This is a genomic window from Pseudoalteromonas sp. SA25, from assembly GCF_011378705.1.
In the GTDB taxonomy this organism is placed as follows: Bacteria; Pseudomonadota; Gammaproteobacteria; order Enterobacterales; family Alteromonadaceae; genus Pseudoalteromonas; species Pseudoalteromonas arctica.
In genome coordinates, this window is the sequence record NZ_WTKV01000012.1 from 1 (window position 1) to 57,671 (window position 57,671).

A 57,671-nucleotide genomic window follows, 5' to 3' on the forward strand; every position below is an offset into this window, starting at 1 on the left:
ATGTCCCGTCCTAAAATACGTTGACGGTTTTAATTGAAGGCCAGTAGCTTTTGCTCCTGGCTTTTTTTGTGCACTTGGTTTGGTGTTTTCATTCCCAAACTCAAATGCGGCCTCATTTCATTGTATATTAATATTGATTCTTCGACGAGTTCACGTAGCTCTTTTAGATTTTGGCATTTATAGAGTAAGAACTCCTGCTTCAATATGCCGTTAATACGCTCCGCCAGTGCATTTTGATAGCAGTCATAGCCATCGGTCATTGATGGAATAATGCCATTTTCATTAAGCTTTATTTGATATACCTGCGAGCAATACTGCAACCCTCTATCTGAATGATGAATCGTACTACATTGATACTGACGATTATTGATTGTCATATCTAATGCCTTAACAACATCTGTCGCCTTCATTTCATCACTGAGTTCATAACCCATAATTTTGCGACTATACGCATCAGTTACTAGCGATAGATAGTGAACACCTTGCTCTGATTGAACATAGGTTATATCGCTTACAAAAACCTCTTCTGGCCGCGATGGTTGCACATCTTTTAGCAAGTTAGGATGCTTTTTCATCCAATGTTTACTAAAAGTAGTTTTAATGTAACTACGCTTAGGTTTAACCAATAAACGTTCATTTTTCAAATAACTAAAAAAAGCGTCTCGACCTAAACTTATGCCTCGCTCTATGAATTTTGGTTTAAGTAAAAAATACAACTTTCTTCCACCTAAGCGCGGCATAAAACGTCGTATTTCCAATACCATCGCTTTAACTGGTGCTAGTTCAATAGCACGCAGTTTAGCTCTGCTCTCTCGTTGATATATCGCTTGTCTCGTTATACCAAGCAGCATGCAAGCACGTTCTAAGCTAACTATTTTTTGCTTTTGAAGGCTTCTTGCTCCTTGGCAATATACTTTTTTCGAAGGCTTGTTCCATGCTCAGCGTCAAGGATATTAACCACTTCATTGAGTAACAGGTTACGTAAGTGCTCATCTTCAAGCTCTCGCTCGAGGCGTTTTATTTTTTGAGCGGGACTTTCTTTGGCTTTAGGTGATGTAGGCATAGTTATCTTAGGTGATTGAGTCCAATCCATCTTACCGTGTTTTCTTAACCAAGTAAGCACGGTAGAACGACCTTGTATGCCATAAATTTTTTGGGCTTGTTTATAAGTCATATCGCCTTTTTCTACAGCGTCGACAACTTGTAATTTAAAGCCTAATGAATAATCTCGTTGTGTTCGTTTGATCGGTGTATTATTTGACTTGGTCATAATAAATCCTAAATGTGTAAACACATTTCAGGACGAGACAGCACACATAAAAAAGCCCAGCTTATTATTAAGCTGGGCTTTTAAATGTATTAACTACTGTCTTTGTTAGTCGAGCATATTACGCAGTACATATTGTAAAATACCGCCGTGTTTGTAGTAATCCCACTCTTTAGGGGTATCAATACGTACATCAGCACTCAAGGTTACTTTTTTACCTTCGGCATTTGTAGCAATAACGGTTACTTCATCGGTTTTATCGTACAGGCCATCAATATCAAATTGTTCTTGCCCTGTTAACCCATGTGACTCGTAGCTTTCACCTTCTTTAAATTGCAGAGGTAATACACCCATACCAATTAAGTTAGAGCGATGAATACGTTCATAGCTTTGTGCTACAACGGCTTTAACGCCTAATAAAAGTGAGCCTTTAGCAGCCCAGTCACGAGATGAGCCCGTACCGTATTCCTTACCCGCTAAAATAATGAGTGGAGTATTATTTTTTTGATACTCCATTGCTGCATCATAAATACTCTCTAGCGTATCGCCAGGCTGAGTACGTGTTACGCCACCTTCAGTACCTGGTGCTAGTAAGTTTTTAAGACGAACATTAGCAAACGTACCACGCATCATTACTTCGTGATTACCACGGCGTGAACCGTACGAGTTAAACTGCGCTTTATCTACGCCATTTTCTTGCAAGTATAAACCTGCTGGTGCATCTGCTTTAATAGCACCTGCTGGAGAAATATGGTCAGTGGTTACTGAATCCCCAAGTTTAGCTAAACAACGTGCGCCTTCGATAGTGGGGATACCTGGTGGTTCTACTTTCATACCATCAAAAAATGGTGCTTTTTTAATGTAGGTAGATGCGTCATCCCAATCGTAAAGTTTGCCATCTGGTATTTTAATTTGCTGCCAACGGCTATCGCCTTCGTAAACGTTAGCGTAGCTTTTTTCGAACATTTCTTTAGTTACTGTTTCTTTAACTAGGTCACTTACTTCTTTAACGCTTGGCCAAATGTTTTTAAGGTAAATATCGTTACCGTTAGCATCTTGAGCCAGGGGTTCGTTGTATACGTCAATATCGGTTCTGCCCGCAATGGCGTAAGCAACAACAAGCGGAGGGGATGCTAAAAAGTTCATTTTAACATCTTGGTGAATACGCCCTTCAAAGTTACGGTTACCCGATAAAATAGAGCTCACTACTAATTTATGTTTTTGAATTGCGTCTGATATTTCAGTTGCAAGCGGCCCTGAGTTACCAATACACGTAGTACAGCCGTAGCCAACTAAGTTAAAGCCTAGGCTTTCTAGGTCATCCATCAGGCCTGCTTTTTCTAGGTAGTCGGTAACTACTTTAGAGCCTGGTGCAAGTGATGTTTTAACCCAAGGTTTTACATTAATGCCTAACTGTTTTGCTTTTTTGGCAACCAAACCAGCAGCTAAAATAACACTTGGGTTAGAAGTATTAGTACAGCTGGTAATTGCGGCAATAACACAAGCGCCATCGTTTAACTCAAACTCTTGCCCTTTAAATTTAACCTTGGCGGCGCCCATAAACTGCGCTTCGTTAACTGGTTCATCTGGATTTGTTGTTGGCCCTTCACTTTCAATACGAGCTTGTTCTTCGTCGCTATTATCACGACGAGCCATACGTTCATCTTGAAAGTTTTTTAAATGCTGGCTAATCACTTCACCAGCCTTGTCTAGGGAAATTCTATCCTGTGGTCGTTTAGGGCCTGCAAGGCTTGGTACAACATCACCTAGTTTAAGCTCGAGTGTATCGGTATAGCTAGCTTCGTCACCATCGTTACGCCATAAACCTTGGTGTTTTGCGTAATCCTCAATTACCTTTAGGTGACTTTCGTCGCGGTTTGTTAAGCGAAGGTAGTTAATGGTTTCATCATCAATTGGGAAAATACCACACGTAGCGCCGTATTCTGGTGCCATATTCGCTATGGTTGCTCTATCAGCAAGTGGTAAGTCGGCAAGGCCATCACCATAAAACTCTACAAATTTACCCACTACACCATGGTTACGCAGTATTTCGGTTACCGTTAACACTAAATCTGTAGCGGTAGTACCTTCAGGTAAGCGGCCGCTTAGCTTCATACCGACTACTTGTGGAATGAGTAAGCTAATTGGCTGACCAAGCATGGCTGCTTCAGCTTCAATACCGCCTACACCCCAACCAAGCACACCTAAGCCATTAATCATGGTGGTGTGAGAGTCAGTCCCTACAAGCGTATCTGGGTAAGCGAATTTTTTGCCGTCGCGCTCTTCATTAAAAACAACGCGCGCTAAGTATTCTAGGTTTACTTGGTGAACAATACCGGTTGCTGGTGGCACTACTTTTAAATTATCAAAAGCGGTTTGTCCCCAACGTAAAAATTCATAACGTTCTTTATTTCGGTCGTATTCAAGTTTTGCATTTAAATCAAATGCACCATCATTTCCGTAGCCATCTACTTGTACCGAATGGTCAATAACAAGTTCAGCAGGTGATAACGGGTTTATTTTTGCAGGATCACCACCTAGTTTTTCCATTGCGTCACGCATCGCGGCTAAATCTACAATAGCGGGTACACCGGTAAAATCTTGCATAACAACACGGGCGGGAGTAAAGGCAACTTCAGATGCAGGCTTTGCTTGAGGATCCCAATTAAGAAGGGCTTGAATGTCTTGTTCTTTTATATTTGCGCCATCTTCGTTACGAAGCAGGTTTTCAAGTAATACTTTTAAGGAAAAGGGCAGTCGTTTCGCTTTGTCGCCAAGTCCTTTTAGAGAATGAATATGATATTGCTCACCATTTATTGTGAGCTGATGTTGGGTATCGAAACTATTATTCATTATTTGCCCCTTTATGAATTAGAAAAATATTTTGAAGAGTGACCTCTGTAGTGTTCGAGTTGCAAAGTACATACCAGTGTAAAAAATCGTGTTTAGAGAACGAATTTTATACAGTTAATATAGTAGAGATGATGCTGAAAAGTTTAATTTCAAGAGATGATTTGAAAGAGGTAGGGTCAATAGTTATTTCGACCCTTATTAATTACTGTAACCAACCTTGTTGCTTACCTTTAATACTCAAACAAAGTAAAGCGATGGCAATAATGATTACAAAAATAGGCATAAATACAGCACTTGCACCAAGTAGCTTAATACTGTTTATGACCACAAAATTATAATATTGTTGAATTAAAATAGCGCCGAGCGATAGCGCAAAAGTAGGTGTTGCCAGCGCGTTTTTAGCAATTAAAAACAGACAACCAAAAGTGCTTCCAAATACAGCTATAGCAAATGTAATGGTTGACCAAATAGGAATGTTAGAGTAGGCAGCTTGTTGATCTAGTGGAAGTTTACCTATCATTTCGGGTGTCATCATCATGTGCATAGCAAATGCAATAACGCCAAGTAAGTTCCATACGAGTGCTGCCCATACAACGGGCTTAAACCAATTTTTAGGTGTTTTGACAGACATTTTATAACCTTGTTTTTATTATTATTAACTAGGTTATTAAAGAGTAAAAAGGCCAACTATACAAGTTGACCTTTTTATATAAAAAGAGGGCTTTTAAATGCTTAACCAAACGAAATAGGTCGACGACCTGTTTTATCATCTACTTTTGGTTTTTTAGTTCGCTTACGCTTACTTTTAGCTGGCTGATTTGTTGGTTGTGGTGCAGCTTGCTTTGACTCTGCTTGAGTTTGTACCGCAGGTTTTTCTGCAGGGGTTGCGTCTTCACTTAGCGCAAGTTTAAAAAATTCGCCATCAAATTCTAATACATCGCCACTGTATAATTTTTTCCGCTTTATTGTACAAATTTCATGGTTAACACCCACATAGCCTTCGGTAATTAGGTTTTTAGCTTGGCCGCCACCTTCAACTAAGTTTAGTACTTTTAATAATTTACAGAGCTCAATCGGCTCTTCTTCTAATTCTATTTCTATGTATTCTTCGTTCATATTTGCTCTCGGTGGGGTAACGCACAAGCTGTAGTATAAAGGCTTGCAGCTACTTTTGCACCAAAGCAAGTGACTTTCGCTAATTGTAATACGTAAATAGCTATGAAATTTTTTATGTATTTTATCTGTCTTTAAAAAAACTGAAGCAATTGAAGAGTAACCTTTGCAGCAGTTAATTTTACGTATGGCCTGCTAATTGCTAAAACTTTGGCGGATTAAATAGTTTTCATTAAATGGAGTAGGAAATGGGCGTAAGATTGGCAATGAAAAAAGAGCTAATGGGATTAGACAATTCAGGTATGTTAACTGCTGACGATGTTAGAGAGCACCTTGCTAATTCTGTAAAAAAGCAAGCTGATCAAGATGAGCGCGGTTTTTCTGTAATTTCAAAGTTCAATGATACCCATAGCCGTTTAGTTAGTGGTGATGCCACGAGAAAAACAAAACTCGAGTTTGAACGTCATCGTTTATTTAAAGAAGTTTTATATACTCGCAAAAGTGTTGATGCTTGGTTAGATAGCCAAACAAATTAAATTGCTATAAATAGTTACCTTTAATAGACTACAAGCGTAATCAAAAGGGGTAACTATGAAAAATGGAATTTTAATGTGTGTGTTGGCATTACCATTAGCTGCGTGCCAACAACCTACCGTGTATGTATTTAGTGAAAACTTGCAAGATGAACAGAGCAATCAGCTCGATGCTGCGCTAAAAGCACAATCGCTCCCTTATGAATATGTACCGCTGGCAATCCCATCAGAGTTTGGTGAGGCTACATTACTCTTATCAAGTGACAAAATTTACCCAAAAGAGACTGAGCAGTTAGCTACTATTATGCAGGGGCTAGGTTACGAGCCACAAGTTAACTATACAACGCGTTCAAATCATTTTTATGGTGATGGCAATATAGGCTTTTATCTAAAAAATGCAGTGGCGGGTACAACCTTTGTTATGCCTAAAAAGTTACGAACAACTCAATGCAGCGAAGACAAGTACAATGATTTACTCGTCACATTTACAAATAAATATGCTGACTTTACCTTACACAGTGGCGCTGTTGTAAGGTTAGGTTGGGAGTTTTTGTACGGTTACGTTGTCATTTATTATAAAACCTATTCGCAAACATATCGCCACTCGCAACCACTTATAAATACGCCCTTTGGCGCCAAACCATCCGATACTTACAGGTTTACAGCTCACGTTAATAACCCCAGCTGGCTTGATTGCTCACTACAAATTATTTATATGGACTGAACTAACCGTGAGTTTCTATATGCTCGCTTAGTTTGGCAATGCGCAGACTCATACCTTCTATAATTCGGTCTTTAATTTTTTCGCGGATAACATTCGGCAAACGGGTGAGTGCTTCTGGGGTAATAGCGAGGACTATACTGTCGGTTTTAGCGCGAGCACTGGTGCTTCGTTCTCGGTTATTTATAAAGGCACCTTCACCTATAAATTCACCGGGCTCTATAGTGCCAAGTTCTAGCAAATGATTATGTTTAAATACTAATAACGCGCCGCTAAGTACAATGTACAAACGTTTGTCGTTATCGTATTGCTTAAATAAAAATTGATGCTGGCTTACTAAATATAACAGGCCGAACGACTCTAATAAGACTTGGCGCTCGCTGAGCGTAAATTCTTTAAAAAAGTGCAGCCTGTTTATAATTTCCATTTGTTTGAATAATGGAATATGTTCGATTAGCTTCATCAATAACCAAATGTGTTAAAAGCGTTTAATCAGCTAATATTGCGCTCTTTTAATTTTCGGGTCAACGTGTTGCGTCCCCAACCAATTTTTATAGCAGCATCTTGCTTATGACCAGAACAATTAGCCAGTGCGGTTTTAATTAAGCGAGTTTCTAGCTGGGCTTGAATGTCAGGCCAAATATTTTCTTTGCCTTGTTTAAGCTCTTGATTAAGCCATTGCTGAAACGCATCTAGCCAATCACCTTCTTCCTGGGTTGGCGAAGCATCCAGAATCTCTGGCGGTAAGTCTTGCTCGCTTACAAGCTCACCCGGTGCCATTACAGTAAGCCAGCGACAGGTGTTTTCTAATTGGCGTACATTGCCTGGCCAATTAAATAAGCGTAATTGCTCAGTTGCCTTAGGGCTCAGCACTTTGCTTTCTACTTGTAGCTCTTTAGCGCTTTTATGTAAAAAATGTTGCGATAAGCTTTCTATATCTTCAGTACGCTCTCGAAGAGCAGGTAAACGTAGGCGCACAACATTAAGACGATGAAATAAATCATCCCTAAACTTGCCTTGTTTAACTAAATCTTCAAGGTTTTGGTGCGTAGCTGCAATAATGCGTACGTCCACTTTTATACTTTGATGGCCACCAACGCGATAAAACTCACCATCGGCAAGAACGCGTAATAAACGTGTTTGTACATCAAGTGGCATATCACCAATTTCATCTAAAAATAGTGTGCCGCCATTGGCTTGCTCAAAACGGCCTTTACGCACGCTGTCGGCGCCCGTAAATGCGCCTTTTTCGTGGCCAAATAACTCTGACTCAACAAGCTCTTTTGGAATGGCTGCCATGTTAAGTGCAATAAATTGGTTTTCTTTACGTGGGCTATGATTGTGCAAAGCACTGGCAACCAGTTCTTTACCTGTTCCAGATTCGCCATTTATTAATACGCTCATGCTAGAAGCCGATAGTTTACCTATCGCTCTAAACACTTCTTGCATTGCGGGCGCTTCACCAATTATGTGGGCACTTTTTGGTGGAGCTTGCTTGCGTTTAGTTTTTTTAGTGGAGTTTGCTCTGCATGCGCTTTCGACCAGCGCCACTGCTTCGTTTAAATCAAACGGCTTAGCTAGGTATTCAAAAGCACCTTTTTGGAATGCATTTACAGCTGAGTCTAAATCTGAGTGCGCAGTCATTATAATAACCGGCAGCCCAGGGTTTTGCTCTGCAATAAGTTCAAGCAACGCCATACCATCCATACCAGGCATTCGTACGTCAGAAACTAAAACAGTAGGTTGGCTAAACTTTAGGGCGCTTAGTACATCTTGCGCATTAGCAAAGCTCTCTGTGTTAAACCCTGCACGGGTTAGTGCTTTTTCAAGTACAAATCGAATAGAAGCATCATCATCTACAAGCCAAACTGTTTTCATGCAAACTCCAAACATTAATCTGCAAAGGGCAGATAGATATTAAATTCAGTATGTCCAGGCCAGCTATCACATTCTATATAGCCATCATGTTGATCTATCAGTGTTTGCGCTATTGAGAGTCCTAACCCAGAGCCACCTTCTTTATTGGTGATCATAGGGTAGAACAGTGTTTCGCGTACACTGGGATCAATACCTGGTCCGTTATCAGATATTTGGATCAACAAGGCTTTTTTAGGTGCTTTACCTGGGCGACGATGTTGATGATTAATGCGGGTTTTTATTGTTATTTCACCGCCATCTACAAGCGCCTGTTGGGCATTTCGAACAATGTTTAATACCACTTGCTGAATTTTGCCTTGATCAATGTATACATCAGGAATACTTGGGTCGTAATCTTTAACTAAGCTAATGTTAGAACAATTATCTAACGTACTTAGCCTTGCAACTGATTCAAGTGATTGATGTATGTTGCCATACGATTTTTGCGGAAGTTGATTGGGCCCCAAAAGCCTATCTACTAGTTCGCGTAATCGGTCGGCTTGCTCAATGATGAGCTCAGCACATTGATCTCTTTCTTGTTGATCAACCTCATACTGCAATAACTGCGCCGCTCCGCGAATTCCACCTAAAGGATTTTTAATTTCGTGAGCTAACCCTCTAATTAGGTTTCGGGCAGCTTGATATTGATGCATTTGATTAGACGCTTGGTCGTGCTTAATTTCGTCATCGGTTTGGCGCCACTCAAATAAAATATAAAGCGAGCCATTAAACTTAATTTGTCGTGTACTTACGGCTACTTTTGCATGGCGAGAATCGCTAAAAACCACGTCAGCTCTATGCTGCTGGCAATCTACGCCTTCAACTAATGAGTATTGTTCTATACGCTGTAAATCGATTGAATGGTAGTTAAAAAGGCTATCAAACGGTTGTTCTAACAAGCGCTTATTACCAAGGCCAAGCAGCTCGCTGGTACTGGTATTGGCATATACAACGGTGAAGTTTTTATCAAGTAGCATGATAGCGGTTGTTTGATTTTGCCAAATGGCATCGAGTAGCTCAGGGCTAAAGTTTTTATTATTAATCATAGCTGCACCATTTTAGTGCGTGGATGTTTGCAAGCAAGTTATATGGTTAAATACACTGCTGCACGTTTAGTAATGCCCCAATTTAGTTACCTAGGCTTAGCCCTTTTCGGTGCATAAAAAATATGCAGGGTTCGCTTGTAGCAATAACTTGGTTTTTACTATTAAAAAGCTTTAATTGTAGTGTGTGCTGACCACGTTCTACATCTCTAATTGCAAAGGTTGAGCTGCCACTGGCTGGGCCGTGTGCTTTACCATCAATAAAAAGTTGTATAGTAAAACCAGTTTCAAAGCGTGGTTTTATTCGGCTAGTTACATAAACAGTGCCGGTATTTTCACGAATAGTCTGGTTATGATCAGGTGAGGAAATAGCAATACTAAAGGCCGCTTGTTGAGGCTGAGGTTGCTCGTCAAAAATGTCAGTATTTGTTGCAGGCATATTAAGATCTTGGCTGGTGAGCTTTACCTCTTGAGCCCCTTTATGAGGGGTGTCTGAGAACACTAATACGCCATTTTTATCTTTCCAAGCGTATATTTTTGTTTCACCGGCATAACCATAATTACTTAATCCTAAAGTAATTAATAGTAATAAAATCTTGTTATTCACTCTGCAGCCCTGCATTTTTATCGGTAACTTAACTTTAGTGGAGATTGACTAATTTTACCATTAAAAAAGCCCGCAAAGCGGGCTTGAGAACACACATATTTTTTACAGCTTAATTAACAGCTGTAGTACATTTCAAACTCAACTGGGTGAGTTGTCATGTTAAGCTTTTCAACTTCTTTAGACTTAAGTGAGATGTAAGCATCGATTAAGTCATCAGTGAATACGCCACCTTGAGTTAAGAATTCACGGTCTGCGCTAAGTGCAGATAGTGCTTCGTCAAGTGATGCTGCAACAGTTGGAATTTCTGCTGCTTCTTCAGCTGGTAAGTCGTATAAATCTTTATCCATAGCATCGCCAGGATGGATCTTGTTTTTGATACCATCAAGGCCAGCCATAAGCATTGCTGAGAAAGCAAGGTATGGGTTAGCAGTTGGATCCGGGAAGCGTACTTCAATACGACGACCTTTTTCAGATGGAACCACTGGGATACGGATTGATGCAGAACGGTTACGTGCAGAGTATGCAAGCATAACTGGTGCTTCAAAACCTGGTACTAAACGTTTGTACGAGTTAGTAGACGCATTTGCGAAAGCGTTAATTGCTTTAGCATGCTTGATGATGCCGCCAATGTAGTAAAGTGCATCTTCAGAAAGACCGCCGTACTTATCACCAGCAAAAAGGTTTACACCATCTTTAGCAAGTGACTGGTGACAATGCATACCAGAACCGTTATCACCAACAACTGGCTTAGGCATAAACGTTGCTGTTTTACCGTATAAGTGAGCCATGTTATGGATAACATATTTCATTTCTTGAATTTCATCCGCTTTTAATACCATTGTATTAAAGCGAGTAGCGATTTCGTTTTGACCTGCTGTTGCTACTTCGTGGTGATGTGCTTCTACTACTTGGCCCATTTCTTCTAGAACTAGACACGTAGCTGAACGCCAATCTTGGAAGTCATCAACTGGAGCAACTGGGAAGTAACCGCCTTTAACACCTGGACGATGACCAGTGTTGCCATCTGCATATTCTTTATCTGAGTTCCAAGCAGCTTGCTTAGAATCAATTTTGTACATAGAACCAGACATATCTGATTTGTATTTAACATCGTCAAATACGAAAAATTCTGGCTCAGGGCCAAATAAAACAGTGTCTGCAATGCCTGTAGAACGCATGTAATCTTCAGCACGCTTAGCAACAGAACGCGGGTCGCGCTCATAGCCTTGTAGTGTAGAAGGCTCTACTACGTCACAACGTAAAATTAATGTCGCTTCTTCAGTGAAAGGGTCTAGTTTGATTGACTCAGGAACTGGCATTAATACCATGTCTGATTCGTTTATGCCTTTCCAGCCTGCAATTGAAGAACCGTCGAACATTTTACCGTCTTCGAAAAAATCTTCATCAACTTGGTGATGAGGAATCGATACATGTTGCTCTTTACCCTTAGTGTCAGTAAAGCGTAAATCAATGAACTTGACGTCATTTTCTTTAATAAAATCTAAAACCGATTGTGACATGTGTCCTCCAACTATTGGGTTTTGTTATTGCTGCATAATTGCTTTGGTATTTACTAAGCTGATTTTGTGCCATTATTGTAACTGGCTGTTTATAAATTAAAAAAATATCATTGCATCAAAATGGAATATATTTACGCACCATATTGGTGCGTAAATATTCCATTTTAGTGCAAAATTTACAGAGCGTAATTTGTTGTTAATTTAATCAGCTGAAATTAGCATAACCTAAATGTAAAAGAGTAACAAAAAGATCGGAAAAATAGCCAAAAAGACTGTTTTTCAAAAAAATATTGAAATTTAATTCATATAATTGTCATATATAAAACAGATACTTAGTAAAAGTATTGAGAAAGTTTTAAAATATGTATTGGATAAACTTTCATCCATGTCATTAATGAGGGATAATATGCGCCCTTTTAAATCCTATGCTGGGACATCTCGCGAAAGCGTGGATGAGTGCGTAGATCTTGCAGGATCATTGAGAATTTAATTTCTCTGAGTAAATATATGAGCATCGAAAAGTTAAGAAATATAGCGATTATCGCGCACGTTGACCACGGTAAAACAACTCTGGTTGACAAACTACTTGAGCAATCAGGTACATTAGAAACACGCGGCGGTAACGAAGAGCGCGTGATGGACTCAAACGACATTGAGAAAGAACGTGGTATTACCATTTTGGCTAAAAACACAGCCATCTCTTGGAACGACTACCATATCAATATCGTAGATACTCCGGGACACGCCGATTTCGGTGGTGAAGTTGAACGCGTACTTTCGATGGCTGACTCAGTATTATTACTTGTTGATGCTCAAGAAGGTCCAATGCCACAAACGCGTTTCGTTACGCAAAAGGCATTCGCGCAAGGCTTAAAGCCAATCGTAGTTATCAATAAAATTGATAAGCCAGGTTCACGTCCTGATTGGGTTATGGATCAAATCTTTGATTTATTCGACAACCTTGGCGCAACTGACGAACAGTTAGATTTTAAAGTAATCTACGCTTCAGCTATCAACGGCTGGGCAACACTAGATTTAGACGAGCCATCAGACAACATGGAACCTATGTTCAAGATGATCGTTGACGAAGTATCACCACCGGATGCAGATCCTGAAGGTGACTTCCAAATGCAAATTTCTCAACTAGATTACAACTCTTATGTTGGTGTAGTTGGTATTGGTCGTATTAAACGTGGTTCTGTTGCTCCTAACCAACAAGTTACTATTATCAGTGCTGATGGCACTACACGTAATGGTAAAATTGGCGCAGTACAAAGCTACCTAGGTCTTGAACGTATCGAAACTGATAGAGCTTACGCTGGTAACATCGTAACTGTAACAGGTATTGGTGAGCTTAAGATTTCTGATACAGTTTGTTTCCCAGGAAACGTTGAAGCATTACCACCACTAAGTGTTGATGAGCCAACTGTAACAATGACATTCTCTGTAAATAACTCACCTTTCTGTGGTAAAGAAGGTAAGTTTGTAACGTCACGTAATATCCGTGAACGTTTAGACAAAGAATTAGTACACAACGTAGCACTTCGCGTTGAAGATACTGGTAGCCCAGATAGCTTCCGTGTTTCTGGTCGTGGTGAATTACACCTAGGTATCTTAATCGAGAACATGCGTCGTGAAGGTTACGAGCTTTCAGTTTCTCGTCCAGAAGTTATCTTACGTACTGTAGATGGCGTTCTAGAAGAACCGTTTGAAACAGTTACTATTGACTGTCAAGACGAGCATCAGGGTTCTGTTATGGAACAAGTTGGCCTACGTAAAGGTGAACTTACTAACATGACTCCAGATGGCAAAGGCCGTATGCGTTTAGATTTCATGATCCCTAGCCGTGGTTTAATTGGTTTCCAAACTGATTTCATGACGCTTACTTCGGGTTCTGGTCTTATGTACCATACGTTCGATCATTACGGTCCTCACAAAGGTGGCGACATCGGTGTTCGTAAGAACGGCGTAATGATTGCAAACGCAACTGGTAAAGCACTTACTAACGCATTATTCAACTTACAAGAACGCGGCCGTTTATTCATCGGTCACGGTGTTGAAGTATACGAAGGTATGGTTATCGGTATTCATAACCGTGATAACGACCTTACAGTTAACGCCCTTAAAGGCAAGCAGTTAACTAACGTACGTGCATCTGGTACTGATGAAGCGCAAACGCTTTCTCCACACCTTAACTACTCACTTGAGCAAGCGCTTGAGTTCATCGATGATGACGAGCTAGTTGAAGTAACTCCACTAAACATTCGTATTCGTAAGCGTTACCTTACAGAAAACGAACGTAAACGTGCAGGTCGTGGACCTAAGTCATAATCTATTAATTTAGAATAATGATTTTAAAAGCCGCTGTATTGAAAAATACAGCGGCTTTTTTGTTTTTGAAAACAAGAGCTGTAGGCTATAAGTCGTCAGCTGACAGTATTTAGCTCAAAATTATATAGCTACTGTTTTGTGATGAAATTTCCATAATATATTTACCTCTAAAAGCGCAGCGCCTCTTAACCTCTTTGTGAATAATTTATTTAAAGATTTTTTGCACAAGGAGAAGTGAATGAGAGAGCTGAAACAGCCGATAATGTAAAGTATCAGTGTTTGTTGGTGGGCTTTTTTTCGCTGGGTTTCGCTTCGCTCAACCCAACATACGTGTTCAATTATTTTATTGGTAGTTACTTACTTTTTAGGGAGTAGGGTTATTTTGCCAAATACGTCTGCATCTATAAAACCACGATTTCTGTCGCCATTTACTGGTTGTACTTCGTGTGAGCCCATAAAGTGCTCGCGCACGTCACTGCCATCGTTATCGCAATACGCTAACATAAATCCGATTACTTGCTTTTCGCTAAGTGTAATTGGGGTGTTTTTAGCACCTTCTTTATAATCATTCGGGTAGAGCTTTATCGCTACTTCCCAGGTAATGTTAAAAGGTGCGGTGGTGTTGCGCTTCCAGTTACTGACTAGGTGGTCGGTGTACAAATGGGCTTTTTTATCAGGGCCGTAATCGGCAGCTTGGTTATCAAGGCCAATGTGGTACGCCAAAGCGGTGTGATTAAATTGGTGATTACCGCCTGATGCATCGCTATCAATAAATACTTCAAGCGCGTCGTCATCCCAATATTTATAGGTTGGATCGGCGTGTGTATCTATTAAAACATCATCCACAATATCGGCTTGTAGGTATAAATAGTTTTGATCCCACAGTAAGCGATAACGCCCTTTAAAGTCAGCATCGTTTGCTGGCAGTGTGCCATCCATTAAATAAGGCATGTTGTGCCAAGCAGCTTTATCCCATGCGCTTTCTGATACGCCATCAATAGTAATTGGAGTTGATGTATGTTCAACATCAATAGCCATTGCAGGCGTGCTTAATAAAAAGCTTAAGGCGAGTGCTAATTTTTTCATTAATTTCTCAATTTTATTGTGTGCTTGTCTTAATGTAATAACAATCTTAAAACAGCTAAGTAAATAGTTATAGTGAAATACTTTCGCCTTCGTTTAAAATATACAGCGGTACTTTTGAATCCATTTTATTGTACATATGCAATAAGCGCAGTAAGGCAGAGTGGCTAGTATGGTCGCCCATTTTCCAACTTGAATTACCATACCCCCAAGGTATCATTACTTTGCAGTTAAGTTCTTGTGCTGCGTTGAGCGCGTCTTCTGGTGTGGTGTGAACGTAACGATAAAATTTACCACTTTCTTTACTGTAGTAAGATGCGATTGGTATTAAGCACACATCTATATTGCCATATTTTTGCTGTATATCTTTAAAGTGTTTTGAGTAGCCCGTATCGCCTGCAAAAAATAAGGTACTGCCGTTTTGTTCAAGCAGCCAGCCATTCCATAAGTCTTTATTGTTATCTTCGTAAATAAAGGGCACCAATACGCGAGCGCTAAAATGATGAGCTGGCACGGCATTAATAACTAAGTCGTCAATGTTGGTTGTTGAGTACCATGGCATTTCGCTAATATTAAAACCGCCGGTGGGGAAGTTGTCGGCCATACCGAGTGGTGTTAAATAGCGAGGTTTATTGCCAATGTTTTGTATGTCGGCTTTATTAAAGTGATCGTAATGAATATGCGAATACATTACCGCATCAATATTTTCCAGTTCTTGCTCACTAGGCCAAGCGCCTGCTTTACGATAAATACCACCGCCGAGTTTAAAGCCAAGTGCAACTGGAGAATCAAACTGATTTTTTACTGGATCAAACAGCACATTTTGACCATTTGGGGTGTTAATTACAAAACTAGCGTGGCCAAGCCAGCGTACGGTATAGCCAGTGCTAAGCTGTGGTTTAGTTTGCAGGCCTTGGTACTGGCAGTTTTCGCTGCCGGTTTTGCATAGTAAGTCTGGATGGGCTGAGTAGCAGTTTTCAGTACAGGTAGTGGGATATGTTTTTTCACCTGTGTATAAATTTTTATAACGACCGTTCTTATCATTAATAACAACAACTGAGTCAGAGCTGGTAATACGATTAATATTATTAGGTGCACCGCAGGCAGTTAGTATACATAAGAGCATTGTTGCGGTTAAAAAGCGTTTCATTGTAAATCCCTTTTAGTATGCCTTTAACATAAAAAAGCCTGCAATTAAGCAGGCTTGTTAAAGTAACAAATAATTAGCCAGCGCTGTTCATTTGTTCAATAAATTTGTTTGAATCGGCAATCGATTTGTTCATGTCGTTCATCAACAATTGAATATCGCGCTTAAGGTTAGTGAATTCACCTTTAATAGCCGATACCGCTTGTGCATTTAAGTTATGCTTTAGGTATAAAACGTTATCATGAAGCGAGGTTAATACTGGCTCCATTTTACTCTCTGCGCTGCGCATTGAGCGTAATAGCTGATCAAATTGACGCTTAGTCGCGGCTAGCTTTTTGCTGCTTTCACGCTTAAGTGATGCGCTTTTGTATTGCTCTAGCTCATCGCCCCACTCATCAAATAGCGCTTCTGCCACGTCTTCTACTTTATTGATGTTAGTTGACACTTCGTTAGCGGCATTTAAGCTCGACTCGTAATCATCGTTTAGTTGATTGTAAGTGTCTTGTAGTTCGCCACCATTAAAATCGATTAGAGTAGTTAAGCGCTCTAGTGCCGATTTAAATTCTTCTTGTGACTCTTGTTGCGAGTCTTTGGTTTCTTCTACGCGGTCAATTAGAATATCGCGTTTGTGAACACCCACTTTTTCCATCGCAGAATAATAAGCTGATTGGCAGCCAGTTAAAGTAAGTGTTACTACAAGCATTGAAACACTGAGTAATGTTTGTTTTTTCATTTGAATTCCTGTTTACGAGCGTTAGTGCTGTAAATTATGGCGCTGATTGTTATTATAATCAAAACTATATAAGCACAAGTCAATTGTATGAATGATAAGCTCTCACATTACAAACAGCAAGTTAAGTCCTTTATACGCCAGCAACCTGGTTGGTGGATGCAGTATTTTAATCGTTGTATAGACGATCAAATAACGGTTAATGCAGGTTACCTTGCTTACGTAACCCTTCTTTCTTTAGTGCCATTAATTGCGGTGGGTGTTGCTATATTTTCAGCTTTTCCGGGCTTTGAATCTACTCGCATGGAAATTGAGAGCTTTTTGTTTACCAACTTTGTCCCTACCTCTACCGATGTTATTAGAGAGCACATTAGCTCCTTTGCGGGCAATGCCAACCAAATGACGGCGGTAGGTATTGGCTTTTTAGCTGCAATTGCATTGCTGTTAATACGTAATGTAGATGCCACATTGAACCGAATTTGGCGCATAAAGAAAAAGCGCCCAATGATGATCTCATTTGCTGTGTACTGGATGGTTTTGAGCTTAGGGCCTATGTTGCTCGGTGCCAGTATTGGTGTTACCTCTTATATTGTATCGTTGGTGTCGTTTGCTGATCAGGGAATTCCGGGGTTTAGCGGGTTTTTGTTAAAGCTATTGCCGTATGGGATTTCGATGGTGGGCTTTATTATGCTCTACACCTTAGTGCCTAATACGCGTGTATCGTTCAGAGCGGCAATACCTGGCGCTTTTTTTGCGGCACTTTTATTTGAGCTGACTAAAAAAGGGTTTGCACTTTATATTAGCCATTTTCCGTCATACGAAGTTATTTACGGCGCAGTAGCAACCATTCCTATTTTATTTGTATGGGTGTATTTGTCGTGGGTCGTTGTTTTGCTTGGCGCTGAATTTACTGCGTGCATTAGCCCAAATGATATTCCAGAAACACCAGAGCTTGAACTAGAAGATGATGAACCAGCAGTAAAGGACACAGTTTAAATGCAAGGTTTAATACAACGTGTAAAGCATGCCAAAGTAGAAATTAACAACCACGTGGTAGGCGAAATTAGCCAAGGTATATTGTTGTTGCTGGGCGTTGAAAAACACGACGACAAACAAACGGCCGATAAGCTTTTACACAAGGTAAGTAATTATCGTATTTTTACTGACGAAAACGACAAAATGAACTTAAGCCTTAAAGATATTAAAGGTGAGTTACTTGTTGTTTCGCAATTTACGCTAGCGGCTGATACTAAAAAGGGTATGCGCCCTAGTTTTTCATCTGCGGCAACGCCAAGCCAAGCTAACGAGCTTTACGAATACTTTGTAGCTCAAGCTAAAGAGTTGGGGCTTACAATAGCCACAGGTGAGTTTGGTGCCGATATGCAAGTAAGCTTGTGTAACGATGGGCCCGTTACGTTTAACTTATCTGTTTAAGTTTTTGGTTACCACGACAATATGATTTACATAGCCCGTAATTTTTTGCGGGCTAACATTACAACCAAATACATCGAGTAATAGCTGCTGAAGTTGCTTTAATTGCGACTCATGCTGCGATAAAAAGTTAATAAATAGCACGCCGTTGTTATTTAAAGCCGAGTAGATTTTTTTATAAAATGCCTCTTCAAATAAAAATCGAGGCGCGTCTATTTGGCTAAATAAATCTAGAATAATCCAATCAATATTTTGCACACTTTCTAAAATCTGTTGCGCATCGGCGCACAGCAGTTGCTCATTCTTATTTGACGAAAAAAACTGGGTATAGCAATCAATAATATCGGCGTTTTTTTCAACCGATGTTATTTGTGCTTTAGGGTATTTGTGTTTTAAATAATTACGAATTGCACCGCCGCCAAGGCCGAGTTCTAACACTTTTTGTGGCGCGCTAAGAGCTTGCCAGTGCTTATCTAGGTACAATAAGTGTGGAAAAAGTAATAAATCCGGGTTATTTAAATCAATAACAGATTGAAGAGTGTCGTTAATAAGTAACCAGCGTAACTGCTCGTGCTCACGTACTTGAATGTGATCGCCACTGCATTTATGCCAATAGATTAACTGACCAATGCTGTGGCTATTTTCAATAAATTGATCGCTCAGCAAATCCGTCTGTGAATTTATATAATTGATTTTTTCAGTCATATTCTCAGCATAAACTAGCAACGTTAAAGCGCAATGGCCTTTGTCATTATTTTTTTACGTTATTTTACAGCCATCACCAAAGTCGTATTTGCAGTTTTTTTAAGATGGAGTATGGTATTTGCCATAATAATGCCACTCAATTTAATTATTTTATTTTTTTAGCTTGGTAGATAACCAATACTATTAGTATAGCGCCGTAGCCTTTTTTTTGACTTTTATTTACGGCTTATATAACAACAGGAGTATGTATGTTTCAGGTAAGCACCCCACAAAGTAGCGAAGATTGGCAAGCGTATTACCAATTGCGTTGGCAGGTATTACGCGCGCCTTGGGGCGAGCCTCGTGGCTCTGAACAAGACGATATGGAACAAGACTCTGAGCACCGCTTTATAAAAAATAAAGAAGGCGAAGTGCTAGGTGTAGCACGTTTGCACTTTAACAATCATGAGCAAGCACAAGTGCGCTACATGGCAGTTGCAGAGGGGAACCGTAATCAGCATATTGGTAGTCGTTTGCTTCATGAGCTTGAAAAAATAGCATGGACACAAAATGCCGATGAATTGGTTTTGTTTGCACGCGAACGTGCGCTTGAGTTTTATAAACGCCACGGTTACGAATTAAAAGAAAAAGCGCACTTAGCGTATGGCGATGTACAACACTTTAAAATGGTAAAGCAAAAACCGTGTGAGCCAGGCTGGTTCCGTCATCCAAATTGGACGCAAGTACTACAAAATACGTGGCGAGAGTCTATTCCAATTAGTGACGCGATGGGTATTAAGGTAGAAAGCTATACCGATTGGCAATTTACAACCAGTGCCGACCTAGACGCTAACTTAAACCTACATAACACCATGTTTGCAGGCTCTATTTATAGCTTGGCCACGCTAACAGGTTGGGGCGCTACGTACTTAGCACTTAAAGAAGCTGGGCTTGAAGGTAATATTGTATTAGCCGATGCTAACATTAAGTACTTAAAGCCGCTTACTACCGACCCACGTGGTTGTGTTGATATACAAACCTGTAAGGGCAAGTTAAGCGATTTAGAAACCGACGGTAAAGCAAGTTACGTAGTGCCTGTAACTATTTACGATGGTGATAACGTGGTTGCAGAATTTGAAGGGCAGTTTGTAGTAAAAAAATAACTGTTTAGCTGTTCAAAACACAAAAAAGCCAAGCGATGCTTGGCTTTTTTGTGCGTAAAACTTAGAGAAGTATCACAGCAGGTCGGTTAATAATATACCTACACCAATACGTTCTACATCCGCGTTGTAATCAATTAAGCTTTCGCCATAACCGTTAAAGTATTGTGCATAACCACGAACTCGGCCCCATAAAGGAAACGACCAGTCGAGTTGAATTGCACCACGATTATCTGAATTTAAATTGTTACGTGTCATAAAGCTAAATTCATGGTCATGAAAACGATACGCGCCGCTAAATTCAAAGTAACCCATGTATTTGTATATGTCTGGGTTGTCATCGCCCTTAGCTTCTAAAATATCTTCTTTTTCGTCCTCAGCTATTCGGTACCAAGGTTTAAAGCTAAAAACAAAGCCTCTGTTTTCCCAGATAAAATCTGCATAAATACGGTTCCACGAACGTGAGTTTGGTTGGCTTCGACCATTTGACTGATGCGAGATACCTAATGCGATTGCCATTTCGTCGCCCCATAATACGTTTTCTGGGTCGAGGTAATTTATCCAAAATATCTCTGGTTCGTAGTTGGTCTCACGAAATGGAGAAGAAATTTCTGAGTTATAAATCTGCCAATATGATTGCAGTGTAAAGCCAAAAAATATGGCTTGGTCTTTATCCGAAAAATCATCGTAAAGAGGTACTTTTATCGATAGCTGGTATTTTGCTTCTAAGTTGTCGAGCGGTTCACCGTCGTTATCGTCTGTTAGTGCATCAAAGCCATCAAATGGGCGATCGTTTGGGTGTGATACGTACGAAAGCGGTAAAATATAGTTACGCTTATGTGGCGTAATTACATTTCTATTTTTTTTACCTACTTCTTCACGAGCTTGGCGTTTATCAAGCGCGGTAAGTTGTTTGTCTTCTTCAAGAGCTGAACACTTTTTACGAAGATCGTCTAATGTTTGTTTACCATCTCCGCCAATTACCTCATTTAAAATACACTGCTTTACAAGTTCGATGTCGTTGTCTTGCTCATTTGTAGCAACTTCTTCTTGTGCGAAGGTAGCTGTACTTATTAAGGCAGAAAGTGTGATCCAGTGGCGCCAGCTCATTGTAATTCCTTGTGGGTTCGGGTTGTGTTGTATGCGTTAATTTAATTATAACGTCTTTTTACATATGTAACGGTGAACTTTTACTGAATTTGTATTTATAACAAGGTCTATACGTATACAAAGTAAATATAGATCAGAAAAAAAAGCGGCCTAGGCCGCTTTTTTAATGCACATTAACTATGTGCTCTCACGCAATGAGGAGGGTGAGCTAAAGCTCAAATATGTTAGTAAAAAACTTATAAAGTTCGGTGCCTTGGTTAACACTCGCCGAGGCAAAGTGCAAAATGGCAATTGCATCGCAATCTAGGGTGAGTGTTTGCAGTGGTTGCTCGCTTAAGTAGCGCTCCATGCGTAAAATATTAGCAATAGGCTCACCGGCTTTAATGTGCCCACCAAGTGGGGCTAAGTATTCAACCATGCCGCCAATAGGGGCGTAATAAGCAAAGTAGTCATCTAAATTACATGCATAGCGAGTCATATTGGCTGGCGTATGCGGTGCGTTTTGTAATACGCCTTTGTGATTTAAGTAACTTAAAATGCTGTTAGCATCGTTTAGTGCTTCTTTTAAGTCTATTTTTTCTTGGCTGCCTAGCTCTACAGTAAATGCTTCTACAGGTATTGATAATTCACGACCTTGCTCGCTAAGTGCATCATTCAAATGCCACCATGGGCAAAAGTTAGCTTCATCCATAGCACCGTCAAAATCACTAGGAATAAGCAATATATGCTCAATATTAAAGTAACGTGCGCTGTCGGTTGCATAGGTTGGGCAGTACAAATGCTTGCTTGAAATAGGACCTGTGTGTAAATCGAGTACTATATCAGCCTGATGAGCGAGCTTTTGTAGGTTAAGTGCAATGCGTTTACCCGTATTAAGTAAATAAGCAGGGCCGTTAAGTTTGCTGTCTACTTCGTCAATAAGCGCCTGTTTGAAGTTACTTTTTAATGTAGCGTCGTCATACTGGGTATGATTTTGTGCAAACTGTGCCACTAAATTTTTATTGTAGTGATACATGCGGTTCCAATTAGTGCCTGTAATTGGATCGAATCTGCCAAGAGTAAACTCGCCCGATTTTTGATTACAACCAATCGGATTTGCATAAGGTACAAGGGTAATATCGCCATTAAGATTAAGGTGTTTTAATTGCTCAAGTAGCTGAAAAATAACTGCGTTACCTTGTACTTCAGCGCCATGCATATTGGCCTGAACATAAACACTAGGCCCTGTGCCATCGCCTTTTAAGCGATACACCGGAATTGTAAGCGGTAAGCCGTTTGCAACTTCTCCTACTATAATGTTCTCTTGGCTGATGTGTGTTGTATTACTCATGCTTATTACCTTAAGTAGTGGCTGGCATTTTCGGCTTGGCGAACACAGGTAAGTTCACCATTTTGCAATGTGTACTCGGCGGCGAGCTCGTGGCATAAAAAATACGGCATACTTTCGGTAAAGCCGTAAGCACCGCATTGGCTAAACACTAGCCAGTCGTGCTCATTTAAATCGCTTGGCAGGTTATGTTCACCCAAGCAATCAAGCGCTGTACAAAGTGGGCCGTATAAAGTGACCGCTTGAGTTTTAGCACTGGATTCACGCAGTAACGCAGCAGGAAAATCTTGGCTGGTAACAGCAGGGCGTAATAAGTGATTTATACCGCCGCTTAAAATGACTTGCTGTTGATTATAGTTTTGTTTGCGCTCTATTACTGGGTTTGCGTAATGACCACATTCGCCAACGGCATAACGACCAAGTTCCATCCATAATTCTTCTACACCCGCATCATTTTTAATTTTAGCGAGCGCAGCTATTAAGTCATCCCAATCAAGCGTTGCTTCATTTTGTGTATAAGGAATACCTAAGCCGCCACCTAAATCGAGAATTTTAAGGCTAATATTTAAATCGCTGGCAAGTTGGCTAAGTGGTGCAATCATTTGTGACCACAATTCGCTTAACTTTTGCGTGCTAAGCATGTTGCCCCACTGAAAAATATGCAGGCCGTCAAAGTTAAGTGCAGGGTAGTCGGTTACATTGAGTGCTTGCCACTCATCACAACCTAAACCAAACGGCGTAAGGCTGTCGCCGCCCAGTGGGTTTTTTTCACCCTCAGGCCAGCGTAATTGCACTCGCAGTAATACTTGTAACTGCGTATTTTGTAGTTGCGCTTGTTGGTTTAACCAACGTACTTGATTGAGGCTTTCGGCTACGAATATACGTACGCCGCGCTCAATAAAGTGTTTAATTTGTTTAGGGCTTTTTGCAGGCCCTGTGTTGAGCACGCGCTGTGAGCTAATACCTTGTGCTAGCACTTGCTCAAGCTCACCTTTACTTGCTACGTCAAAATTAAAGCCAGCGCTGTCTAAGCTTTGAATAATTTTAGACAGTGGATTTGCTTTTACCGCGTACCACAGTTTTACATCGGTTTGCGCAACTAAACGTGCAAGATGCGCGTTTAGTTGATCTAGGTCGTAAACAAAAAAAGGTGTATCAAGTTGTTGTGTAATTGTATTTGCAGCGGTTTTGATAGGCGTGCTCAAAAAGCTCATTATCGTAAAACCTCTTCAAGCAATAACGATGCATCGCTTTTTTCGTCGCGGTATTTAACTATTAACGCACACGACATGCTTAGGCCTTGCTCGCGCGCCCACTCGTTTGACGCAGGGCGAGAGCCTGGTATTACAATAGCGTACTCAGGGATTGGCTCGCCTTTATCTAGTTGGCGCTCGTTTACGCAGTCGTATACCGGAATAGTTGCGGATAAACGCACGCCTGGGGCAAGTACTGCGCCTTTTTTAATAACTACACCTTCAACAATAATACAGCCAGCGCCAATAAATGCGTCGTCTTCTACAACTACTGGGCTTGCACCAATAGGCTCAAGTACACCACCAAGCTGAACCGCAGCACTTAAATGTACGTTTTTACCTACTTGTGCACACGAGCCAACTAATGCGTGGCTATCTACCATTGTGCCTTCGTCGATATATGCACCAATGTTTACATACGCTGGTGGCATAATAATCGTGCCTTTAGCAACATAAGCACCACGGCGAACACTAGAGCCACCCGGCACCATACGTACGCCATCATCAGTACTAAATTCTTGTGGAGCTAAGTTATGTTTATCAACAAAACCACCTGCAAACTCAGTATTAGTGCCATTTTTGAAGGCATCCAAAATGCCTTGTTTTACTTCTACGTTAGCCTGCCATTGGCCGCTTTCGTTTTGTGATGCTGCGCGTACTGCGCCCGATTCTAAATTATTTAATAGTTCTAACCAGCTCATTATAAAAACCTGTATTTAATGCCAAGATAAAATTGTGTTGTTTGCAGTTGTGATGCAATCGGTTTGAGTTAACTCAAGGTGTGTTAAAGGTGGACGAAGTTGCGGGCTGCTTAAGCGACCTTGCAAATGCATCAATACCTTTACGGGAATAGGGTTTGCAACAGCAAATAGGCTATTAATAGCGCTTGACCACTGGGCAAATAAATTAGGGTGTTGACCACTTAAGCTGCGTTTAACAAACTCGTGAGTTTGTGCGGGCCATGCATTTGCAGCTACCGACACCAAACCTTTTGCGCCAGCTTGAGCAAAATAAGGCATTAGCGCATCGTCGCCACTAAAAATAGCTAAATTAGGCGCGGCTTGGCGATAAGCTTCAAACTGAGCAATGCTGCCGCTCGCTTCTTTTAACGCCCATAAATTTTTATTGTTTTGCAGATTTTGAATTGTTGCCGTTGGGATACTAACAGCACTTCGACCCGGTACGTTATAAAGCATACACGGGTGAGCGCTTGCATTAAGTAGGCTTTCAAACCAATGAGTTTGACCTACAGCGCCGGGCTTTGCATAAAGCGGTGAGCCAAGTAAAAAGCTATGAATTGGGAGTGTATTACAGTAGTTAACCCACTCAATTTGTTGCTTTAAGTTACTACCGCCCACAGCAACCATGAGTGGTACTGCTGGTTTTAGCTGGCATACGTGTTCAACAATGGCTTGTTGCTCTTTTAGCGTTAGTGCTAAACCTTCGCCCGTACTGCCAAGTAGTAAAATACCGTTATGTGCCGCTTCTTGATCGCTAACCAGTTTAGTTAACGTGTTGTAGTCAACATCGCCGTGTTGATCAAATGGCGTTACGAGCGCGGTCCACAATGAGTAGTCGTTTAAATTGAAGTTGTTGATCATCTCTCACGAACTTATAATTTGTACCAATTTTATTAAAAACGTGATCATTTTAGCGATAACTAATTTAATGCAATTGGTATTATTCGAAGAGTTAAAAAGCTTTATGGAAGGAGCCGCATTAACGTCGTTCGAACTAATAATTCGAAGAGCGAATGGGCTTAAAATAATAGGGCGCACGGCCTTAATATTTAAGACCAGAAGCTCTCCACCAAACTAATAAGCTGCTTTTATAAGCAGCTATTGGTGACAGTCGCTAGGGTTCAACCTAGTCGCCCGAAATAAACACCTCGCAAAAGTGATTACTTCTCGGCGTTAATTCCCCTCACGTATGCTCACTGGAGTTTGCGCTCCTAACATACGCTACCTGAATAACGCACCTCTTCTAGCCCTTTACACCTGTTTGTAGAGTAAAAACTTACAAACCGGTGCAATTTAAATAGGGTAATTACGGCGATTAAAGCATTTTAGCCGTCTAGGTGTCAAGCGACTAAATGCATATTCATTCATCCATAATGGGAGTGGTTACGTATTGGGTGCTTTTCTCGTACACTAGCAATATAAGTAGTGAGGTATTTAATTAGTATGGAAAAATTTAGCGATATTTATAAGCGAGCGGTAGAGCGAAAAGGCTCCGAAAAAATGCTTAAGTTATTACTTGCAAAACCGCTATCTAAAAAACAACTAAGCACGTTAAGTGACGACGATTGGCTTGAGGAATTTACTCGAAAAGTATTTCAAAGCGGCTTTTATTGGTCAGTAATTAATAATAAGTGGCCGGGCTTTAGAGAGGTTTTTTGGGGTTTTAGCGTTGATAAGTTATTAATGATGCCACCTGATATGCTGGAACAAAAAGCAACGGATGAGCGAATTGTTCGTAACTATAAAAAAGTAAAAACAATTACCGAAAATGCTTACATGATCCACGAAATAGCAGGGGAACATGGCAGTTTTAGTCAGTTCATCGCTAATTGGCCAACAGACGATATTATTGGTTTATGGGCGTATTTAAAAAAACATGGTTCGCGTTTAGGCGGAAATACAGGACCTTATGCGCTACGAGCACTTGGTAAAGATACTTTTTTACTATCACGCGATGTAGAGAATTACTTACGTGCTCATAAAATTATAGACGGCGGCTTACAAACTAAAAAATCACTGAGTGCAGCCCAAGCTTTTTTTAATGAAATGCAAAAGCAAAGCGGCTTAAGTATGCAAGAGTTAAGTTTAATTGTTGCTTATGGCGTTGGTGACAACCGTGTTGGTATAAGTCAGCAATAATAGGAATTACCATGAAATTAGTGCCAAGATACACAGACATTACGGAAAGCTTTGCGATAGAAGATTTTCCTGCAAGTGTTGCCTCTCCTCAGTTATTGCTGTGGAACGAGAGCTTAGCAAAAGAGTTTAATATTAACGTTGCAGCTGATTTGCGTGCTAGCACTTTTAGCGGTAACGAGAAACAGGCGATTCCTGCGGTAGCACTTGGTTACTCTGGGCACCAATTTGGGCATTTTTCACCACGTTTAGGCGATGGGCGAGCGCATTTGCTGGGCGCTATTAATGATGATAAAAACCAGTTGTGGGATATTCAATTAAAAGGCTCTGGTGCTACTCCTTACTCAAGAGGGGGAGATGGGCGTTGTGCTCTTGGTCCTGCTATTCGTGAATACGTAATGAGCGAGGCAATGCATGCACTAGGCATTAAAACCACACGCTGCTTAGCGGTTGTTGGTAGTGGCGAAACGGTTTATCGTAATCCGCCACAAGCAGGTGCTATAGTTACTCGTTTAGCAACGAGCCATATTCGTGTTGGCTCGTTTCAATATTTAGCGACGCAAGGCGATGTTGAAGGACTTAAAAATTTAGCCGATTTAGCTATAGAGCGACACTACCCAGAAATAACGGATACAGGATCGCAGCGTTATTTAGCATTTTTAGGCGCTGTGATTAAAAACCAAGTTAAGCTAGTTGTGAGCTGGATGCGTGTTGGCTTTATTCATGGAGTAATGAATACCGATAATACGCTAGTAAACGGAGAAACCATTGATTACGGCCCGTGTGCCATGATGAATAGCTTTGACTTTGATACCGTATTTAGCTCTATCGACAAACAAGGTCGGTATGCATTTGGTAATCAACCTAATATAGCTAACTGGAACTGTGCTCGCTTAGCTGAGAGTTTAATACCACTTATTAGCGATGATGACGAGCAAGCGGTTTCATTAATGACGCCATTTATTAATAGCTTTGCAGATCAGTTTAATACTGAGTTTACGGCTATGTGGGCACAAAAACTGGGTTTAAATGAATCTTTCAATAGTAGTGGCGAGTTAATCGCAGAGTTGTTAACACTATTAAAAGATAACCAGCTCGATTACACCAATACTTTTGATGCGCTTACTGAATCCTTAAAAGAAGAAGTAGTAATACCAGAGTCGCTAATTGAATGGAGAGCTAAGTGGGTAAGCTTAACCGACGATAATAGTTATGAAGTAATGAGAACTGCAAATCCTCGTGTAATACCGCGTAATCATGTGATCGAAGAAATAATTGCACAATATAACGCTACTGGGTCTAGTGAGTTGCTACAGCGCTTTATAAAAATAGCCAGTAACCCGTATTCTGACAGTGAAAAATTATCAGAATTTCAAGCTACGCCGATAAATGAGAATGATTACCAGACTTTTTGTGGTACTTAACTCTTAACTTTAAATATAACCACATGATTAAAAAGAGTCATTTTTTAATCAAACATGCGCATATATCTAGGGGAATGTTAATTCTGGTGGTATTATGCGCCGAATTAAAGCCAAGCAATGTTTCTTTGCATTTACATTTATAAGTGCATTTAATTTAATTGCTCTTACATTCCTTGCTAAGTACTAATTTACAAAAAACTACTATATTTATTTTTCAATAAAGTTTTAATTTCGCCTATAGTAAGTGGATGTGTGTTGTGACTGGGCATAGAAAAAAGTTATAAACTTTATTTTTCGTTAAGTATTGATTAACAAAGGCTCAGTTAGTCTATATAAAACTGATTGAGCTAGTATCGATTAGCTACAATTTAAAATTGTTCAAATGGGAAGAAAACAATGAAATTAAAATCACTTACAATTGCAATCGCGTTGGCTGCAACTAGCGCATCTACATTCGCTGCTGATAAAGAAGAAGGTTTCTACATTGGCGCATTTGGCGACTACTATGACGCATCTTGGAAAAACATGCGTGCTCAAGCTGGTCTTGACGTAAATGAATCAACTGGCTGGGGTGTTGAAGCCGGTTACCGTTTCAGTGATTACTGGAGCGCACGTCTTGAATATGCAGATATGGATTTTAATGCTTTTGATAAAGTTGCTGGCAACCGCAACAGTATTGATGGCGAGCGTTACGGTATTGATGCTCTTTACCATTTAAATGGTGGTCCTTTCTACGGTCTTTTCGGTATTAAAGAAATGGACGTAGTAGATGACAACACATTCTTAAATGCAGGTGTTGGTTACCAACATTTCATTACAGATGGCTTATTTGTAAATGCTGAAACAGCTGTATACCAAGGTCTTGACCGTGGCTACACAGATGTAGGCGCTAAAATTGGTATTAACTACTTATTCGGCCAAAATTCAGCTCCTGTAGAGCCAGTTAAACCAGCTCCAGAAATTGTTGAAGTAGCTGTAGCTCCTACAGATAGCGACAACGACAACATTGCTGATGCAGATGATAAGTGTGCTAACACACCTATGACTGATGCAGTTGATGGCACTGGTTGTACTTTATATGAAGATAAAGAAGTAACTGTAAGCTTATTAGTGACTTTCCCTAACAATGCTTCAGCAGTATCTACTCAGTACTTAAACGATATTGAAAAAGTATCTGCATTCTTAAAAGAGTACCCAGATACAACAGTACTTTTAGAAGGTCACACTTCTTCTGTAGGTAAAGCAACTTACAACAAATGGTTATCTAAAAAACGTGCTGATGCAGTAGCTAAGCAATTAGTTTCTGATGGCATTGCTAAAGACCGTATTACTACAGTTGGTTTAGGTGAAGAGCGTCTTAAAAATGATGCAAACACTAAAGCTGCAAACGCAGAAAACCGCCGTGTAGAAGCGCATATCAAAACTATCAAAAACGTTAAAGTTTTACGTTAATTAAATAGTTTGTAATAAAAACCCAGCCAAGTGCTGGGTTTTTTTATGCCTGTAATAAATTAATATTGGTTAATGGTAATGATTCTTACTTAACAAGTATTCATGAAAATAGTTTTTACTACAACCACTATTCATAGTATTTATAATCGGTATAATCAGTTGCGTAACTGGATGGATTTTCATCTATCCATAAAAGCTTTATAATTACGCGTTAGAATACTATAAGTATTGGGTAACTTATTTGCGCTTGAAGCGCTACCGGATACTTTCACGTCACCAAGAGGGCAATATTGTGCTACAAGAATATCGTAAACACGTAGAAGAACGTGCCGCGTTAGGTATCGTACCAGCGCCATTAGATGCTCAGCAAACTGCTGATCTTATTGAATTAATCAAAACTCCACCTGCAGGTGAAGAAGAATTCATTTTAGATTTGTTCATTCAGCGTATACCAGCAGGTGTTGATGATGCTGCTTATATTAAAGCGGGCTTCTTAGCTGCTGTAGCTAAAGGTGAAACTAATTCTCCACTTGTTTCTAAAGAAAAAGCGGCAGAATTATTAGGTACAATGTTGGGCGGTTACAATATCGCACCAATGATTGACCTACTTGATGACGAAACACTTGCACCAATCGTAGTTAAAGGCCTTTCAAATACATTACTTATGTTTGATGCGTTTTACGATGTAGAAGAAAAAGCAAAAGCAGGTAATACATTCGCTAAGCAAATTATTGAGTCTTGGGCAAATGCAGAATGGTTTACTAATAAACCAGCTGTTGCTGAAAAGATTTCAGTTACTGTATTTAAAGTAACTGGCGAAACAAATACTGATGACTTGTCTCCTGCACCAGATGCATGGTCTCGTCCAGATATCCCACTTCATGCTTTAGCAATGCTAAAAATTGAACGCGATGGTATTACACCTGATAAAGCGGGCGAAGTTGGTCCAATTACTCAGATTGAAGAATTAAAAACTAAAGGTTTACCACTTGCTTACGTAGGTGATGTTGTTGGTACGGGTTCTTCTCGTAAGTCTGCAACTAACTCTGTACTTTGGTTTATGGGCGATGATATCCCGTTTGTACCAAACAAGCGTGTTGGCGGTGTATGTCTAGGTAATAAAATTGCTCCAATCTTCTTCAACACAATGGAAGATTCAGGCGCATTACCAATCGAATTAAATGTTGATGAACTCAACATGGGCGAGCAAATCGATATTTATCCGTACGAAGGTGTTGTTAAGCAACATGGTACTGATAAAGTGATTTCTACTTTTGAGCTTAAATCTGATGTGATTTTAGATGAAGTTCGTGCTGGTGGTCGTATTCCACTAATCATCGGTCGTGGTTTAACTGATAAAGCGCGTACATCTCTTGGCTTAGGCGCAACTGATACATTTAAAGTACCAACAGCAACAGAAGTTTCTGATAAAGGCTTCACACTAGCGCAAAAAATGGTTGGTAAAGCATGTAACGTTGCAGGTATTCGCCCAGGTCAGTACTGTGAGCCTAAAATGACAACTGTTGGTTCGCAAGATACAACAGGTCCTATGACACGTGATGAACTTAAAGATCTAGCATGTTTAGGTTTCTCTGCAGATTTAACAATGCAGTCTTTCTGTCATACATCAGCTTATCCTAAGCCTATCGATGTAAGCACTCACCATACGCTTCCTGATTTCATCATGAACCGTGGCGGTGTTTCACTTCGTCCAGGTGATGGTATTATTCACTCGTGGTTAAACCGTATGTTATTACCAGATACCGTAGGTACTGGTGGTGATTCACATACACGTTTCCCATTAGGTATTTCATTCCCAGCAGGTTCGGGTGCAGTAGCATTCGCAGCAGCAACAGGTGTTATGCCACTTGATATGCCTGAATCTATTTTGGTTCGTTTTAAAGGCGAAATGCAACCAGGTATCACTCTACGTGACCTTGTTCATGCAATCCCTTACTACGGTATCAAACAAGGTTTATTAACAGTTGAGAAAAAAGGTAAAATTAACGAATTCTCTGGTCGCGTACTAGAAATTGAAGGCGTTGAGCACCTAACTGTTGAGCAAGCGTTTGAATTATCAGATGCATCTGCAGAGCGTTCGGCAGCAGGTTGTACTGTTAAGTTATCTAAAGAGTCTATCTCTGAATACCTTGAGTCAAACATTGTTATGCTTAAGTGGATGATTTCTGAAGGTTACGGCGATGTACGTACGATTGAACGTCGTATTACTGCAATGCAAGATTGGTTAGCTAACCCAGAACTAATGGAAGCTGACGCTGATGCAGAGTACAAGCATATCGTTGAAATTGATTTAGCTGAGATCAAAGAACCTGTTCTTTGTGCTCCAAATGACCCAGATGATGCGCGTCTTCTTTCTGATGTTGCTGGCGAGAAAATTGATGAAGTATTCATCGGTTCTTGTATGACTAACATTGGTCACTTCCGTGCTGCTGGTAAGTTGCTTGATGGCTTTAAAGGTCAACTTCCGACTCAGCTTTGGGTTGCTCCACCTACTAAGATGGACAAAGACCAACTTACAGAAGAAGGTTACTATGGTATTTTTGGTCGTGTTGGCGCACGTATCGAAACTCCAGGTTGTTCACTATGTATGGGTAACCAAGCACGTGTTGCAGATAAAGCAACGGTTGTGTCTACCTCTACACGTAACTTCCCTAACCGTTTAGGTAATGGCGCAAACGTATTCTTAGCATCATCTGAGCTTGCTGCAATTGCTGCAATCATTGGTAAATTACCAACTGTTGCTGAGTACCAAGAGTATGCTGCGAAGATCAATGCAACGGCGTCAGATACATACCGTTACTTGAACTTCCACCGTATGCCTGCTTACACTAAAAAAGCAGACAACGTGATTATTCAACAAGCTGTATAATTTTTAGAGTTTGTTTAAAAACCCGCTTAGGCGGGTTTTTTATTGGCTAAAATAAATATTAGATAGTTCATGCTTCTTTTTTTATATTATTGTATTAAATCTAGTCTTAAGTTGCTTTTAAAGTAAGTAATCGCGCAAAAATTCCTATCAAAATGCATTAAAATCCTCATCAATATTCTCATTATTTTAGGCGAGATTTTATGACAGCATTAAACAACCAGAATTTACTGCAACTACGTTTTGTTAACCAAGCAAATATTGATTTGGTTAAGCCTTCTTTTGATAACCTGCCTGCAAATCCTTATGCAGATGGTGCCTTTCGTAAACGTCGTTACTCAGTAGTTAAAATGCAAAATGGTGAAATAAAGTTACAACAAACCAAAGCATTTGTTCAAGACGATTCAATTAATACTTTTCAAGGTAATGTAGAGCGTACTTACGAAAACCTAGAGCAAAGTTTACTTGAGTCAGAAGGCATGAAAAGCATTGTAAATGAGTTTCGCCAACTTACCGGTATTGATGTACAGCGTGATATTGAAATTCATCAGTTCCGTATGCTTGCAATTAACAGTGATACACCGGCAGCGCCAGAAGGCGTGCATCAAGATGGTTTTGACCATGTATGTATATGTGGTGTTTCTCACGAGAACTTAGAAGGCGGCGAGCTACTTGTATACGAAAACAAGCAAGCTGAGCCTTGTTTTAAAATGGAAATAAAAGACGGCATGTTTGCATTAATAAACGACCGTCAAGTGTGGCACAACGCAACACCTATGAACAAAATTGATGCTAGCAAACCAGGTTACCTGGATTGTTTTGTATTAACGTCTTAAGGAAGTTAGGCATGAACATAACGCAATTACGTGAGCAGTTTCCTGCATTAATGCAAAACGTTGATGGTAAATCGCCAATATTTTTAGACGGACCGGGTGGCTCGCAGGTACCAACATCGGTGCTTAATGCGATGACAGCTTATTTAGGTCATTATAATTCAAACTTAGGTGGCGCGTTTTTCTCAAGTGATAAAACCGTTGAATTGATGGCGAATGCGCGTCAAGCAGCCGCTGATTTACTTAATGCACCTAGCTCACAACAAATTGTGTTTGGTCCAAACATGACCAGCCTAACATTTAGCTTTAGTCGTGCAATTTCACGCGACTGGCAGGCTGGCGATGAAATAATTGTAACCAATGCCGATCATTTCTCAAATGTATCGTCGTGGCAACAAGCCGCAGAAGATAAAGGCGCAAAGGTAAATACAGCGCTTATTAATGAAGCTGATTGCAGCTTAGATATGGTGCAATTTGAAAGCTTATTAAACAGCAACACTAAGCTTGTAGCGGTAACGTATGCGTCAAATACCACAGGTTCAATTAATAATATTAAACGTATTGTTGAGCTTGCTCACGCTGTAGGCGCACTTGTTTATGTTGATGCCGTACATTACGCACCGCACGAACTTGTTGACGTGCAAGCGCTTGATTGCGACTTTTTAGCCTGCTCTGCATATAAGTTTTTTGGCCCGCATTTAGGTATGGTTTACGGTAAAAAAGAACATTTAGACGGGTTTACACCTTATAAAGTAGAACCCGCTAAAGACGTAGCACCAGGTCGTTGGGAAACCGGCACACAAAGCTTTGAAGCTATGGCGGGCTTTATTGCTGCTGTTGATTACATTGCAGCAATTAGCGAACTTGACGATAGCCATTCACGCCGCGAAAAGTTAAGCATAGCTTTTGCTAAAACTAAACAACACGAAATGGCGCTTAGTGAGCACTTTTTAACGCGCTTGGTAAACTACCCACGCATTAAGTTTTTTGGTATTGATGACTTTGATCGCTTAAATGAGCGTACACCTACTTTTGCTTTAATTTTTGAAGGGCTTGAGCCACGCGCCGTTTCAGAATTTTTAGGTAAGCAGCATATTTGTGTGTGGGATGGTAATTTTTACGCGCAAGGTTTGTGCAAGCAATTAGATGTGCTTGATAAAGGCGGTGTAGTGCGCATTGGTTGTATGCACTACAACACGATTGAAGAGCTAGATCAGTTGTTTAATTTATTTGATGAACTGCTCGGTTAAATAATACTGATTTTGGTGCGCTAACTCTTTGGCGCACCATATATTTGTTCTGCACGGTTAAACAATACCCACGATGTTAAAATATACTTATCGTTTGATACTGGCTTATTACCTCTGTGGGTATGTGTAAAGTAGCCAGGAGCTATTACCATAGTGCCTTTTTTAGGTGCTACTTTACGATTTTGATAGTAAAACTCCGTTTCACCGCCTTCATCAACATCGTTTAAATAAAACATAAATAACAACACGCGATGTAGTGCTTCATTGTGCTGTAGCTGCGGGTAAACTTCACTATGCCAGTAAGGGTAGCCACCTTTGTTTACTTCATATTTTTGCGCTTGAATATTACCAAGTCTAAAAATTTGCTGAACTAGCAAAGGTAATTGCGGTTTACCCACTTCTTCAAAATTTTCTTGGGTTAAATCGACAACGTCGCCTGTTTTTGGGTGATAGACCTTTAAGCCAAATGCCCCAATCATCATAAAAATATGCTCTTCAACATACTTAAAAACATGCTGTGCAGTCGTTTGTTGTATATGTTTTAATTGTTGTGCATATTCGGGGTGATTATTTAAGTGTAGGTCGTGACTGTCTTTTTTCTTTAAGTCGACACCGCCCGATGTTACCCCTTGTTTTACATGCGGGCTTTGCGCGAATGTGGAAATAAATTCATCGCAAAACTCATCGCTTAATGCGTTATCAACAACGCGTATAAAGTCCGTCATGGTTTACCTTTATATAATTATTATTGGATTTTTATGTTTATTGAAAAAGTGATGCCGCGCTTTAGCGAAACAGATGCACTCGGACACATTAACAATACCGTACTACCTGTATGGTTTGAAGTCGCACGTGGACCTATTTTTAAGTTTTTTACACCGGACTTAAATCCACAGGACTGGAAACTGATCATAGCTAAAATAGAGGTGTCGTTTGTAGGCGAATTATTTTATGGCCACGAAGTGATCGTAAAAACCTCTGTAGAGCATATAGGCACTAGCTCTTTTACGCTGAGACAGGAAGCATGGCAACACGATAAATGCTGCGCAATAGGTAAGGCCGCTATGGTGAGGTATGATTTTATTGCTAAATCAAAACAAGCGCTTAGCATTGACGAAAAAGCAGCGCTTAACGAGCACATTTACCAAAGCAGTTAACCTTACGAGGCTTATGTTTTACATAAGCCCATACTGAGCTGAATTATTGTAAATATATGATGGCAGCTGTAAATTTTTATCGTGATTTTTTTAACGCATTTAGATTGAGTTACAAGTGCTAGTTATATACTATTTATATTATATATTGTTGCGCCGTTATAACAGGAAATGTTAATTCGGTAATTTGATTGGAGAATGCGTGTGACATCTATTGCCAATAACCAACCTTTACAAGTTATTCAGCTCAGTGATGGTCAAAATTTAACAGCTGAAATTTTGCCATTTGGCGCAATAATAAAAAGCATTAAATTTAAAGAACAAGAAATGACGCTTAGCGTCGATGATCCTCAATACTATCTTGAAAACCCATTTTATCTTGGCGCTACAGTAGGTCGATACGCTAATCGCATTGCAAAGGGGCGTTTTAGCTTATCTGGTACCCAATATCAACTAGAAGCAAATAACGGCCCTAATAGCCTGCACGGCGGCGTTAAAGGCTTTAATAAAGTACTTTGGCAAGTAACCAAACAAACTGAAAGTGAAGTTGAGCTTTATTATTGCTCGCCCGACGGCGAACAAGGTTTCCCCGGTGAGTTGCAGGTTTGGCAAACTATTAGCGCTAAAAACGGCGAGCTTACTCTGCACTTTAAAGCGCTAACCAATAAAGAAACGCTCGTTAACTTTACTAACCATTGCTATTTTAATCTTGATGGCAGCGAATCAATTAATGAACACCTTGTTCAAGTTAATGCCAATTACTATCTTCCTATTGATACAACTAGTATTCCACTTAATGAATCTGCATCAGTCACCGGTACCTGCTTTGACTTTACTAAGCCAGCTCAAGTTGGTGAGGCCTTAAGCGCCGTTCATCCTCAACTAGAAGCTGGAAATGGCTTTGATCACTGCTATATTTTTAATGATGACAGCAGTTTAAAGACGATGGCTACATTAACTTCGCCACACACGAACGTTAGTTTAACCCTTAAAAGTACGCAGCCAGGCATGCAGCTTTATACCGCAAACTTTGTTGGTTCGCCTTTTAAAGCACGGCAAGCTTTGTGTTTTGAAGCGCAAAATTGGCCAGATGCGCCAAATCGTGAAAATTTTCCAAAAGCTAATTTATTGCCGGGAGAGGATTACGAACAGGTTATTATTTACTCTTTTTCTGAATGAATACAGCATTCTAATGTTAATTTAAAGAAAATTAAAAGCAAAAATACAGTGATTAAATGCTATCCATAATTCAGGAAAAGGTTGCACTTTTTGCTGGTTTAAAGTATTTATAATATAAATAGTATTTGAAACTATATGCACTACCACAACGACACAACGACTACACACAATCAGGAGTTTTTAAAAAATGATAATTAACAATAAGTTATCGTTCAACAAGAAAACCGCGATCAGTATTGCTATCACAGGCATATTGGCAAGCGGAAACGTTGCAGCTCAAGGCGCTGAAGGCAATACGCCTACAGTAGTAAATGAAGATGTTGAAGTTATCGCAGTAACGGGTATCCGCAGCAGCTTACGTTCATCAATGTTAGATAAAAAAGCATCTAATGTTGTTACAGACGGGATTAAAGCAGAAGATCTTGGTAAATTTCCTGATTTAAACGTAGCAGAATCTCTGCAACGTATTACAGGTGTAGCAATTGACCGTAGTGGTGGTGAAGGCCAAGCGGTAACTATTCGTGGTTTTGGTCCACAATTTAATACTGTACTTGTTAATGGTCGTCAAATTGCGACAGACAGTGCAGGTCGTGAATTTAATTTTGATGTATTGGCGGCGGATCAAATCACCGGTGCTGATATTTATAAAAGTAATACAGCAACTCTTCAAGAAGGCGGCATTGGTGGTACGGTTAACGTAACTACAGCACGTCCTTTTGATTTTGGTGGTTTACATATTTTAGGTTCAGTTAAAGGTATGTACGAAAGCCTTTCTGAAGAAGTATCTCCATCAACATCATTCTTAATAAGTAATACGTTTAACGATGACAAGCTAGGTGTGCTTTTTGCCATCACTAATCAACAACGTAAACTTCAAAATAACCAAATTTTAACGGCTGGTTGGCGCGGTGGCCAAACAATCTCTAATCCAACGGATGGTGTATTGTTTGAAAATGCCTACATTCCACGTAACTGGGATCAAGTTGTTGATGAGCAAGACCGCGAACGAACAAACGCAAGTTTAGTACTACAATATGCACCGTCTGACGATGTTACGATTACTGTTGATGGCATGATTTCAAAATTCGAAGTTGACTCAACAGTACGCGATTTAGCATCTTGGTTTGAACCAGACCGCGTAGGTAGTGCAACGATTGATCCAGAAACAGGTACTCTTTTAACTTTCTCTCAAGAAGTTGGCTTAGGCGCACCAAGTGGCGACCCTGCAAGTGATTTTGTATCACATACACGTAACTCACGTGATGTAACTAATAAAGCATTTGGTATTAACGTTGACTGGCAAGTAAACGAGTCATTAAAAGCAAAATTTGATGTATCTCGCTCAACAGCCGAAAATGACCGAGCAGGTACTGACCGTTTTAACGTTGTAGGTATTATTAATAGCTATACTTTTGACGGTACTGGCAGTATTCCTACTGTACAGCATGATGGTTTTGAAAATGGTTCATTGCCTGATCCAAGCCTAGCGCGTCTTCACTACAATGAAATTGGTCTTCAATTTACAGATGAAGATGAAATTACTGAAGTAAAAGCTGATTTTGAATATGTGCCAGATAAAGGCCCAGTAGAGCGTATTAACTTTGGTGCTTATCGCCAAGAGCGTGAAAAATCAAGCTTCCAAGTATTTGGTAGCCAATGTCAATTTTGTGGTTACGGGACAGAAGCGCCACTTGATGCAATTGATTTTGAAGCTTATACAGCGAGTAACTACTTCCCTGGTTTGATCGATACATTTTATAGCTACGATGGCGATAAAATGCTTGATTACTTAGCCGATCAAGGTTTCCCAGTAGAACCAACACTACAAAATAACCGTTACACAATTAACGAAGACATCACTAGCTTATACATGGACTTTACGCTTGGTTTTGACCTTTCAGATATGCCTGTAACAGTTAACTTTGGCGCGCGTTACTCAGAAACTGATATTGAAGTTGCTGCAATACAAAGCTTTATTAGCGATGTAATACCAACGTCAGATGCGACATTGTTTGCTAACGTATTTGGCCCGGCTACAAGCATTGAACAAGGTACTAGCTACTCAAACTTACTCCCTTCTTTAAATGTTAAGTTAGAGCTGCAAGATAACATGATTTTACGCTTTGCAGCGTACGACAGTATCACTCGCCCAACGATGTCTCAGTTATCTCCTGCGACAAACTTTAACGAGCCACGTCGTCAAAACTTAACCGCAAGTGGCGGTAACCCTGCACTTAAACCATTCCAATCAGAAAACTGGGATATCTCTTACGAGTGGTACTACAACGATGCTAACTTATTTAGCTTTGCAGTATTTAGTAAAGAAGTAGATGACTTTATTGTTACCCTAACAGGTGCAGAAACATACGATATGACTGACCGCTCAGGTCCTGATTTTGTGTGTACTACATGTACAGACCAAGCAGATGACGAACTTATTGGTAGCTCAGAAGTTTACACAGTGACTCGTCCTCAAAATGGCGAATCAGCTAAAGTAACGGGTTACGAAGTTGGTGTAACTCATATGTTTGAAAATGGCTTTGGTTTTATTGCCAATGCAACAGTAGTAAACAGCGACATTAGTGTGGGCGCAGACACTACACAAACATTTGCACTTGAAGGTTTAGGCGATTCACAAAACTTAATATTTTTCTATGAGCAAGATAACTGGCAAGCACGTGTTGCATTTAACAACCGTGAAGGCTTTTTACGCTTAGTTGATAACGGCTTTAACGGTGAACCAGTGAACGTAGAAACTTACGGTCAGTGGGATATTAGTGCAAGCTACGATATTAACGAAAACTTCACTATTTTTGCCGAAGGCATCAATATTACTGAAGAAGAGCTAGTACAAACAGGTCGTTTTGCTAACCAAATCTATTCAGTTGAAGATAATGGCTCACGTTACGCGTTTGGTATTCGCGGATCGTTTTAATTAATGATGGAGGCGTATTTTTCGCCTCTTAGTTTTCATTACAGCACCAAGGTGCTAATACCAATTAGGTTAATTTAGCAGTAATGTATATTAGTTAACCTAATTGACTAAAATGAATACACATTAAATCAAAATGCCCTAACGGGCATTTGTTGTATAAAACGTTATCAAAAATACTCAAAGAGTAGTCCATTATGAATAAAGCAATAAAAACAGTAGCGGTAGTTGGCGGTGGTACAGCAGGATGGCTGAGCGCTGCAATTATAGCTTCGTATCACCAAGGTCAAAATGGTGACGGCTTAAAAGTGATGTTGGTTGAATCGTCAGACATTCCAACTATTGGCGTAGGTGAAGGTACCTGGCCCACGATGAAAAACACACTTCAGCAAATAGGCTTGCGTGAAGTTGATGTGTTTAAAGCCTGTAATGCTACCTTCAAACAAGGCGGGAAGTTTGTAAATTGGACTCATGGCAATAATGACTTTTACTACCATCCATTTACTGTACCGCTAGGCTACGGCCGTATAGATTTAGCCCCTTATTTAGATAATGTTGAAGACTTTGCACAGCAAACTAATTTTCAACATGATATTTGCGAAGCAAGCTTAGCCCCAAGAGGTATAGCGCAAGGTGATTATCAAGGTAATTGTAATTACGCTTATCACTTAGATGCCGGCGCTTTTGCAGAAATGCTTAAACAGCATTGTAAAAGTAAGCTTGGCGTAGAACATATTATTGGTACTGTTGATCAGGTAAAACTTGATGACGATGGTGCAATAAATGAGCTTACTCTAAAAGATCAAACCCGCACTATAAACGCCGACTTATTTATAGACTGTACTGGTTTTTCATCATTGTTATTAGGCCAAGCGCTCAACGTACCGCTTAAAAAAATGGACCACGTGCTATTTAACGACAGCGCACTGGCTATGCAAGTCCCTTACGATGAAAACGATGACTCCTTAGCCAGCCATACCATAGCAACAGCGCAAAACGCTGGATGGATTTGGGATATAGGTTTAACGCACCGCCGAGGTGTAGGACATGTATATTCAAGCAAATTTTTATCAGACGATGAAGCAGAGCAAAACCTAAGAAACTATTTAGGCGATGCAGCAAACGGTTTAACTGCCCGTAAAATTAGTTTTGAATCAGGATACCGTGAGAAGTTTTGGCATAAAAACTGTGTTGCTATTGGTATGTCAGCAGGGTTTGTAGAGCCGCTTGAAGCAACCGCTATTATGCTTGTTGAAATTTCAGCACGCTTTGTAGCAGAGCACATGCCAGCAGACACACAAGTAATGCCTATTGTAGCTAAACGCTTTAACGAGCAGATGGATTACCGCTGGCAGCGTATTATCGACTTTTTAAAGCTGCATTACATGCTAACCAAGCGCCCAGAACCTTACTGGCAAGCACATGTACAGCCCGATACGATCCCACAAACCCTGCAAGAAGATTTACTTCTTTGGGGAAGCCGTGGCCCGCTTATTCAAGATTTTCATGGCGCATTAGAGTTATTCCCTGCCGCCAGTTATCAGTATGTTTTGTACGGTATGGGCTTTAAGCCTGACTTTACTAAACAAGCATATTTGTATTCACAGCATGTGCAAGCCAAACAAATAATTGAACGTAACAGCCAGCTTACACAGCAGATGTTGCAAACTTTGCCGCCTCACCGTGCTTTTATAGAGCAGTGGTTAGCAGCTAACCCAGTTTAAGGATGTGTAACTATGGCTATTAGTGAACTAGTAAACACCAAACACCAAACATTAAAAATTAACCCCAATGCAGCCGTTGAATACGCAAAAACGCAGCATTTAGTTAATTTAAGAGCAAATGAAATAGCAAAAGCAGCCTGCGACTTACCTATTTTTTTAGCACGTAATACACAAAATGGCAGTTATACAGTATCAGCGTTAACCAGCTTTAGTGCAGGTCAAAGTTTATTGGTTAATAACAACCAATGGCAGGCACTTTACACACCGGTATGTATGCAAACCCAGCCTCTTTATTTAATGACTCGAGAAGCAAATAGTAGCGATTATTTTATCGCGATTGATGATCAAAGCTCAGCCGTAAACACGCAGCAAGGTGAGGCACTATTTGATGCTAAAGGTAATCCGAGTTTATTTTTAAGTGCACAGCAAAAACTGTTAGAAAGCGACTTAAAAAATGACTATCAAACGTATCAATTTACCCAAGAAGTTGCGCGGTTAGGGCTCATTAAAAACATAGATATTGTATTGCAGTTTGAGCAAGGCGAAACCCAAACTATTCAAGGTTTGAGCACCGTTGATGAAGACAAACTGCAAACATTAGATAGCAATACCATTGCAGAGCTACAAAAGCAGGGTTACTTGAGTGTGCTTAACAGCATGCTTATTTCACTGTTTCAGTTAAATGCATTGGTAAAGCTGCATAACCAACGTCCCGAACTTATGCCTTTAAAGCAGATTAAGTTAGAACTAAGTCGAGATGCGCACGCGCTGTAGCGTGCACTTTTTTATTACACAGACATTGCGCATAACGCGCAGGAGACACACACATGTCAGATAACATTTTACAGCTGGTGGTTTTTGTTTTTGTCACCGCTTTAATTGGTGGCCTTACTTATTGGAAATGCCGAGGCCAAAATCGCAATAACGGACAAAGCCAAACCAAAGAGTATTTTTTAGCGGGCGGTGGCCTTACTTGGATGTTTGTTGCAGGTTCAATCACATTAACTAATTTAAGTACTGATCAGCTTGTAGGTATGAATGGTAACCAAATGGCTTTACTGGTTTGGTGGGAGCTTGCAGCAATTATAGGTTTGATTATTTTAGCCAAAGTGTTCATTCCTGTTTATTACAAATACAACTGTACAACGACCACAGAGCTTTTAGAAAAGCGCTATAACAACAAACATATTCGCGCTGTTATTGGTGGTTTATTCTTTTTAGGTAATGCACTTATTTATATGCCAGCGGTTATTTATTCTGGCGCGCTATTTATGCAAACCATGTTTAAGGTTGATATTCCGCTAATGTATATTGCCACCGCATTTGCCATTATTGGTGCTGTTTATGCGTTTTTTGGCGGCCTACGAGCAGTTGCTGTATCGGATACCTACAATGGCATACTTGTACTAGGCATGGCTGTTTTAGTCGTGTTTTTAGCACTTAATGCGATTGATTATGACTTTACGGGTATTCCTGAGGAGCGCTTAACACTCATAGGCGATGCTGACTCACCTATTCCGTGGCCAACACTTTTAACCGGTATGATCTTTATTCAAATGTATTACTGGGGTACTAACCAAACAATCACACAGCGAGCAATGGCAGCACCTAATGTTAAAGAAGCGCAAAAAGGTATATTTGCAGCTGCGGGTATTCGTTTTTTAATCGTCCCTGCAATTGTGGTATTACCGGGTATTATTTCGTTTAAACTTTATGGCGATATTGGCGACGCTGCTTATGGTCGAATTGTGGGTGATGTAATGCCAGCATGGTTAACCGGTGTGTTCGCAGCGGCAATGGCAGCAGCTGTACTCTCTACTTACAACAGCTTATTAAATTCAGCTACAGCACTATATGTGTGTGACATTCACGAAGCGTACTTTAATAAAGAGCCAAGTGTTGTAAAGCTAAGTGGTTACGTAACATTGCTACTAACAAGTTTAACACTGGTGCTTGTACCAATTTACCAGCAAGCAGACAGTATTATTAACTTGCTACAGCAATTAAATGGCTTATTAAGTATGCCTATATTCTCAATTTTTGTAGTGGGCTTATTATTTAAAAATGTGGATGCACGTGCAGGTATTGCAGCAGTAATTTTAGGTGTTGTAATGTACGGCATGCTTACATTTGCAAACTCACCACTACATACTGACATTCATTACATTCACTTAATGCCAATTACACTGATTGTATGTGTAGCTTTTGCATTGATAGTAAATAAAGTGGTATTTGGTTTGAATGCGCAGTGGGCAGGTAAAACACCGGCACTTGATGACGCAGGCCAAGCACAAGTACAAAAATAGATTATAAATAGTTTAAGCTGAAAAAATCGGCCATGGGGCAACTCTGGCCGATTTTTTATATATATTAAAAGCAATAACAGAGCTTTAAAGTAAAGGTTAGTTTAATACCTTTTATTACAGTGGTACTTCCAGTGAGTTTATCTGACTATTTGCGATGTAAAGACTATCAAAATCTAATTTGTATGATATATACTATTATTATTGAGTGTCACCATCTGATAGATTGTGGCTCAAGCAAAGAGATACATTTAGTAAATAGTGTAGCTTACTAATTTTCGTTATATTTATAACTCACACAATGAACAAGAGGATAGGAAAATCATGGCCGACACTAAATCATTTTATCGATTAGACAGTGTAAACAGCACCGTTATTTTCGACTGCCAGAGCAAAACACCGGCGTTACTGTACTTTGGTAAACGCCTATCTGAGCAAACAACAGAAACAATGCTTACTCAGCTTGCTACCCGTCAAGAAGTAAAATGTGCCGTGGTTGAAGAAGCGCCTATTTCTCTATCTCCGTTATTAGGCGAAGGCTTTACTGGTGCGCCAGGGCTTGAGCTAGTAAATGATTCAATCGCATGGTCAGTAGGGCCACAACTTCAAGAAGTTCGTCAGCCTTCAAGTGCGACTGTTGAGTTTGTAAGTGTAGATAAGCTTCGTGGTATTGAAGTCGTGCACAGCATTACACTTGATAAAAGCACTGACGTACTTAGCGCGCATACCGTATTAACTAATTTAGGCGGCTCACCACTGGGCGTTAATTTTTGCGCCGCGCCAACATTTCAATTGCCAGATAGCGTAAGCAAAATAGTGAGCTTTGAAGGTCGTTGGTCAAACGAATTCCAGCGTCAATCGGTTGATTTAGTCTTAGGCAGTTTTGTTCGTGAAAACCGTAAAGGCAAAACATCACACGATGTATTTCCTGGTTTATTAGTGCATAACGAAAATGCAGGCGAGCAGCACGGCGAATGTTACGGCTTTCATTTAGGTTGGAGTGGTAATAATAAACTACGCGCAGAGCTTTTAGCTGAAGGTCGTCGTTACGTGCAAATGGGTGAGCTATTACTTCCTGGTGAGCTTACGCTTGCTAAAGGTCAAACGTATCAAAGCCCGAGCATTTATGGCTCGTTTTCGAGTGAAGGTTTTAGTGCGCTTTCTCGTAATTTTCATCGTTTTGTTAAAGCTAATTTACTTAGCCAAGCACAGCGTGAAAAAACGCGTCCTGTGCATTACAACACATGGGAAGGCATTTACTTTGATCACGACGTAGATACGCTTAAGCAACTAGCCGACAAAGTGGCCCCGCTAGGTATTGAACGTTTTGTACTTGATGATGGTTGGTTTAAAGGCCGCCGTGGCGATAACGCTGGTTTAGGTGATTGGACAGTAGATTACAAAATTTACCCAGATGGTTTATCACCAGTCATAGATCATGTGAATAGCTTAGGTATGGAGTTTGGTATTTGGTTTGAACCAGAAATGGTTAACCCAGATAGTGATTTATACCGCGCGCATCCTGATTGGGTTTTAGGCTCTCAAAACAACGAACAGTTAAGCTTTAGAAATCAGCTAGTACTTGATTTAACGCGCTCTGAGGTTGTTGAGTACCTATACAAAGCGATTGACGATATTTTAGTTGAATACCCAACTATTAAGTACATTAAATGGGATATGAACCGCGATATTAACCATGCGGGTAATTTTGATGGTAAGCCAGCAGTGCATCAGCAAACATTAGCACTTTATCGTTTAATTGACCGTATTAAAGCGGCGCACCCTGGTCTTGAAATAGAAAGCTGTTCGTCAGGTGGTGCACGTGTAGATTACGGCGTACTTGCACACACAGACCGTGTATGGACGTCAGATTCAAACGATGCGCTTGATCGCCTTGAAATACAGCGTGGATGTTCGTTCTTTTTCCCATCGTCGGTAATGGGGGCACACGTAGGCCCACGCGATTGTCATATCACAGGGCGTAATGTAAGTATTGAAATGCGTGCTGCGGTATCAATGTTTGGCCACATGGGAATCGAAATGGACCCACGTGAGCTGACCGATCACGAATACAATGCACTTAAAGCGGCAATAGCACTTCACAAAGAGCATCGTGAGTTTATTCATGCTGCCGATTTATACCGCCTAGATAGCGATGATTTATCAATTAATTTTGGTTTAATTGATGAGCAAAAAACAAAAGCATTATTTGCCTATAACAGCGTTCGCGAAACACCGCGTACAGCGCCTAATAAGCTTCGTTTTGTTGGCCTAGATGCCGATGCGCAGTACACACTTAATTTAGTGTGGCCGGTAAAATTTGAAGAGTATCGTCCATCTTCTATTGCAGCGGTAAATGGTCAAACATTTACCGGTGAAGCGTTAATGCAGTTTGGTTTACAAATGCCAATTTCATTCCCGCAAACATCGCTTATATTTGAGCTTAACAAAGCTTAAATTTAACTAAGAGCAGTAAAGGGCGAAAATCGCTTTTATGCTGCTCTATTGAGATATCAGTAGTCAGCTCTATATTGTTTAGAGCTGACTTTTTTATATCTTTAGTAAGCTAATTTAGTAAATTAACTTAGTAAACTCAAAAGTATCGAAAATAGAGTGGTTACGCTTGCGCGTAATTTTGCTTGTTACCCAACCAACGTTGAATTAGTGGGTCAACAACCTCAGGGTGTTGCTTAAGCATTTGTTGTGCAATTGGTCTAACTTGGTTGAGGATGTGCTTATCGCGGGTAAGATCGGCAATTTTAAACTCGGCTAACCCTGTTTGTTTTGTACCGAGTACTTCACCAGGGCCACGAATTTCTAAATCGCGCTCAGCTATCACAAAACCATCGTTACTATCGCGTAGTACACCTAATCGCTTTTGAGCAGTATGAGACAGTGGTGCGTGGTATAAAAGCACGCAATGCGATGCAGTAGCGCCACGGCCAACTCGCCCACGTAACTGATGCAGCTGTGCTAAGCCTAAGCGCTCAGGGTTTTCTATAATGATTAAGCTCGCATTAGGGACATCTACACCAACTTCAATAACCGTCGTGGCAACTAAAACATGTATATTACCTGCTTTAAACTCGCTCATAATGGCTTGTTTTTCAGCTGATTTCATTCGGCCATGTACTAAGCCTACGTTTAGCTCTGGTAGCGCTTCTTTTAACTGCAGTGCACTGTCTTCGGCGGCTTGGCATTGCAGTACTTCAGATTCATCAATAAGTGTACACACCCAATAAACTTGGCGGCCTTGCTCGTTACACGCTAATTTAACGCGAGCAATAATATCGTCCCTACGAGTATCTGGAAGTGCTACTGTTATGATTGGCGTACGCCCAGGTGGTAACTCGTCAATCACAGAGGTTTCTAAGTCGGCATAGGCGGTCATAGCGAGCGTACGTGGGATAGGTGTTGCGGTCATAACTAGTTGATGAGGGTAACAATCACCAAACTTACCCTTTTCGCGCAGTGATAAACGCTGGTGGACACCAAAGCGGTGTTGTTCATCAATAACGATAAGCACTAAGTTATTAAACTTAACTTCATCTTGAAATAAAGCGTGAGTACCTACAATCATTTGGGCTTCACCAGAGGCTATTTTTTCAAGTGTTGCTACGCGCTCTTTGCCTTTTGTTTTACCGCCAAGCCAAGCAACTGTTATACCTAGTTGATTAAACCACGTTGTAAAATTAACGCCATGTTGCTCTGATAAAATTTCAGTAGGAGCCATTAAAGCTACTTGAAAGCCCTGCGCAATGGCTGTTAGTGCACTAAGTGCTGCTACTAGGGTTTTACCTGAGCCTACATCGCCTTGTACTAAACGCATCATTGGATACGCGTGTTGCATGTCACCTTTAATTTCAGCAACTACGCGGCTTTGCGCATTTGTGGGTGCAAAAGGAAGTAGCTCTAAAAATTGGCTTTCTAATGTGTTTACCGGATTTAATGCCACGGCTTTAACTTGTTGCCCTTGCTCTCGTACTTTTAATAAGCTGAGGTTTTGAGCAAGTAACTCCTCAAATACAAGGCGCTGTTGAGCAGGATGAGTGCCTTGTTCTAATGCAGTTACATCAACATCATTTGGTGGGCGATGCAGTAATAATAAGGCGTCACTTAGTGGCATATTTGATGGCTGCCACTGTGAAGGCAGTAGTTCTTCTACTGAGTATTTATGCAGTAAATCAATAGCCTGTTCACTTAAAGCTCTAATCGATAGTTGCTTTAAACCTTCTGTTGTTGAATAAACGGGCGTTAATGTGGTCGCTACCGGCTGCTCGTTAGAGGTATCGCTGATGCTGTATTCAGGATGACTCATTTCAAAGCCAACACGGCCACGGCGCACTTCACCAAAACAACGTATTATTTTACCAGCACTAAATGCGTTTTTTTGTGCAGCGGTAAAATTAAAAAACCGTAATGTTAGTCTGCCAGTACCATCATTGATTTGGCAAACAAGCATGCGCCTTTTACCAAACGTGATTTGGCTTGTTTCAATTGTTGCTTCAACACTTACGTGGCTATGAAGCGACAACTCGCTAATCGCGTATAAGCGAGTGCGATCTTCATAGCGAAGTGGCAAATGAAAAAGCATATCTTGCACAGTTAAAATACCTAGCTTTAACAAACGCTCAGCCATTTTTGGGCCGACCCCTTTGAGCTCTGTAATTGGGTATTGATTTAAGCTAGGTTTAGACAAAGTGTATCAATCTTATTATTTGTGAGTAGGCTAAGTGTACTTACAGAGCTTTAGTCCATCAAGTATGTTTTAAAGCTTGCCAAAATTGCTCGTCAGCGACTATTTCGCCGTTTTCATCAAGTGCAGGGTAGGGTAATTTTTTTTGTTTACACTGCCTTGCAATAATAGGGTGGCAGCCTTCAAAGTAAAGTGGGTGCTTAACTTCGGCGCTCAACATATCTCTATTATATAAACCAGCCAGCTCACGTTGGCGCTGTGCTTCAAACAATATTAGCGCAGCAGCAACCGAAACATTTAGCGATTGCACCATGCCTTGCATTGGAATAATAATATTTTGATCGGCATATTCTAGGGCTTTTTCTGATATCCCCGTTTTTTCTTGTCCAACAATAATAGCCGTTGGCTTGGTGTAATCTACTTCTCTAAAATCAACGGCATCTTCTGATAGATGAGTCGCGAGTATTTGTATTTCTGGATTGCGTTCACGCATTGCAGTAACGGCATCATCAATATTTCTATGTAAGTGCGTCTCTAGCCAGTTTTTACTGCCGCCTGAGGTATTGTTTGTTAGCCATTTTTGCTTTTCAGGCCATACAGCATGTACGTGATGGCAACCAACCGCATCAGCACTTCGTACTATTGCAGATAAGTTATGGTGTTTGTGCACGTCTTCTAAACACACGGTTAGGTCTGTTTGACGGCGCGAAAGTACGTCTTCGATTCTTTGATAGCGAGTTTGCTGCATGGTTATCCTCTTTTTTCGGCAATTATACGAGATTTTTGCAGTTAAGGCATTACCGTACGGCTAATTGGATTTTGTAGAGAAATAAGTGTTTCTGTTGACTGAATGGCTTCTATTGCCTGTATTTTATTAATCAGCACATCTTGTAAGTGATCAATGGACTTTGTCATTACCTTTATAAATATGCTGTAGTTACCTGTTGTGTAATAAGCCTCTACCACTTCCTCCAATGCTTCTAGCTTTATAAGCGTTTGCGGGTAATCACGTGCGTTATTTAAATTAATACCTATAAAGCAGCATACATCGTAGCCTAGCTGTTTAGTATTAATCGTTAATTGGGTGCCTGTAATGATCCCTGCTTGCTTCATTTTTTCAATTCTTACGTGAATTGTCCCTGCGCTTACATTAAATCTTTTTGCTAATTCGGCGTACGCAGTACGGGCATTTGCCATTAACGCATGAAGTATCTGTTTATCGAGATTATCGATTAAATAATTTTCCATTATATTTTTCTCATAAAATTATCGAATATATGGTTTTTTATACCACTTAATTAATGGTTTTTATATATTAAAGCTATTTTTGTTATGGGATGTTGAATTAATCCTTTAAATCGTTACATTAACTTCATTAAGGGCGCTAGTTAGAGCGCTTTTTATCAATTAAGCAAGTAACAATAACTGGGAATGAGGCCAATTATTATGAGTTCACACTATGTGCAGCAACAGCAGCAAATAAGTAAAGTTAAGCAATTTTTTTCACAACAACTAGAAACCCAACTTGGGCTGGTTGAGGTTCAAGCCCCAATTTTGGCTAAGGTTGGCGACGGCACGCAAGATAACTTAAGCGGCCATGAAAACGCAGTTGCTGTAAATGTGAAAGCGATTACAGATAGCCGCTACGAAGTGGTGCATTCACTGGCTAAGTGGAAACGTAAAACACTGGCTACTTATGGCTTTGGTGTTGGTGAGGGTATTTACACTCAAATGAAAGCTTTGCGCCCAGATGAAGATTCATTAAGCCCTATTCATTCTGTATATGTTGATCAGTGGGATTGGGAAAAAGTAATTAGCGAAACGACAGAGCGTTCGCTGGCAACACTAAAGCAAACTGTTCAATCTATTTATAAAGGGATAAAAGAGACGGAAGCTTTTGTAAATGAGTCTTATGGTTTGACGCCTTTTTTACCGGACGATATTAAGTTTGTGCACAGTGAAGAGCTACGTAAAATGTATCCTGACTTTAGTGCTAAGCAACGCGAAAAAGCCATTGCACAAGAATATGGTGCTGTATTTTTGATTGGTATTGGTGGCGCGCTTGGAGATGGCAAAATTCATGATGTAAGAGCCCCAGATTACGATGATTGGTCTACGCCAACATGCGATCAATATATGGGTTTAAATGGTGATATTTTAGTATGGAACCCAGTACTTGAGGATGCATTTGAAATATCATCAATGGGTATACGTGTAAGCCCTGAGGTTTTAAAAGCGCAGTTAAGTACAACTGGAGATGAAGACCGCTTAGAGTTTGATTGGCATAAAGCGCTACTACAAAGTAAATTTCCGCAAACGATTGGCGGTGGAATAGGGCAGTCTCGCTTGGCTATGCTATTGCTGCAAAAGCAGCATATTGGCCAAGTACAAGTGGGTGTATGGCCAAGTCAAACTTATGATACGGTAAGTGGCTTACTTTAAATTGTAAAAAAGTGAGTTAATTTGAGTGCTCAATAGAGCACTCAATTTTTTAGTGTGTTTTAAACTCTATTTCAATTTTATTATTTAAAAGTTTAACGTTGCACGGAGGGTAATTGCGGATTGTTTTAAGTACTTTATCAAAAATATGAATCTCTACACCTGAATGCAAAACAGAATTCACCGTTAAATTAGCGTCGCTAAGTAAATCGTGTAAGTCGTGATCTAAGTTTGAAAGACGTTTTTCTAATAGCTCTGCTTGCTCACAGTAATGTTTTTGAGTAGCTCCAATTTTAGTAATTAATATTTTCTTCTTTTCGGCATCCTTCACTAAATCAGTTTTTTCTAGCGCTGCTTGCAGCGTATCTAATTGTGCATCTGTTTTAGCTAAGTCTTTAAAGCAATTATCAGTATCCGCTGTTATTTCAGCGCCAGAAGCCGCTAGGTTAATAATCATTTTAGCGCCTGATTCATTCCCTATTTCGCCAGCAATGAGAGTTGTTGCATCAAGTATTTCACCACCAAATATTTTACCCTTAGGTAAGTCGGATTGGCCTACTTGCAGTAAGCGCTTAGCTTTTATTACACAATGGCTTGTTTGGCGATCAATAAAAATATTATTTGCATCGAGGTAACAATACTGTGAGTGAGATACATGAATATCACCTAGCGCAATTAGCTTGCAAGAAAGTGACTTACTATCCACTTTTTGATGGCCAATAATGCCTTGTTTAACCGTGATGTTTCCGCCTGCGGTAAGCTCGCCAGATTCAACCGTGCCAAATATAGTAATATCGCCTTTGGCAGTTACTTTCATCCCAGGGTCTATATTGCGAGTAACAATAACACTGCCTTGAAAGTCAATATGGCCGCTTTTTACATTTACATCTGAAATGGTAAAAATATCGTCGACACGCATACCATTATTAATTTCAACCGGAACACCAGCAATAGTAGAGACTAACTCAAGCGGATTCATTTTTGATATTTCAGTGCCTTCGCCTGCCACTAATTGTTTATTTTCTCCGGGCTTTGCGGGCAGTATGTCACCTATTACGGTAAAGCCTTCTTTACCGGGGGTTGCTGGTTGCTGGCGAATAAGCACAGAGCCAGGTTCTACGCTTGCAAGCTTGCCAAAGTCGCGCATGTCCACACTGCCATCTTCTTTGAGCTTGGGCGCTTTTAAGCGGTCTTTTAAAGTCTCTACGGTTGTTATTAGTTTAGTGGCTAAACCATCGCTTGGGAGCCTACCTTTAGCTAATATCCCCTTAACTACAGATCCCGCAGAGTGTTCAGATTGTTTTTGTAGCAGCTGTTCTAAAAAAGCTTGTTTATACCCACGCACAATGCCTGCTTTGACGAGTTGTTTTTTTGCATCTTCTAAACTTAATAACTTTCCACCTTGGGCAATCGTTAGCTCGCCAATGGTCAGCATTTTATCGTCGCTAATTGTTACATTTAAAGTGGCATTGTGTTTTGTTGCTACAACGAGAGTTTGTTGTGTGTTTTCGTTTTTAAAAAAATCATTAATAGCGTCATGATCTATTTTACAGTCGCAAAAAGCTGACTTTTCGAGAGCCTCTAAAATAAATGCAGCGCTGGGAGGAATATGCTCTTTTACATCAAGTAAAACATTTCCATTGTTGGCAAGCTTAAACACGAGTTAATCCTTTTTTACTACTTAAGTTAAGTTTGTTTTTTAAAACACAACTACAGATTGCTAGAAATTTACATTTGAGTCAAGAAGTCAGATAAAACGAAGTGTGGAGCGAAAAATAAAGGCTATAGAGAAGCTCTATAGCCTGTAATACTTAATTGGTAGAAGGTAATTCCATTATTCCGTCTATTTCAACTTGTGCACCTTTTGGTAGTGCACGAACACCTAATGCAGCTCTCGCTGGGTAAGGTTGTTTAAAGTATTGGCTCATCACTTCATTTACAGTGGCGAAGTTAGATAGATCAGTTAGGTAAATATTGATTTTAACTAAATCGTGAATTTTTCCGCCTGCTTCTTCACATACCGCAGCAATATTTTTAAATACTTGATGCGTTTGCTCGCTAAAATCTTCTGAAATCATTTCCATCGTTTCTGGAACTAATGGAATTTGACCAGATAAATAAACAGCGGTACCTACTTTAACTGCTTGGCTGTAAGTGCCAATAGCTGCAGGTGCTTTGTCGGTAGAGATAAATGCTTTATTCATGTGTTTCCTATTTTATTTTTTACGATAGACTTTTTGTACATCAGGCATAACGCGAATGCGGCGCATAATGTTAGCAACGTGGATACGGTTTTTAACGGTAACCCCTAAATCTATCACGTATAAATTACTTTCTTTTTCATCGGTGGCAATTTCGACAATATTGGCTTGGGTTGTAGCGACAACATTGGTTAGCTTAGCTAACGCGCCTTGATGGTTAATAATTTCAACTCTCAGAGCTGCAATATATTCTTTTTCTGGGTTATCGTCCCATTTTACAACTAAGTATTTAGAACGCTCATTTTCCCAACCACGAATATTTTTACATTCTTGGCGGTGAACGGTCAGGCCCTTACCTTGGCTTATATGAGCCGTAATGGCATCGCCTGGTACAGGTCGGCAACACTTAGAGTAATTCACTAACATGCCTTCAGTACCAATAATGGTCGCTTTAGCTTGGCTTGTTATATCAGTTAAATCGTCATTGTCATTTTGCAATAAGCGCTTGGCAATTAACATACTCATTAAGTTACCAGAGCCAATTTCTACAAGTAATTCAAGAAGCGTAGTTAGTTCGTGCTCTTCAAGTACTCTCGCTATATTTTCATCAGCAATGCTATCTAGTTTGTTTTCGCCTAATGCCGAATCAAGTAAACGACGCCCTAAAAGCATAGCCTCTTCATGATGCTGGCTTCTAAGGTAATTACGAACACCCAAGCGTGCTTTACCAGTAACAATAAAGTTTAGCCATGTTGCATTAGGGTGGGCACCTGAGCTTGTTATTATCTCTATGGTTTGCCCTGTATCTAATGGCCTACTTAAAGGATGTGGCTTGCGATTAACGCGAGCGCCTACACAAGTGTTGCCTACATCAGTATGAACCGCATACGCAAAATCGACTGCGGTAGCGCCCATTGGTAGCTCAACAATACGACCATCAGGTGTAAATACGTAAATTTCTTCTGGGAATAGCTCAGTTTTTACGTTTTCAATAAATTCAAACGATGAACCCGCACTTTGCTGAAGTTCTAATAAGCTTTGCATCCATTGGCGAGCACGTTGCTGCGAAGTATTACCTGCACCATCACCTGATTTTTTATACATCCAGTGCGCCGCTACACCTTTGTCGGCCATCTGATCCATATCGTGAGTACGAATCTGAATCTCAACAGGTATTCCGTGTGGGCCAACTAATGAAGTATGAAGCGATTGGTAACCATTAGTTTTTGGTACAGCAATATAATCTTTAAAGCGTGTTTCTATAGGCTTATAAAGACTATGAGCCACACCTAATACGCGATAACACGTATCCATAGAATCAACTGCAATTCTAAACGCGTAAATATCCATAACTTCGTTAAATAGCAGTTCTTTATTAAGCATTTTTTTATAAATACTATATAAATGTTTCTCACGGCCTGACACAGTCGCTTTAATGCCTGACTCTTCAAGACGTGCTTCTATTTCATGTTGGATATTAGTGATAACTTCTTTGCGATTACCACGTGCTTTAGCTACTTCAGATTTAAGTGCGCGATGACGCATAGGATATAAAGCTTGAAAACCTAAGTCTTCAAGCTCATTTTTAATATCGTGAATACCTAAGCGGTTTGCTATTGGCGCGTAAATCTCAAGCGTTTCACGTGCTATTCTGCGGCGCTTATCTGGGCGCAGTGCCCCTAAAGTACGCATATTGTGCGTTCTATCAGCAAGCTTGATTAAAATAACTCGAATATCCTGAGTCATTGCCATAATCATTTTGCGGTAGTTTTCAGCTTGGAATTCTTTTTTATCTTTAAAGCTGAGCTTATCGAGCTTACTTACACCTTCAACGAGTTCTGCCACAGTTTCGCCAAAAATTTCGGCTAAATCTTGTTGGCTAAAATCAGTATCTTCAATTACATCATGCATTAGCGCGGCCATGAGCGTTTCATGGTCAAGATGCATGCCTGCAAGAATTTGGGTTACTTCTACTGGATGAGTTATGTAAGGTTCGCCACTTGAGCGAGTTTGTCCTTCATGGGCCTCTCGGGCTACCACGTAAGATTTTTGAACCAGCTCTACATCAGCAGCGGGCAAGTATTCTGAAATTTTCTTTTTAAGACCTTCAAAAAGATACATTCACACTCCAATGTTCTAGTGAAGCAAATTAGGTAAGCTACGAATATACGATGAAATGAAAGGATTGCCAACGGCTATAGTAGAAATACTGCGCCGTTGGCTAAATCAGACCGGGAGGTCGATTATTGGTTGCCACCAACAATGGCAGCAACAGCAGCTAATTCTGCTGCTTCTTGGTGTTGTTGTTCTTCACGGTCAATTAAGTCCATTGAAGCGCTATCAACTAAACCTAATTCAATTTCACGTAAAGCAACTACCGTTGGCTTATCGTTTTCAGGGTCTACTAGTGGAGTTTTACCACCAACAGCAATTTGGCGGGCACGACGAGCCGCAACTAAAATTAAGTCAAAACGATTACCAACTGCATCTACTGCATCTTCAACTGTTACGCGGGCCATCACAGCACTCCAAAAATAATTTAAAAGCAAAGACGTAGTTTACTCCAAGGAGCCACTTTCGCCAATAGCCAGTGTTCAATTTTTATCAGTTTTACTTGCCTAAGCCTAATTTAAGTAAGCTTAAATTATTTAAGCAGACTATTTAGTAAAACTTGGTGACGATCTTCTTGCGCTTTTAGTGTTAAGCGCTGAGCCATTACAATCATTTCTATGTCGGCAAGTGCGTCCTCAAAGTCATCATTAACAATTACAAAGTCGTATTCATTATAATGTGATGTTTCAGATTGTGCTTTTGCCATACGAGAGGCAATAACTTCAGCCGAATCTTGGCCACGGTTATTTAAGCGTTGTTCTAATTCTTCTTTTGAAGGCGGTAGAATAAAAATAGTTTGTACGCTTGGCATAATTTTGCGCACTTGCTGAGCGCCTTGCCAATCAATATCTAAAAACACATCAATACCCGCATCAAGTTGCGACTCAATAGCCTGCTTTGATGTGCCGTAGTAATTATCGAATACTTGAGCCCATTCAAAAAAGTCATCTTTGGCAATAAGCGCTTTAAATTCGTCTGTAGATACAAAGTGATAATGCACGCCATTTTCTTCACCTGGGCGAGGGGCGCGAGTTGTATGTGATACAGATACTTTCATGTCAGCGTGTTTTTTTAATAACGCATTGATTAAGCTTGATTTACCAGCACCAGAAGGGGCTGACAAAATAAATAAGTTACCGCGAGTTTGTGCCATGTTTTTCTCTACCTAAAAATAAACAGGCTTGGGTTACAAGTAAGCCAAGCCTTTAATTAACTGCATTGTACTTTAATTAGCTCACCTTGCTCAAGTTAGTCGTGCTCATGTTGGTCATGTCCAAATTGGCTTGGGAGTATTTTGCTAAGTTAGATTTTAAATAAAATTGCAGTTTAAAATTGTCAACGGAACTAGCCGCTAGATATAAGTATTTGATAAGGTGAAGTATCACCTATTAAAGGAGCCTTTATGCTTAATAAAACCTTATTTACCGCACAACAAGTAAGAGATAGTGAAGCTTTAGCGGCTAAAAATAGTCATTGCGATTTATTTACCCTAATGCAGCGAGCAGGAGAGGCTGTATATAAGCAATGGCAGCTATTTGATGCACAGCATACATTAGTCATTGTTGGCCATGGTAACAATGCTGGAGACGGTTACATTGTAGCTAGGCTGATCAAGCAATCAGGTAAAAATGTAACAGTATGTGCTGCTGAACCCGAAAAAACATTAAAAGGTGATGCTGCAAAAGCGCAGCAGCTATGGGTAGAAGCGGGTGGGGTGGTTTCTCATTTTACAAAAGATGCTCTTAATGAGTGCGATATCGTTATTGATGCGCTCCTTGGTACTGGGCTTAAAAACACAGTGCGTGATAACTTTGCGGGCATAATTAAAGCTTTAAATAACAGTGATAAGCCCGTAATAAGCATTGATATACCGTCAGGCATTGAAGCAAATACAGGACAGCCTTTAAGGTGCGCAGTACAAGCGACTTCAACCGTTACTTTTGTAGGTATAAAGCAAGGGCTCACAACGACGGCAGGTAAACAATATAGCGGTAAGTTAGTATTTGATGATTTAGCAATTGGTGATGCGTTTACTTGTATCACTCAATCTTCAGGAACCCTTGTTAATATCAATAGCTTTAAAGGAATAGCCACGCGGGCAATCAATAGTCACAAAGGAAGCCACGGTAAACTTTTATGTGTTGGTGGCAATCAGGGTACTGCAGGTGCAATTAGGTTAAGTAGTGAAGCAGCTCTTAGAACGGGTGCTGGCATGGTAAGAGTGTATACACACGAAAGCTCAATAACGCCTATTAGTATTGGCAGACCAGAACTTATGGTAAGCAGTAATAACTTACATCAAGCGCTAGAGTGGGCAAGCTGCGTTGTTATTGGCCCAGGGCTTGGGCAAGACGAGTGGGCACAACAAACATTCGATGA

Annotated in this window: 48 protein-coding genes and 1 riboswitch (1 of these 49 running past the window's edge); of the genes, 21 read left to right on the forward strand and 27 right to left on the reverse strand. The window is 40.2% G+C overall.

Annotated features, from left to right (window positions below):
- Positions 1-29 precede the first annotated feature (29 nt).
- From GQR45_RS11095 to GQR45_RS11110, 4 genes are all read right to left on the reverse strand, one after another.
- Positions 30-1,270 (reverse strand): IS3 family transposase gene (locus tag GQR45_RS11095; RefSeq protein WP_240920078.1). Its coding sequence is split into 2 segments (ribosomal slippage): positions 30-907 and positions 907-1,270, totalling 1,242 coding nucleotides; the frame shifts between segments, so codons are not numbered across the junction.
- Between the two features lie 105 nt (positions 1,271-1,375).
- On the reverse strand, positions 1,376-4,120 hold the full coding sequence (gene acnA, locus GQR45_RS11100) for an aconitate hydratase AcnA (RefSeq protein ID WP_010554785.1): 2,745 nt from the start codon (positions 4,118-4,120) through the stop codon (positions 1,376-1,378).
- 202 nt (positions 4,121-4,322) lie between these two features.
- Positions 4,323-4,751, reverse strand: a complete 429-nt coding sequence (locus tag GQR45_RS11105; RefSeq protein ID WP_165725926.1) for a hypothetical protein — start codon at positions 4,749-4,751, stop codon at positions 4,323-4,325.
- A 101-nt stretch (positions 4,752-4,852) separates the two neighbouring features.
- Positions 4,853-5,236, reverse strand: coding sequence for an RNA-binding S4 domain-containing protein (locus GQR45_RS11110; protein WP_010554787.1), 384 nt, complete (start codon positions 5,234-5,236; stop codon positions 4,853-4,855).
- A gap of 245 nt (positions 5,237-5,481) precedes the next feature.
- On the opposite strand from GQR45_RS11110, the gene GQR45_RS11115 reads away from it, so the two are divergent.
- Both GQR45_RS11115 and GQR45_RS11120 read left to right on the forward strand, forming a co-directional pair.
- Positions 5,482-5,769, forward strand: a complete 288-nt coding sequence (locus tag GQR45_RS11115; RefSeq protein WP_007582180.1) for a hypothetical protein — start codon at positions 5,482-5,484, stop codon at positions 5,767-5,769.
- Between the two features lie 55 nt (positions 5,770-5,824).
- The gene (locus tag GQR45_RS11120) at positions 5,825-6,490 is read left to right on the forward strand and encodes a hypothetical protein (protein ID WP_165725927.1); all 666 of its coding nucleotides are present in this window, start codon (positions 5,825-5,827) and stop codon (positions 6,488-6,490) included.
- A 1-nt stretch (position 6,491) separates the two neighbouring features.
- Here GQR45_RS11120 and GQR45_RS11125 read toward each other — a convergent pair whose 3' ends face one another.
- The 5 genes from GQR45_RS11125 to glnA form a co-directional block, all read right to left on the reverse strand.
- Entirely contained in the window at positions 6,492-6,950 is a 459-nt protein-coding gene (locus GQR45_RS11125; protein WP_010554789.1) for a cyclic nucleotide-binding domain-containing protein, read from the reverse strand.
- 29 nt (positions 6,951-6,979) lie between these two features.
- A complete protein-coding gene (gene ntrC, locus GQR45_RS11130; RefSeq protein ID WP_007582175.1) occupies positions 6,980-8,365 on the reverse strand; it encodes a nitrogen regulation protein NR(I) in 1,386 nt (461 codons plus the stop codon).
- A 14-nt stretch (positions 8,366-8,379) separates the two neighbouring features.
- Complete coding sequence (glnL, locus tag GQR45_RS11135) at positions 8,380-9,450, reverse strand: nitrogen regulation protein NR(II) (RefSeq protein ID WP_007582173.1); 1,071 nt, start codon at positions 9,448-9,450, stop codon at positions 8,380-8,382.
- A gap of 82 nt (positions 9,451-9,532) precedes the next feature.
- Positions 9,533-10,054, reverse strand: coding sequence for a DUF4124 domain-containing protein (locus tag GQR45_RS11140; RefSeq protein ID WP_007582171.1), 522 nt, complete (start codon positions 10,052-10,054; stop codon positions 9,533-9,535).
- Positions 10,055-10,167: 113 nt separating this feature from the next.
- Entirely contained in the window at positions 10,168-11,574 is a 1,407-nt protein-coding gene (glnA, locus tag GQR45_RS11145; protein WP_007582170.1) for a glutamate--ammonia ligase, read from the reverse strand.
- 507 nt (positions 11,575-12,081) lie between these two features.
- Between glnA and typA the strand changes: the two genes are divergently transcribed.
- Positions 12,082-13,905, forward strand: coding sequence for a translational GTPase TypA (typA, locus tag GQR45_RS11150; RefSeq protein WP_010554793.1), 1,824 nt, complete (start codon positions 12,082-12,084; stop codon positions 13,903-13,905).
- A gap of 357 nt (positions 13,906-14,262) precedes the next feature.
- On the opposite strand, the gene GQR45_RS11155 is transcribed toward typA, so the two are convergent.
- From GQR45_RS11155 to GQR45_RS11165, 3 genes are all read right to left on the reverse strand, one after another.
- The gene (locus tag GQR45_RS11155; protein ID WP_165725928.1) at positions 14,263-14,991 is read right to left on the reverse strand and encodes a CBM9 family sugar-binding protein; all 729 of its coding nucleotides are present in this window, start codon (positions 14,989-14,991) and stop codon (positions 14,263-14,265) included.
- A gap of 67 nt (positions 14,992-15,058) precedes the next feature.
- Positions 15,059-16,138, reverse strand: coding sequence for an MBL fold metallo-hydrolase (locus GQR45_RS11160; RefSeq protein ID WP_165725929.1), 1,080 nt, complete (start codon positions 16,136-16,138; stop codon positions 15,059-15,061).
- Positions 16,139-16,211: 73 nt separating this feature from the next.
- Positions 16,212-16,868, reverse strand: coding sequence for a DUF2959 domain-containing protein (locus GQR45_RS11165; RefSeq protein WP_010554796.1), 657 nt, complete (start codon positions 16,866-16,868; stop codon positions 16,212-16,214).
- An 87-nt stretch (positions 16,869-16,955) separates the two neighbouring features.
- Here GQR45_RS11165 and GQR45_RS11170 point away from each other — a divergent pair, with 87 nt between their 5' ends.
- The gene (locus tag GQR45_RS11170) at positions 16,956-17,861 is read left to right on the forward strand and encodes a virulence factor BrkB family protein (protein WP_007582159.1); all 906 of its coding nucleotides are present in this window, start codon (positions 16,956-16,958) and stop codon (positions 17,859-17,861) included.
- Positions 17,862-18,299, forward strand: a complete 438-nt coding sequence (gene dtd / locus GQR45_RS11175; RefSeq protein ID WP_007582156.1) for a D-aminoacyl-tRNA deacylase — start codon at positions 17,862-17,864, stop codon at positions 18,297-18,299. It begins immediately after the preceding gene.
- On the opposite strand, the gene GQR45_RS11180 is transcribed toward dtd, so the two are convergent.
- Positions 18,288-19,001 carry a fused MFS/spermidine synthase gene (locus tag GQR45_RS11180; protein ID WP_165725930.1) on the reverse strand — a complete coding sequence of 238 codons (714 nt, stop codon included), beginning with the start codon at positions 18,999-19,001 and terminating at the stop codon, positions 18,288-18,290. The two genes, dtd and GQR45_RS11180, sit on opposite strands and share 12 nt — an antisense overlap.
- Before the next feature lie 248 nt (positions 19,002-19,249).
- Between GQR45_RS11180 and GQR45_RS11185 the strand changes: the two genes are divergently transcribed.
- Complete coding sequence (locus tag GQR45_RS11185) at positions 19,250-20,143, forward strand: bifunctional GNAT family N-acetyltransferase/hotdog fold thioesterase (RefSeq protein WP_007582148.1); 894 nt, start codon at positions 19,250-19,252, stop codon at positions 20,141-20,143.
- A gap of 72 nt (positions 20,144-20,215) precedes the next feature.
- Here GQR45_RS11185 and GQR45_RS11190 read toward each other — a convergent pair whose 3' ends face one another.
- From GQR45_RS11190 to dapA, 5 genes are all read right to left on the reverse strand, one after another.
- Complete coding sequence (locus GQR45_RS11190; RefSeq protein ID WP_165725931.1) at positions 20,216-21,250, reverse strand: phospholipase A; 1,035 nt, start codon at positions 21,248-21,250, stop codon at positions 20,216-20,218.
- A gap of 208 nt (positions 21,251-21,458) precedes the next feature.
- Complete coding sequence (locus GQR45_RS11195) at positions 21,459-22,580, reverse strand: succinylglutamate desuccinylase/aspartoacylase family protein (RefSeq protein WP_165725932.1); 1,122 nt, start codon at positions 22,578-22,580, stop codon at positions 21,459-21,461.
- Between the two features lie 5 nt (positions 22,581-22,585).
- On the reverse strand, positions 22,586-23,791 hold the full coding sequence (locus tag GQR45_RS11200; protein WP_165725933.1) for a PLP-dependent decarboxylase: 1,206 nt from the start codon (positions 23,789-23,791) through the stop codon (positions 22,586-22,588).
- Positions 23,791-24,531, reverse strand: a complete 741-nt coding sequence (locus GQR45_RS11205; protein WP_007376223.1) for a 2,3,4,5-tetrahydropyridine-2,6-dicarboxylate N-succinyltransferase — start codon at positions 24,529-24,531, stop codon at positions 23,791-23,793. Before GQR45_RS11205 ends, GQR45_RS11200 begins: the two co-directional genes overlap by 1 nt.
- 15 nt (positions 24,532-24,546) lie before the next feature.
- Positions 24,547-25,431, reverse strand: coding sequence for a 4-hydroxy-tetrahydrodipicolinate synthase (gene dapA / locus GQR45_RS11210; protein ID WP_165725934.1), 885 nt, complete (start codon positions 25,429-25,431; stop codon positions 24,547-24,549).
- Between the two features lie 190 nt (positions 25,432-25,621).
- A riboswitch (Lysine riboswitch) is annotated at positions 25,622-25,821 on the reverse strand.
- 192 nt (positions 25,822-26,013) lie between these two features.
- Here dapA and GQR45_RS11215 point away from each other — a divergent pair.
- The 6 genes from GQR45_RS11215 (at position 26,014) to GQR45_RS11240 (ending at position 34,552) form a co-directional block, all read left to right on the forward strand.
- Positions 26,014-26,709 (forward strand): DNA-3-methyladenine glycosylase I, encoded by a 696-nt coding sequence (locus GQR45_RS11215; RefSeq protein WP_165725935.1) that lies wholly within the window; start codon positions 26,014-26,016, stop codon positions 26,707-26,709.
- An 11-nt stretch (positions 26,710-26,720) separates the two neighbouring features.
- Positions 26,721-28,130: a protein adenylyltransferase SelO family protein gene (locus GQR45_RS11220; RefSeq protein WP_165725936.1), complete on the forward strand. Its 1,410-nt coding sequence runs from the start codon at positions 26,721-26,723 to the stop codon at positions 28,128-28,130.
- A gap of 396 nt (positions 28,131-28,526) precedes the next feature.
- Complete coding sequence (locus GQR45_RS11225) at positions 28,527-29,582, forward strand: OmpA family protein (protein WP_024597215.1); 1,056 nt, start codon at positions 28,527-28,529, stop codon at positions 29,580-29,582.
- Between the two features lie 292 nt (positions 29,583-29,874).
- Positions 29,875-32,472 (forward strand): bifunctional aconitate hydratase 2/2-methylisocitrate dehydratase, encoded by a 2,598-nt coding sequence (gene acnB / locus GQR45_RS11230; protein WP_007579986.1) that lies wholly within the window; start codon positions 29,875-29,877, stop codon positions 32,470-32,472.
- A gap of 200 nt (positions 32,473-32,672) precedes the next feature.
- Positions 32,673-33,305 carry a 2OG-Fe dioxygenase family protein gene (locus GQR45_RS11235; protein ID WP_165725937.1) on the forward strand — a complete coding sequence of 211 codons (633 nt, stop codon included), beginning with the start codon at positions 32,673-32,675 and terminating at the stop codon, positions 33,303-33,305.
- Between the two features lie 11 nt (positions 33,306-33,316).
- Positions 33,317-34,552: a cysteine desulfurase-like protein gene (locus GQR45_RS11240; protein WP_165725938.1), complete on the forward strand. Its 1,236-nt coding sequence runs from the start codon at positions 33,317-33,319 to the stop codon at positions 34,550-34,552.
- Positions 34,553-34,572: 20 nt separating this feature from the next.
- Here GQR45_RS11240 and GQR45_RS11245 read toward each other — a convergent pair whose 3' ends face one another.
- Entirely contained in the window at positions 34,573-35,277 is a 705-nt protein-coding gene (locus GQR45_RS11245) for a 2OG-Fe(II) oxygenase (protein WP_165725939.1), read from the reverse strand.
- A 33-nt stretch (positions 35,278-35,310) separates the two neighbouring features.
- Here GQR45_RS11245 and GQR45_RS11250 point away from each other — a divergent pair, with 33 nt between their 5' ends.
- From GQR45_RS11250 to GQR45_RS11280, 7 genes are all read left to right on the forward strand, one after another.
- On the forward strand, positions 35,311-35,709 hold the full coding sequence (locus GQR45_RS11250) for an acyl-CoA thioesterase (RefSeq protein ID WP_165725940.1): 399 nt from the start codon (positions 35,311-35,313) through the stop codon (positions 35,707-35,709).
- A gap of 201 nt (positions 35,710-35,910) precedes the next feature.
- On the forward strand, positions 35,911-36,885 hold the full coding sequence (locus GQR45_RS11255; protein ID WP_165725941.1) for an aldose epimerase family protein: 975 nt from the start codon (positions 35,911-35,913) through the stop codon (positions 36,883-36,885).
- 187 nt (positions 36,886-37,072) lie between these two features.
- On the forward strand, positions 37,073-39,820 hold the full coding sequence (locus tag GQR45_RS11260; RefSeq protein WP_165725942.1) for a TonB-dependent receptor: 2,748 nt from the start codon (positions 37,073-37,075) through the stop codon (positions 39,818-39,820).
- 194 nt (positions 39,821-40,014) lie between these two features.
- Positions 40,015-41,541: a tryptophan halogenase family protein gene (locus GQR45_RS11265; protein ID WP_165725943.1), complete on the forward strand. Its 1,527-nt coding sequence runs from the start codon at positions 40,015-40,017 to the stop codon at positions 41,539-41,541.
- 12 nt (positions 41,542-41,553) lie between these two features.
- Positions 41,554-42,315 (forward strand): SapC family protein, encoded by a 762-nt coding sequence (locus GQR45_RS11270; protein WP_165725944.1) that lies wholly within the window; start codon positions 41,554-41,556, stop codon positions 42,313-42,315.
- Between the two features lie 53 nt (positions 42,316-42,368).
- A complete protein-coding gene (locus GQR45_RS11275; RefSeq protein WP_007580003.1) occupies positions 42,369-43,847 on the forward strand; it encodes an SLC5 family protein in 1,479 nt (492 codons plus the stop codon).
- Between the two features lie 321 nt (positions 43,848-44,168).
- A complete protein-coding gene (locus GQR45_RS11280) occupies positions 44,169-46,301 on the forward strand; it encodes an alpha-galactosidase (protein ID WP_165725945.1) in 2,133 nt (710 codons plus the stop codon).
- Positions 46,302-46,461: 160 nt separating this feature from the next.
- Here GQR45_RS11280 and recG read toward each other — a convergent pair whose 3' ends face one another.
- From recG to asnC, 3 genes are read right to left on the reverse strand one after another with little or no spacing between them, the layout of a single operon-like run.
- Complete coding sequence (gene recG, locus GQR45_RS11285) at positions 46,462-48,543, reverse strand: ATP-dependent DNA helicase RecG (protein ID WP_165725946.1); 2,082 nt, start codon at positions 48,541-48,543, stop codon at positions 46,462-46,464.
- Between the two features lie 58 nt (positions 48,544-48,601).
- Positions 48,602-49,288, reverse strand: coding sequence for a tRNA (guanosine(18)-2'-O)-methyltransferase TrmH (gene trmH, locus GQR45_RS11290; RefSeq protein WP_007580009.1), 687 nt, complete (start codon positions 49,286-49,288; stop codon positions 48,602-48,604).
- A gap of 41 nt (positions 49,289-49,329) precedes the next feature.
- Positions 49,330-49,788 (reverse strand): transcriptional regulator AsnC, encoded by a 459-nt coding sequence (asnC, locus tag GQR45_RS11295; RefSeq protein WP_002958822.1) that lies wholly within the window; start codon positions 49,786-49,788, stop codon positions 49,330-49,332.
- A 198-nt stretch (positions 49,789-49,986) separates the two neighbouring features.
- Here asnC and asnA point away from each other — a divergent pair, with 198 nt between their 5' ends.
- Complete coding sequence (asnA, locus tag GQR45_RS11300) at positions 49,987-50,982, forward strand: aspartate--ammonia ligase (protein ID WP_165725947.1); 996 nt, start codon at positions 49,987-49,989, stop codon at positions 50,980-50,982.
- 49 nt (positions 50,983-51,031) lie between these two features.
- Here the strand turns inward: asnA and GQR45_RS11305 are convergent, their stop codons facing one another.
- The 5 genes from GQR45_RS11305 to gmk all read right to left on the reverse strand — a co-directional run bounded on the left by GQR45_RS11305 (position 51,032) and on the right by gmk (position 56,445).
- On the reverse strand, positions 51,032-52,639 hold the full coding sequence (locus GQR45_RS11305) for a FapA family protein (protein WP_165725948.1): 1,608 nt from the start codon (positions 52,637-52,639) through the stop codon (positions 51,032-51,034).
- Between the two features lie 151 nt (positions 52,640-52,790).
- Positions 52,791-53,183, reverse strand: a complete 393-nt coding sequence (locus tag GQR45_RS11310) for a RidA family protein (protein WP_007580015.1) — start codon at positions 53,181-53,183, stop codon at positions 52,791-52,793.
- A gap of 12 nt (positions 53,184-53,195) precedes the next feature.
- A complete protein-coding gene (gene spoT / locus GQR45_RS11315; protein ID WP_007580016.1) occupies positions 53,196-55,301 on the reverse strand; it encodes a bifunctional GTP diphosphokinase/guanosine-3',5'-bis pyrophosphate 3'-pyrophosphohydrolase in 2,106 nt (701 codons plus the stop codon).
- 122 nt (positions 55,302-55,423) lie between these two features.
- Positions 55,424-55,699 carry a DNA-directed RNA polymerase subunit omega gene (gene rpoZ / locus GQR45_RS11320; protein ID WP_007378835.1) on the reverse strand — a complete coding sequence of 92 codons (276 nt, stop codon included), beginning with the start codon at positions 55,697-55,699 and terminating at the stop codon, positions 55,424-55,426.
- Between the two features lie 125 nt (positions 55,700-55,824).
- A complete protein-coding gene (gmk, locus tag GQR45_RS11325) occupies positions 55,825-56,445 on the reverse strand; it encodes a guanylate kinase (protein ID WP_024593430.1) in 621 nt (206 codons plus the stop codon).
- Between the two features lie 249 nt (positions 56,446-56,694).
- Between gmk and GQR45_RS11330 the strand changes: the two genes are divergently transcribed.
- Positions 56,695-57,671, forward strand: partial view of an NAD(P)H-hydrate dehydratase gene (locus GQR45_RS11330; protein WP_165725949.1) — the 5' portion only. 499 nt of this gene lie beyond the right edge of the window; 977 of the gene's 1,476 nt are visible here — the first part of the coding sequence; its start codon is at positions 56,695-56,697; the stop codon falls past the right edge of the window.

What these genes read in the sequence shown, in the direction of transcription:
- GQR45_RS11250 (WP_165725940.1), top strand. Translation starts at nt 35,311, where the DNA reads ATGTTTATTGAAAAAGTGATGCCGCGCTTTAGCGAAACAGATGCACTC.
- glnL (WP_007582173.1), bottom strand. Translation starts at nt 9,450, where the DNA reads ATGATTAATAATAAAAACTTTAGCCCTGAGCTACTCGATGCCATTTGG.
- GQR45_RS11200 (WP_165725933.1), bottom strand. Translation starts at nt 23,791, where the DNA reads ATGAGCTTTTTGAGCACGCCTATCAAAACCGCTGCAAATACAATTACA.
- GQR45_RS11115 (WP_007582180.1), top strand. Translation starts at nt 5,482, where the DNA reads ATGGGCGTAAGATTGGCAATGAAAAAAGAGCTAATGGGATTAGACAAT.
- asnC (WP_002958822.1), bottom strand. Translation starts at nt 49,788, where the DNA reads ATGGAAAATTATTTAATCGATAATCTCGATAAACAGATACTTCATGCG.
- GQR45_RS11240 (WP_165725938.1), top strand. Translation starts at nt 33,317, where the DNA reads ATGAACATAACGCAATTACGTGAGCAGTTTCCTGCATTAATGCAAAAC.
- GQR45_RS11185 (WP_007582148.1), top strand. Translation starts at nt 19,250, where the DNA reads ATGTTTCAGGTAAGCACCCCACAAAGTAGCGAAGATTGGCAAGCGTAT.
- asnA (WP_165725947.1), top strand. Translation starts at nt 49,987, where the DNA reads ATGAGTTCACACTATGTGCAGCAACAGCAGCAAATAAGTAAAGTTAAG.
- GQR45_RS11155 (WP_165725928.1), bottom strand. Translation starts at nt 14,991, where the DNA reads ATGAAAAAATTAGCACTCGCCTTAAGCTTTTTATTAAGCACGCCTGCA.
- GQR45_RS11125 (WP_010554789.1), bottom strand. Translation starts at nt 6,950, where the DNA reads ATGAAGCTAATCGAACATATTCCATTATTCAAACAAATGGAAATTATA.
- GQR45_RS11310 (WP_007580015.1), bottom strand. Translation starts at nt 53,183, where the DNA reads ATGAATAAAGCATTTATCTCTACCGACAAAGCACCTGCAGCTATTGGC.
- dapA (WP_165725934.1), bottom strand. Translation starts at nt 25,431, where the DNA reads ATGATCAACAACTTCAATTTAAACGACTACTCATTGTGGACCGCGCTC.
- GQR45_RS11195 (WP_165725932.1), bottom strand. Translation starts at nt 22,580, where the DNA reads ATGAGTAATACAACACACATCAGCCAAGAGAACATTATAGTAGGAGAA.
- GQR45_RS11170 (WP_007582159.1), top strand. Translation starts at nt 16,956, where the DNA reads ATGAATGATAAGCTCTCACATTACAAACAGCAAGTTAAGTCCTTTATA.
- GQR45_RS11190 (WP_165725931.1), bottom strand. Translation starts at nt 21,250, where the DNA reads ATGAGCTGGCGCCACTGGATCACACTTTCTGCCTTAATAAGTACAGCT.
- dtd (WP_007582156.1), top strand. Translation starts at nt 17,862, where the DNA reads ATGCAAGGTTTAATACAACGTGTAAAGCATGCCAAAGTAGAAATTAAC.
- GQR45_RS11235 (WP_165725937.1), top strand. Translation starts at nt 32,673, where the DNA reads ATGACAGCATTAAACAACCAGAATTTACTGCAACTACGTTTTGTTAAC.
- GQR45_RS11245 (WP_165725939.1), bottom strand. Translation starts at nt 35,277, where the DNA reads ATGACGGACTTTATACGCGTTGTTGATAACGCATTAAGCGATGAGTTT.
- GQR45_RS11220 (WP_165725936.1), top strand. Translation starts at nt 26,721, where the DNA reads ATGAAATTAGTGCCAAGATACACAGACATTACGGAAAGCTTTGCGATA.
- GQR45_RS11260 (WP_165725942.1), top strand. Translation starts at nt 37,073, where the DNA reads ATGATAATTAACAATAAGTTATCGTTCAACAAGAAAACCGCGATCAGT.
- GQR45_RS11120 (WP_165725927.1), top strand. Translation starts at nt 5,825, where the DNA reads ATGAAAAATGGAATTTTAATGTGTGTGTTGGCATTACCATTAGCTGCG.
- GQR45_RS11280 (WP_165725945.1), top strand. Translation starts at nt 44,169, where the DNA reads ATGGCCGACACTAAATCATTTTATCGATTAGACAGTGTAAACAGCACC.
- GQR45_RS11215 (WP_165725935.1), top strand. Translation starts at nt 26,014, where the DNA reads ATGGAAAAATTTAGCGATATTTATAAGCGAGCGGTAGAGCGAAAAGGC.
- spoT (WP_007580016.1), bottom strand. Translation starts at nt 55,301, where the DNA reads ATGTATCTTTTTGAAGGTCTTAAAAAGAAAATTTCAGAATACTTGCCC.
- ntrC (WP_007582175.1), bottom strand. Translation starts at nt 8,365, where the DNA reads ATGAAAACAGTTTGGCTTGTAGATGATGATGCTTCTATTCGATTTGTA.
- GQR45_RS11165 (WP_010554796.1), bottom strand. Translation starts at nt 16,868, where the DNA reads ATGAAAAAACAAACATTACTCAGTGTTTCAATGCTTGTAGTAACACTT.
- GQR45_RS11275 (WP_007580003.1), top strand. Translation starts at nt 42,369, where the DNA reads ATGTCAGATAACATTTTACAGCTGGTGGTTTTTGTTTTTGTCACCGCT.
- GQR45_RS11225 (WP_024597215.1), top strand. Translation starts at nt 28,527, where the DNA reads ATGAAATTAAAATCACTTACAATTGCAATCGCGTTGGCTGCAACTAGC.
- GQR45_RS11180 (WP_165725930.1), bottom strand. Translation starts at nt 19,001, where the DNA reads ATGACTGAAAAAATCAATTATATAAATTCACAGACGGATTTGCTGAGC.
- gmk (WP_024593430.1), bottom strand. Translation starts at nt 56,445, where the DNA reads ATGGCACAAACTCGCGGTAACTTATTTATTTTGTCAGCCCCTTCTGGT.
- GQR45_RS11105 (WP_165725926.1), bottom strand. Translation starts at nt 4,751, where the DNA reads ATGTCTGTCAAAACACCTAAAAATTGGTTTAAGCCCGTTGTATGGGCA.
- typA (WP_010554793.1), top strand. Translation starts at nt 12,082, where the DNA reads ATGAGCATCGAAAAGTTAAGAAATATAGCGATTATCGCGCACGTTGAC.
- GQR45_RS11270 (WP_165725944.1), top strand. Translation starts at nt 41,554, where the DNA reads ATGGCTATTAGTGAACTAGTAAACACCAAACACCAAACATTAAAAATT.
- glnA (WP_007582170.1), bottom strand. Translation starts at nt 11,574, where the DNA reads ATGTCACAATCGGTTTTAGATTTTATTAAAGAAAATGACGTCAAGTTC.
- GQR45_RS11110 (WP_010554787.1), bottom strand. Translation starts at nt 5,236, where the DNA reads ATGAACGAAGAATACATAGAAATAGAATTAGAAGAAGAGCCGATTGAG.
- trmH (WP_007580009.1), bottom strand. Translation starts at nt 49,288, where the DNA reads ATGCAGCAAACTCGCTATCAAAGAATCGAAGACGTACTTTCGCGCCGT.
- GQR45_RS11160 (WP_165725929.1), bottom strand. Translation starts at nt 16,138, where the DNA reads ATGAAACGCTTTTTAACCGCAACAATGCTCTTATGTATACTAACTGCC.
- GQR45_RS11265 (WP_165725943.1), top strand. Translation starts at nt 40,015, where the DNA reads ATGAATAAAGCAATAAAAACAGTAGCGGTAGTTGGCGGTGGTACAGCA.
- rpoZ (WP_007378835.1), bottom strand. Translation starts at nt 55,699, where the DNA reads ATGGCCCGCGTAACAGTTGAAGATGCAGTAGATGCAGTTGGTAATCGT.
- GQR45_RS11205 (WP_007376223.1), bottom strand. Translation starts at nt 24,531, where the DNA reads ATGAGCTGGTTAGAACTATTAAATAATTTAGAATCGGGCGCAGTACGC.
- acnA (WP_010554785.1), bottom strand. Translation starts at nt 4,120, where the DNA reads ATGAATAATAGTTTCGATACCCAACATCAGCTCACAATAAATGGTGAG.